The following is a 57,671-nucleotide window of genomic DNA, read 5'->3' as shown; positions in this document are numbered from 1 at the left end:
ATTCTGCCATCCGTTTTGCATTATCTTGTTCAAACGTTAAAAACTCGAGGTTTACTTGCTCTACTTCAAGCTCTTTTTTCGCTTCTTTCCAAATCTTTTGCGCATTTTGCAAATCATATGAAGAAAGATCTCCGTTTTCTTTTCTAAAATCTTTACCGGTCACTTCATTTACATGACCAACTGGTACAAGCCCGCTTGCAGGTTTTGCTCCGTTATTAATAAAGTGAGCAACAAAATCATCTTTATTTAACGCTAATGAAATAGATTGACGCACTTTTTTATTTGCTAACGCGGTATTTTTTTCATTAAAACGAAGCATGGCAATTCCAGGATCACTCGACATATGTAATTCCTTATTCCCTCTATACTTGTCTACAATTTGCGAATTAATAGGTACTCGATCCAAATCTCCGGCTTCATATAAATTTACAGCTGTCATTGTATCCTTTACGATATGAAAGTTTATTTCGTCTAATTTCACTTTCTTTTGATCCCAATATGTAGCATTCTTCTTTAATTGAAACTCTTGTTCATGCTTCCATTTTTCTAATACAAATGGACCGTTATATATGAGATTACTAGGTTCCAATGCATAATTGTTTTCTTGTTCTTTCAAAAATGATTCATGCTGTGGTAAGTATATAGGTAGTGCTAACAGCTGTAAAAAATACGGAACCGGCTGTTCGAGTTCAACTTCTAACGTATAATTATTTATTGCTTTAACCCCAAGTGCATCAAGAGGCATTGTTCCCTTATTAATCTCTTTCGCATTTTTCACATAAAAGAGCATGTATGCATATTGAGATGCTGTTTCAGGATTAATTGCACGTTTCCATGCAAATATAAAATCATTTGCTGTTACATTATCCCCATTTGACCATTTTGCATCTTTACGCAAGTCAAATGTATATTTCTTACCATCTTCACTTCTTTTAAACGATCTTGCGACTGCTGGAATAGGCTGATCTTGATCATTTAATACATATAACCCTTCAAATATATTCTGCATAACGTGTGATGATGTACCATCCATTGTTTTAGCAGTGTCCAGAGAAGGAATTTCTTCTGATACTGTTACATTTAACACTTGTTTTTTAACCTCTGTATCACTTTTATTCCCTTTATTATTACAAGCTGTTAACAATAAAGATGTAACAAGTGCCATTACCATTAAATGGCTCTTTTTTCGCTTCATGAGTTGTTCTCCTTCAATATAAAATATTATAAAGCGTAATATATTATAGCAGAAATACTACCAGAAAGATGCGACATTCTTTTGAATATTTATTCGTTCAAGAAAAAAGCTATCCTTTAAAAGGATAGCTTTTTCAACTGCCACATAATTATCTATCTTTGCAAACCTCGTTTATAACGACTTGCTTCAAATATAATACGCTCTTCATCTAACGTTTTACATTCGCCATTCCAAACGACACGTTTTCCGTTAATAATTACATCGCTTATATCTTTTCCACTAGCAGCATACACAAGATGTGATAACACTTCATCTGCTGGTTGTAAATGCGGCTTATTAGATGGATCAATCGTAATAAAATCAGCACATTTTCCAACCTCAAGTGATCCTGTTTGTTTCATCCCGATTACTTCAGCAGCCCCTTTAGTCGCAAGTGTAAGAGCTGTTTCAACTGGTAAAGCTGTTGCATCTTGGTGAATACCTTTTTGTAGTAAAGTCGCTATGCGCATTTCTTCAAACATGTCTAAATTATTGTTAGATGCAACACTATCTGTTGCAATTCCTACTTTTATTCCTGCTTCTAGCATCGCTTTTACATTCGCTATACCAGAACCTAGTTTTAAATTACTATTTGGATTATGAGCTACTCGAACATCATGCTCTGCTAAAAATGCACGCTCATCGTCATTTAATACTACACCGTGTGCAATAACTGTTGGGCGTTTAAACAATCCGCAGCTCGCTGCATATTCTACTGGACGTTTTCCATATTGTGCTTCAATATCACGTACTTCACGCTCTGTTTCAGAAAGGTGGATATGAACCATCGTTTGATTCTCTACTGCAATCCGTGCGCACTCTTCTAACAATTCTGTACTACATGTATATGGACTATGTGGTGCAACCATCGTAGTTAACATGCCACTTTCGTTATAGTAACGCTTCACATATTTCTCAGCTTCTTCAATCGCTTTCTTTTCATCGTCTTTCGTTCCGAAGCTAAATAAAGTCCTTGAAACAGCAGCTCGCATCCCGCTCCTTGATACCGTTTCCATAATTGCGTCTTGATCTACTCCAATTGGATTAAACATGTCAGAGAATGATGTTGTACCACTTTTCACCATCTCAAGTAATCCTAATTCCGTACTAGCGACCGCAATTTGGGGAGTAAATTGACTTTCCAGTGGCCAAATTCTCGTCTCAAGCCATGGCTGTAATAACATATCATCTCCAATACCTCTTAAAAGACTCATTACAACATGTGTATGTGTATTTACAAGCCCTGGTAAAACCCACTTTCCTTTCATGTCAATTACTTCATCTACTTCAAAATCATTAGCGAATTCTCCGCTCTTTACATCTATAATTTGATCATTTTCTACAATGATATATCCATTTTCTATCACTTCGTTTTGTTCATTCATCGTTACAATTGTAGCGTTTACATAAGTTGTTTTCAAAAGTATTTCCCCTTTCAACTCTATGAAGTTCCCTTTAATGAGTTACCACCATTATAGTAACTTATTAAAGATTAAGAGTCAAAAGATAATTTTAATTCTTTCGTTATTTTTCCCTTCAAAATGCTATATTGTTTTTCATTTGTATCTGCAAATGCTTCTTCCCGATTTGATTCCACATCCAAATAATTCGGGTTTTCATTGAATTGAGCCTCTGTAAAATCAAACCTCTGCCCATCTATAAAGTTATAAAAATGCCACACCTCCCCTATTTTTGTCTTTTTGATTTCACCTCCGCATATATCTTGAACGACTAAAGCCGTTACACCACACTGTCCCTTTGCTGGATTTTCAATTGTCCACTTTGAACTCGTTTCAATCGACCACGATTTTATTAGTGCTTCATATATTCTTTTTTCCTTTACATCATCCATTCTAATCTTCCCCTACTATTAATAGTTTTACACATCATATTTCAAAAGAGGCAGTAAACGATCCTTAAAGACAGTTGATGGTGTCTCTCCTATTAACTGTGCTCCCATTTTCAAGTAATATCCTTTTGCATTCGGATCACTATCAATCGTAAAACTTTTTAATCCTAGTTCATTGGCTTTTTCTATTACATACTCCCAAAGTATTTTCCCGTAACCTTTTCCTTTGTAATCAGGATGAATGTACAAGAAATCGAGAGCTTTATCATTACGTAAAAATGAGAAAAAACCAATCTTCGCATTATCGTTTTCTAAAACATATACAAAATTATTTTTTATGTATTCTTCTGTAATTGTTAAATCTTCCTTACAAGCAAGTATGAATTCTTCACTATAATCCCACGTTGCTTTTGATTGTAGTGCGAATTCACTTAATTCATTTGCTTCACTTAATAACGCTTCTCTTATCTTCATGATTCTTTCTCCTCACCTTCGATATGTAAACTACTAAATTGATTCGAAAAGCACTTCAAAAAACCTTTTTTTCATAAATTAGAGGTTATTTTTATAAATCTTTATTATAACCAGTACAATTTTTTTAAAGAAAAAGAACACCATCCCTAAAAGTTGGTGTTCTCTTTTTCTAAAATTTAATCTTCAAACTCACTCATTCGTTTTACTATTTCGTACGATACAAACCTATACAGTTTCTACTACCGCTTCAAGCATTGTTCCATTTTTAGCATAATTCGTATGCCAAGAAAAAGCTTTTTCTAAAATATGAGGAGTTTGTCCACCTCTTGTTTTTGCTTCTTCGTAATAAGCACGTAGTTGATCACGATACATTGGATGTGCGCAATTCTCAATAATAAGTTCCACTCTTTCTCTTGGCGCAAGTCCCCTTAAGTCGGCATACCCCTGTTCAGTAACAATAACATCTACATCATGTTCAGTATGGTCTACATGAGAAACGAAAGGAACAATACTTGAAATGTTACCACCTTTCGCAATCGATTTAGTAACAAAGATAGCTAGGCGTGCATTTCTTGCAAAATCACCAGACCCACCAATTCCATTCATCATTTTTGTACCTAAAACGTGAGTAGAGTTAACATTTCCGTATATATCTAATTCTAATGCAGTATTAATTGAGATTAATCCAAGGCGACGAATGATTTCAGGATGATTGGAAATCTCTTGCGGACGCATCATTAATTTGTCACGATATTTTTCAAAGTTAGAAAATACTTGTTGCATTTTCTCTTCAGAAAGCGTGATAGAACAACAAGAAGCAAAATTGACTTTTCCAGCATCCATAAGATCAAAAACTGCATCTTGTAAAACTTCAGAATACACTTCTAAACCTTCAAATTCTGAATCTAACATTCCATGCAATACTGCGTTAGCAACTGAACCAATTCCTGATTGTAACGGCGCTAAACGATTTGTTAATCGCCCTATTTTAACTTCTTCTCGAAGGAATTCTATTAAATGCTGTGCCATAATGACCGTTTCTTCATCCGGAGGAACAATTGTCGATGGCGAATCCAATTGATTCGTAAACACAATTCCCTTTACTTTTTCAGGATCAATTGGAATACCGATTGTTCCAATTCGGTCATCTGTTTTCACAAGCGGAATTGGAAGCCTCTCCCCTTGTTTACCTGGTTCATATAGATCATGTAGTCCCTCTAATTGCGTGGATTGAGCCATATTCATTTCAATAATAATAGACTTAGCATTTAAGGAAAACGCTAAGGAATTTCCAATTGAAGTGGTTGGAATAATCATTCCGTCCTCTGTAATCGCAACCGCTTCCAAAATAGCGAAATCTATATCCAGAACGTCAGCGCGGAGTAACTCTGCTGTATGAGATAAGTGTTGATCCACAAATAAAAAGTCTCCGTTATTAATTCCTTTTCGCATCGTCGCGTCAGCTTGGAAAGGTAATCTTTTCCCTAAAATTCCTGCCTCAGCAAATAATTTGTCTACATCCGAGCCTAAAGAAGCCCCAGTATAAACATTTACTTTAAAAGATTCATCATTCTTAACTCGGTTTACAAGCGCAAATGGGACTGCTTTTACATCACCTGCTCGTGTAAACCCACTTAAGCCTAAAGTCATTCCACTTTGAATCCAGGAAGCTGCTTCTTCAGGTGTAACTACCCGATCTTTTAGACGTTGATCTCTGATTCTATCTAAATTATTCTCCATATGTAATCCCTCTCTCATTGAATATTCATAATTATTTTACACATTTACACTATCAAAATAGGGATTTTAGTATACAATAACGAAAATTCAGACAGAACAGCAAATCTAGATTCTAAAGCAGAAAAATTTAGAATCCTAGAAGCTTACGGAAATAACTAGCGTATGATTGACTAACTGGTACTCTCTCACCATTATCCATCGAAAGTACAAAAGTAGAATGGGTATCAGGATAAATCGCTTTAATATGATTAACATTTACAATAAACGAACGGTGACATCTAATAAATGAATCTTTAGGAAGCAAGTATTCGAATTCTTGCAGAGAGTATTTATGTGTTCCTGATAACTCTTCTGAATTCACATACGTCTTTTTATCTTTAGCCTCTAAATACATAACCTTTGAAAAAGGAACTGGAATCCAGCCATCTGTTGTTTTTAAAGTAACGACTGACTTTCCATCCGTTAAAGCTGGATAAATTGCCGTTACGCACCCTTCAAGCTTTCCATTGTTTGAAAATGGTACAGCCATTCCATGATAAGGAATACCAAAAACATCCCGATTCATAAACTCAGATGTTTTTTGATTCATCACCATCGCTTTATGAGCAATCGTTCCTTCCTTTATAGGATCCCCAGCGCTAATCTTTAAATCAATTCGTTTACTTGGCCGATAGTAAATATATTCTTTCGTATTCGAAACAGCAATTGAAATTTCATCTGAAAATAATTCACCAACAACATCTAGTAATAAACCTAATGTTCTATCTTCCATTCTATTAACACCTCATTCACTATTATACTACTATTATGAACAGGCATCTGTTTCTTTATAAATAGTTTGATTTTAAATTATTTTTAAAATTAGTTTTATTCACTATTACTTCGTTACTACAAAAAACCTCACTTCAGAAAAGTGAGGTTTTTTGTAGTACAATATTTCTTTATTTTTTTAACGACTCTAGAATAAGATTTATTTTTTATTAAGTAAAGTAAATTTAAGAATTTATTGCCCGTATTTCTGTAAAATAAATAATCCCAAACTACAAACAGTTTGGGATTATCTTTCTCATTTATTATGCGCATCTAACCACGAAATTAAATCTTTAAATACTTCATCCTTATTTACTTCATGAAACATTTCATGTCTACCATTTTCATATAAACGTAGTGTCACGTCTTTCACACCACATTTTTTATAGTTTTCATATACTTCTTTTACACCTTTCCCCATATCGCCAACAGGATCACGATCACCAGAGAATATATGTATTGGAAGATTCTTTGGCGTCTTCTTGTATTCTTCTAGTTTATTTACTTCTAATACACCAGAAAATAATTCTCGGTAAAAACTCGTCGTACAAATGAAACCACATAACGGATCCGCAATATATTTATCAACTTGATTATTATCTGAAGATAACCAATCAAATTTTGTACGATTTGGCTTAAAGTTCGAATTGAAGTTTCCGAAAGATAAAAAGTTTAACATTGGACTTTTCGTTTTTGCCCCGCGCAACTTCATTTCGATTGTTGCTACTTTATGACCAATAACTCCTAAAAGCCCTGGATTTCCACCTGTTCCTGAAATCAGAAATCCATCATATAATTCGCCTCTAAGTTGTACAGCACGTCTTGATAAAAAAGAACCCATACTATGTCCAAGTAAAAACAAAGGACTTGACTGCTCTTCTTTTATCCTTTCTGAAACAAAGATAACATCCGATACAACTTGATTCCACCCTATATTTGGTTCAAAATGACCATAATCTTCTTCTTTTTTTACTGTTTTCCCATGTCCTTTATGATCATGCGCATAAACACCATACCCTGCTTCCAATAAAGCATCCACAAATTCTGTATACACCCCTGCATGCTCTGTCATGCCATGTGCAATTTGAATAATTCCTCTCGGATCTCCTTCTGGTAACCACTTACGCAAATGAATTTCCGATCCATCCAATGCCGTAACGAAACTTTCCTGTACATTCATTTCGTCAGCTCCCAACTCTATTATGTATACCTTTAAGAGAAATGAATATCCATTCACTTTTCTTATTTTATATTATATGTAATTGCTTTCATTATGACAAATGATGTATTTTTCAGACTTGCTTTCAAACTGATCTCTTGACGAACCTAAAATAAAATTATATAGTTACTTACATAAAGTAACTATATAATTTTTAGGAGGTTTCTACTATTATGATGCCATCATTATTTTTAGCACATGGTTCGCCTATGCTCGCTATTCAAGATACAGACTATACACGATTTTTAAAAACACTTGGAGAAACATATAAACCGAAAGCAATTGTTATTTTCACTGCTCACTGGGAAAGTGAAGTATTAACGATTTCCTCATCAGATAACGAGTATGAAACAATTTATGATTTTGGAGGTTTTCCCCCTGAGTTATACGAAATCAAATATCGTGCGAAAGGCTCTTCTAGCATTGCATCTATGTTAGAAACAAAATTTAAGAACAAAGGTATTTCAGTCCATCATAATATGACGAGAGGTTTAGATCATGGTTCATGGACACTCCTGCACCGCATGTATCCAGAAGCAAATATTCCTGTCGTGCAAATATCAGTCAATCCATTCCTTTCTGCAAAAGAACAATTTAAAATTGGAGAAGCACTTAAAGGACTCGGACAAGAAGATATTTTAGTAATCGGGAGTGGTGTTACCGTCCATAACTTACGAGCTTTGAAATGGAATCAAACTACACCTGAAAAATGGGCAATTGAATTTGATGATTGGATTATTAAACATATGCAGCATAACGATAAAGATGCATTGTTTAATTGGGAGAAAAATGCTCCTCATGCACAATTAGCAGTACCAAGAGCAGAACATTTTGTTCCTTTATTTATCGCTATGGGAAGTGGTGAAAATAGCGGTGAAGTCATTCACCGTAGTTACGAGCTTGGTACATTAAGTTATCTTTGTCTTCGATTTTAAAGAAAAGGATGAAGCACATGCTGCTTCATCCTTTTTCTTTTTCATTCACTTAGTTAACTAACTTCCAAATGTCGTTTCTCTGATACCTCTTCGTTCTTATTATGAAAATAAACCCAGATACACGCAATAAATAATAGTGATGATGTAGAGAGGAAAACATATTGGAAGCCTGCATGTGCTGCAATTTGTCCCCCGAGCACTGGACCAATCATATTTCCTAAAAACTGAAATGATTGATTATATCCAAATATCCGTCCCGTAACATGGGTTGGTGTATGTTGTTTTAGTAGAGTTTGTACGGAAGGTAATAATCCTGCTTGTGCGATACCTAATAAAAATCGAAGAATTAATAGTTGCCAAGCTGAGGTTACAAATGCTTGCGGGATAAAAATAATTCCTGCAGCAAATAACGCTACAACTAACGTTTTTTGAGGACCGATATGATCTGATAATCTTCCTAGTCTTGGTGCTGCCAAAATAACGGCTAATCCTGTTGCTGACATAACTGCTCCCGCAATTGTTTCAATATGTGCAGTATGAGGACCTACTAAATTTTTCACGTACAATGTAACAATTGGTTGAACTGACATATTAGCAAGTTGAATAATAAATGTTGTTACAAATAAACTAATAATTAAATGCTTCGCTGGGACCATCGTCCATACTTTTTTCGGCTGTGTTTTTTTTGCTTGAGCAGAGTGATTTTCTTCATGCAAGAAGAAAAAAACGATGAGAAAGGAAAGGAATAAAAAAGCTCCTGTAACAAGAAAGACATGACGCATTCCAATTAACTCAGACAAATATCCACCAAGTAATGGACCAAGTAAAGAACCGCTCACGCCACCAGTTGAAATTGTAGAAATTGCCCAACCTGAATGTTCTTTCGGAGTTTCTGCTGCAATAAATGTCATTGCGGTTGAAAGGAAACCAGATACTGCTCCCATTAAAAATCTTAGTGCGACTAATTGATATACATCCGTTACAAACCCCATAAGCGTCATAATAATCGCCATACCGAGGCTAGCACGAATAAGCATCAGTTTCCGTCCATGTATATCACCAAGCTTTCCCCATATTGGCGATACGATCGCACCCATTAAAAATGTTACACCAAATGCAAGTCCCGACCACTGTGCAATACTTGAAGTGCCAGTTACTCCTAATTCCTCAATATAAAAAGATAAGAAAGGAATTACTAAACTCATACCGGCTGCAGTGGTAAAACAACCTAGCCAACAAATCATTAAATTTCGTTTCCAGCTGGCCATTTTCACACCTTCTTTCTTTAGATACCCATTCTACACCCTTTCTTGTAAAAAGTTTAGTAATTTGCTTTTTATGCAAGATTTACTACAAAACCCGCTATTTTCTAGTAAAAACCACTACATCTCTACATCATTTTCATAATAAAACCAACTCCTCTATATGAAGTTGGTTACTTATTATCTATCGGTATTAAACGAGCATTACAATTTCTCTCGTAAAACTCAATGGGACCTGCTTGTCCAATAATCGCATATTCATATCCATCTTGCTTCATATTATATAAACAATGATACAATAATTCTTTTCCTACACCTTTCACACGATTTTGTTTCGCTATGCCCATTGGACCAAACAATCCTTTCTTTCCTCTCACTACATCGTAACAGGCGAAACCAACTATTACTTCCTCCTGCTGTGCAATATAGATAGGTAACTTTTCATTATATGTCCGAAATCCGTAATCAACCGACTGTAACCACCGTTCACAAAATTCAGCCGCCACAAATCGTGATAACTTATCAAAATCAGAAGGACTAGCTCTTCTTACATGACAAAATAATGTGTTATAAGTAGGTTTAAAACTATTTAAATCAACCGCTAAGTCTCTCGGTGCAGCTGTAATACGTAATATATCTTCTTGCATTTGTGTATGTATAAATTCGCCAATATCTGTATCTACACGAAATAACGCATACATAATATGTCCTTCATTGATTACTACTTGCTGAAAGCGTTCCATACGTTTCTTCGCTATTTGTAAAATTTCTATCGCCTTATAAGATAGTTTATATTGCCCTATTTTTTTATACTCTTGATTATGTAAATCGAATCGTTTTCGTAACGAAAGTTTTTCTGAAAAATCTGGACCGACTTTATGAAACAAATACATATATAACTCAGCGCAAACTCCTGTACCTTCTTTACACATACCTATAAACAGATGGACCGGGTGAATTATGTTATACTCACTCTCTTCTGCTGCAATCTCCAATATTTTATGCACACGTTTTGTAAATTGAAATTCCTCCATATGTGTTTCCACCCTCTACTAATTTACTAACAAACCGTAACCATAAATAATTGAAACAATTACACCCACTACTAATATACCTGGAAGTAAATTTGCCACTTTAATTTTAATAAATCCGAGTAAGTTTAATCCGATAGCAGATATCATAATGCCGCCCGTAGCCGTCATCTCCACTATAAATTGGTTCATTAATTCTTTTGGGACAAAACTATTAATTTGTGTTGCAAAAACTGCAATACCACCTTCATATAAAACAACTGGAATCGCCGAAAATACTACGCCAATTCCTAGAGTTGTCGTTAATATAATAGAAATAAATCCATCGATAATTGCCTTGGTAAATAAAATATTATGATTTCCGCGAATCCCACTGTCAAGTGCACCAAGTATCCCCATCGCACCAATTGCAAAAATTAAAGTAGCTGTTACAAAACCTTCTGATATGCTTCCTTTACCCTTCGATCCAACTTTATTTTCTAGCCAATCCCCTAAATTTTTTAACTTTTCTTCTAATTGTAACCATTCTCCAATTACCGTACCAATCACTAAACTCAGTATGACAACAAGAAAGTTTTCACTTTTTAATGCCATTTGAAGCCCAAGCACAGTAACCGCTAAACCGATTGCGTGCATTATCGTCCCTTTCATACTTTCTGGAATCCTACTAAATAATTTACCAAGTAAAGTACCAAATATAATACAAATCCCATTTACAACTGCTCCTAATATAACCATTTCTCATTCTTCACCCTTCGAATTCTTTATTTCTATATTTTGGTTTATACATTGATTTACAGGTTATCTATATGTTAACTTAATATTGAGAATATTAACAAATGTTTTCCACTACATAACCCGCTATTTTTTTGTAACTTTAATTACCTTTAATAGATTCAGTGTTAATTTAATTGCGGGATAATATTAAAAGGGAAGGTATATATGAAAACTTTACTAAAACGATTTTTGTTAATAGCCTTTTTCATTACACCGATTGTTTTATTAATCAATTACTCTTTTATTTCAAAAGCAAAAGACAAACCCGATTTGCAAAACAAATCTAGTAAAACCGCTTCAAAAAGCGAAAAGAAAATAGAAGACCAAGAAATCACACTCACCTTCTCTGGTGATACAATGTTTGATTGGCAATTACGTCCTATAATCGAAAAGAATGGGGCTGATTACCCATTCCAACATGTAAAAGAAGAAATAAAAAAAGCTGATATTTCTTTTGTGAATTTAGAGTCGGCATTTACAACGAAAGAAAAGAAAGCACCTGGGCAACTGTTTTGGATTAAAAGTGATCCATCTACACTACAAGCTATTAAAAACACTGGATATGACATCGTAAATATCGGGAATAACCACACACTTGATTATGGGCAAGATGGATTATTAGATACGATTTCTCACGTAGAAAAATTAAAGTTCCCTTACATTGGAGCCGGAAAAAATGCGAAAGATGCATATACAGCACGAGAAATGACCGTAAAAGGGAAAAAGTTTAAATTTCTTTCCTTCGTTCGATTTATGCCTGATTCTAATTGGGTAGCTGGTGAGAATAAACCTGGCGTTGCGAATGGCTATGATTTAAATCTTGTAACAAAAACAATTAAAGAACAAAAGAAAGATGCAGACTATTTAATCGTCTATATGCATTGGGGCGTTGAAAAATCAAATCGTCCGGTAGAATACCAAAAGCAATATGTACCTAAAATGGTTGAAGCAGGAGCTAACGCAATTGTCGGAAGCCATCCACATTGGTTACAAGGGTTTGAGTATTATAATAAAGTTCCTATCGCTTACTCATTAGGTAACTTTTTATTCCCAAGTTATGTGAATGGAAAAAGCGCCGAAACTGGCGTATTAACTTTAACTTTTAAAGGAAAGGATGTCCAAATGTCATTCAATCCTTATATCATTCGCAACAACCAAGTTTCCCCTGTAAATGAGGGAGAAAAGAAAAAAGCTCTTCAATATTTACAAACAATTTCAACTGATGTAGAAATTGATGATACAGGGAAAATAAAAAATAAACGAAACTAGACAGCTCAAGATCTATTTCTCTGTAATCTACTTTACAGAATAGGTGATAAACATGCTGAAAAACTTATTAGAAAATGTAAGTTTGTTAGAAAATATTTATAAAATGTCTATAGCCGTTCTACTTTTATGTTCAGTTTTTTCTGTTAGATTTCTAAAAAAAATAAAACGCGAACGAAAACTTACTACCTTTGAATTTACTATGTATGTAATTATTCGCATTGCGATATTTTTTTGGTTAACTAGCTTTATTCTTCTTGAATTTAATGAGTATCTAGTTTAACTATAAAAAAGATAGAACAAGCACTATATTTCCTCGCTTGTATCTATCTTTTTTATTTAGATGCTTATTCTTCCCTTCTATTAAATAAGCAAATCAAACAAAACAGGGTTTTTATTAAGCTCCATAAATTGAATATTATTTTCTTTAAAGCGAGTAATTAATTGCTCATAATCTTCTTTATGTTTTAACTCTACTCCGACTAATGCTGGACCATTTTCCTTATTATGTTTCTTAATATACTCAAAACGAGTAATATCATCTTCTGGCCCCAATCCTTTATCAAGAAATTCTCTTAACGCGCCTGAACGCTGTGGGAATTCAATGATGAAATAATGCTTTAACCCTTCGTAAATGAGAGATCGTTCTTTCATTTCTTGCATTCTATCAATGTCATTATTTCCACCACTTAGCGTACATACAACTGTTTTACCTTTTATTTCATCCCTGTATAAATCAAGTGCTGCAATAGAGAGTGCACCAGCCGGTTCAGCTACAATCGCATTTTTCTTATACAGTTCTAAAATCGTCGTACAAACTTTCCCCTCTGGTACTAAAACGATGTCATCAATTACATCTTTACAAGTTTCAAAAGTTAACTTTCCTACCTTTTTAACCGCTGCCCCATCAACAAAACTATCTATTTTCTCTAATGCGACATTATCATTTTGAAGAAAAGCCTCTTTCATAGAGGCAGCTCCCATCGGTTCTACACCAATAACCTTTGTAGTAGGACTAACACCTTTTACATATGTACCAACACCTGATGCTAATCCACCACCGCCGATTGCCGTAAAGATATAATCAACCGGTTTCTCCATATCATGCATAATTTCAACTGCCACTGTCCCTTGACCAGCAACTACATACGGATCATCAAACGGATGAACAAATGTCATTCTATTTTCTTCACAATAACACTGTGCTTCTTGGAAAGAGCTATCGAATGTATCACCAACTAATACAATCTCTGCGAAATCACCACCGAAAAATTGTACTTGTGATACTTTTTGTTTCGGTGTTGTTGTGGGCATAAATATTTTCGACGGAATCTTCAATAAATTACATGTATAAGCAACTCCTTGCGCATGATTACCAGCACTTGCACAAACAACACCGTTTTGTAACTTTTCTTTCGGTAAACTTTGAATCAAATTGTATGCACCACGAATTTTGAAAGAGCGAATTAATTGTAAATCTTCTCGTTTTACATAAACGTCACAATCATATTTCTCAGATAAAACTGTATCACGTTGTAACGGTGTTTTAATAACGATATCTTTCATGCAATTATGAGCCATTAAGATATCTTCAATTTTCACTCTCTCCTTTACCTTTTGCACCATTATATATCATCCTTATCTTTTTTAAATTGGCTCAATCAAAATGTGGGATTTTCAGAACAGCCCCTGTATTCGCCGATGTTACCATTTGTGCATAACGTCCAAGCCAGCCAGTTTTCACTTTCGGTTCTGGTCGTTTCCATTCTTTTTTACGCTTATCTAATTCTTCATTACTCACTCTTACTTCTAGCAAGCGTTCTTCAACATCAATACATACAATATCCCCTTGTTCAAGAAGTGCGATCGTTCCACCAGCTGCTGCTTCTGGTGAAATATGTCCTACTGAAATTCCACGTGAAGCTCCAGAGAAACGTCCATCCGTTAATAATGCAACCTCAGCACCTAATCCCATTCCAGCAATTGCTGATGTTGGTGCTAACATTTCTGGCATACCAGGGCCACCTCTTGGTCCTTCATAACGAATGACAACTACATCTCCTTTTTTCACTTTCCCAAGCATAATGCCAGCAAGTGCCTCATCTTGTGAATTAAAAATAACGCAAGGTCCTTCAAAACGCTTTACCTCTGTTGCACCGCTTTTAATAACCGCTCCATCTTTCGCAAGGTTGCCTTTTAATATACGCAATCCTCCTTCCTCACTATGAGGGTTTTCAAGAGAGTGAATAACTTCCTTATCTTTAATCTCTGCCTCAGCAATATTTTCTCTTAATGTTTGCCCAGTAGCAGTTATTCGATCAAGATGAAGTACTCCTTCTTTCCGGCTCATCTCTTTCAAAATTGCACTAATCCCGCCCGCACGATCAATATCTTCCATATGCCAATTGGAAGCAGGGCTTACTTTACATAAATGTGGTACACGTCTTGAAACGGCATCAATACGGTTCATATCGTAATCTAATCCAGCCTCTTGCGCGAGCGCCAATGTATGCAACACTGTATTTGTTGAACCGCCCATCGCCATATCAAGCGCAAACGCATCATCAATTGCTTCTTCCGTTACAATGTCTCTTGGTTTAATATCTCTTTCAATTAAAATTTTCAATTTCTCTGCTGCTTGTTTAATTAACTCTTCACGTCTTGGATCAATTGCTAAAATACTTCCGTTACCAGGAAGAGCTAAACCTAACACTTCACATAAACAATTCATAGAGTTCGCGGTAAACATACCCGAACAAGAGCCACAAGATGGACAGCCATGATCTTCAATATCTTTTAATTCTTCTTCTGAAATTTTCCCAGATTGATAAGCTCCTACTCCTTCAAAAACGGAACTCAGATCAACAACTTCTCCTTTAGATGTTTTTCCTGCTGCCATTGGGCCGCCTGAAACAAACACAGTCGGAATATTAATACGTAGTGCAGCCATCATCATACCTGGTGTAATTTTGTCACAGTTTGGAATACAAATCATGCCGTCAAACCAGTGTGCATTTACAACCGTTTCTACTGAATCTGCAATTATTTCACGACTCGGAAGAGAATAACGCATACCGATATGTCCCATCGCAATACCATCGTCAACTCCAATTGTATTGAATTCGAATGGTACCATACCTGCCGCACGAACTGCCTCTTTTACAAGTTTCCCAAACTCGTTCAAGTGTTTATGTCCTGGAATAATTTCAATAAAAGAATTACAAATCGCTATGAAAGGTTTATCAAAATCTTCATCTTTCAAACCAGTTGCTTTTAATAAACTACGGTGCGGCGCTTTATCAAAACCTTTTTTAATCATGTCACTTCTCATCTTGTCAAATCCCCTCTTACATATTTTTCATTTATACTCTCTTACTCTATTTCTTTACTAATTCTTTCGGTGCATGAATCCAACTCATCATTTCACGAAGCTCTGCTCCCACTTTTTCTAATTGATGATTTTGTTCTGCTTTTTTCATTGCGTTATACGTCGGACGCCCTGCTTGATTTTCTAAAATCCATTTCTTCGCAAATTCACCTTGCTGAATTTCTGTCAGAACACGCTTCATTTCCTTCTTCGTTTCATCTGTAACAATTCTCGATCCTGTTACATAATCTCCAAATTCTGCCGTATCTGAAATAGAATGGCGCATATTCGTTAATCCACCTTCGTACATTAAGTCAACAATTAGCTTTAATTCATGCAAACATTCAAAGTATGCAATTTCAGGACGATATCCACCTTCCGTTAACGTTTCGAACCCGGCCTTCACAAGTGCAGTTACCCCGCCGCAAAGTACAGCTTGCTCACCGAATAAATCCGTTTCGGTTTCTTCTTGGAATGTCGTTTCAATTACACCCGCACGTGTACAACCTACACCTTTTGCATACGCTAATGCTACATGTAGCGCTGTTCCCGTCGCATCTTGATGCACTGCGACTAATGCCGGAACACCATTTCCTTCTTGATATACACGGCGAACGAGATGACCTGGACTTTTTGGCGCAACCATTGCTACATCTACGTAACTTGGCGGATTAATTTGGCCGAAGTGAATGTTAAATCCATGTGAGAAAAGTAACATTTGTCCTTCACGGAGATTCTCTTCTACTTCTGATTTATATACATGTGCTTGCTGTTCATCTGGCAATAACATTTGTACAACTTGTGCGGTTCGAACCACTTCTGAAACAGACATTACTTCAAATCCATCTGCTTTTGCTACTTCATACGATTTACCAGGTCTAACACCAACTACAACTTCCACACCTGAATCACGTAAATTTTGTGCCTGCGCATGCCCTTGAGATCCATAACCAATTACCGCAACTGTTTTCCCTTGTAATAACTCTACATTTGCATCTTTCTCATAATACGTTTTCATACTCCATACACCCCTTATAATTTATTTACTTGCAGTACATCAATTAATTTTTTCAACTGACTAACAAGTAATGTCGCTTCATTTTCAGTACAAACTGCTGTGAGTTTCATTTCAGAAACGCCACTCGTATCTCTTTCGTTTAAATGTAAAGAAGAAATATAATAGCCACGCCGAGCAAAAATTCCACTTATACGTAATAAGACACTTGGCTCGTTATGAATAACGAGTGAAAAAGTATGACTCATTCTTCCCACCTCTTCATAATCATTTCGTTATTCCCTTTGTTTGGCGGAACCATCGGAAATACGTTTTCACCTTCTTCTACACAAAAATCAACTACGACAGGACCTTCGTGAGCAAATGCTTCTAACACCACTTGTTTCGCCTCTGTTGAATTTGTCGCCCTTAATCCCTTCACTCCATAAGCTTCTGCCACTTTCACAAAATCTGGTGAGCCAATTTTTGACTCTGATAAACGATTTTCATAAAACATTTCTTGCCATTGCCTTACCATCCCTAAAAATCTGTTATTTATAATAAATACTTTTACAGGGATGTTATTTTCAGCAATTGTTTGTAGTTCTTGAATGTTCATTTGAAAAGAAGCATCACCTGCAATACAAACGACGAGTTCTTCTTCTTTTGCAAGCTGAGCACCAATTGCCGCTGGGAACCCAAACCCCATTGTTCCTAATCCTCCAGAGGTAAGGAACGTCCGAGGTTTTCTTGCTTTATAGAAGTGAGCAGCCCACATTTGATGCTGTCCTACTTCTGTTGTGACAATCGCTTCACCATTCGTTAATTCACTTACTAAGTTGATCACATGCTGTGGTTTTAACTCAGATTCTTTTTGCTTATAAGAAAGTGGATATTCTTCTTTCCATGCCTTTACTTTCTGAAGCCATTCATCTGTTTGTGTATAAATAGACATATGTAACAACATGTGTAACGCTTTTTTCACATCACCAACAATCGGATGCTCTACAGTTACATTTTTATGAAACTCAGAAGGATCAATATCAATATGTACTTTTTTCGAGTGCGGAGAAAAAAGTTCTAATTTCCCTGTTACACGATCATCGAAGCGAACACCTAATGCAAGTAGTAAATCACATTCTGTTACCGCCATATTAGCAGCGTATGTCCCATGCATACCAAGCATCCCTAGAAACAATGGATCTCCCGGTGGATATGCACCAAGTCCCATTAAAGTTGAAACGACTGGAATACGGTTCTCCCTTGCGAATTCGAAGAGTTCATCGGATCCACCTGAATGAATGACACCTCCTCCAATATAAAGAAGTGGACGCTTTGATTTTGAAATTGCTTTAGCCACCTCTCTAAGTTTCATGCTGTCTGGTACAAGTTCTGGTTTGTACCCCGGAATATCAACTTCTTCATTAAAGAAACTGGTGACTTTTGCATTTTGAACATCTTTTGGAATATCGATTAATACTGGTCCCGGTCGTCCGCTTTTGGCGATGTAAAAAGCTTCTTGCACAATTCGTGATACATGATTTACATCACGAACTTGGTAATTATGCTTCGTAACAGGTACTGTAATTCCGACAACATCCGCTTCTTGAAATCCATCTTTACCAATTAAAGGCGTTGCAACTTGGCCGGTAATGACAACTAAAGGAATCGAATCCATATAAGCGTCTGCTAAGCCCGTAACTAAATTTGTCGCCCCTGGGCCAGAGGTAGCAAAGACTACCCCGACCTTCCCAGAAGCTCTCGCATATCCTTCAGCCGCATGAATGGCAGCTTGTTCATGACGAGTTAAAACATGTTTCAAACCACTTTCGTATAACGCATCGTATACTGGTAAAATCGCTCCGCCTGGATAGCCGAAAACGGTCGTTACACCCAATTTCTTCAAACCTTGAATCACGTGCCCAGCGCCTGTCATTTCTTCACACTGTAACTTCTCATACGCTGTATACTGCTGCTTCATTTCAATTAACTCCTCTCCTTATTTATGCTAAGCTTTCCGTCAGCCCGGGAACACGTACTCCTCTTTCTCTCGTTAATTTTTTAAATTCTTCGGTCAATTGTTTCGTTACACTTCCTGGTTTCCCATCTCCAATTTCTCTCGAATCAACTTTTACAACTGGAATTAACTCCGCTGCTGTTCCTGTTAAAAATACTTCATCCGCTACATATACGTCATGGCGAGTGAATGGTCTTTCCTCACACGGAATACTCAGTCGTTCACATAGCTCGATAACACTATTTCTCGTAATACCTTCTAATGCCCCTAAATAGGATGGCGGGGTTAATACTTTTCCATCTTTCACAACGAAAACATTATCGCCAGAACCTTCACAAACATATCCTTGTTGATTTAACATAAGAGCCTCTAACACTCCTGCTTGTGCCGCCTCAATTTTTACAAGTACGTTATTTAAATAATTCATTGACTTAATACGTGGATCTAACGCGTCTGGCGTATTACGTCTTGATGCAACAGATACAACGCTTAGCCCATTATCATAAAATTCTTGTGGGAATAACTTTAATTGTTCTGCAATGATAATTACGCTCGGCTTCACACAACTTCTCGGATCGAGTCCTAAGTCACCTTTTCCTCTTGAGACAATTAAGCGAATATAAGCATCAGCGTATTCATTTTTTTGGAGTGTATGTAAAACTGCTTCTTCCATTTCTTCTACCGTCATTGGAATTGTTAGTAAAATAGATTTCGCTGATTCATACAATCGTTTCACATGTTCTTTTAAACAAAATACATTTCCTCCGTAACTACGAATTCCTTCAAATACACCGTCTCCGTATAAAAAACCGTGATCATACACTGAAACAACTGCCTTTTCTTTTTCTACAAATTCCCCATTCATGTAAATGTACTGGTTTCCCATCTCACATCGCTCCTCTTTTTTCTCTATTTTTGCAATCTATTTCTACATCGATTGCTGAGATGAGTAATTTTAACAGAATATTCAGTATATAAACCTTAAAAATATACTCGTCTCAACAATCGATTACTTACATACTTGTAGCAATCCATTGCTGAGACGAGGGAATCGTGGTACCACTCAGCTTCCTTATACTTCTCACGAAATATAAGCTCTGCAAGTCCAATTAGACTTTTGTTTTTCTATCGGGAACAACCCCGCTACTTTTTACTAGTTTTCAAAAGTAGTGCTCCAAGGTGATTTTCAATGAGTGAATTGTTACCACCCTCACAGCCTCGGGGCAGCTCTCTGAAACAATCTTTATCATTTACTCTCCTCTTCTACGCATTCTCTTCTTCTATTTTTAAAAATAAAAACTCTCGCCTCAGCAATCAACTACTACAATTTAGTAGCTTTGATTGCTGAGGCGAGAGTTTCGCGTTACCACTCAGCTTCCTTATACTTCTCACGAAATATAAGCTTTGTAGGTCCAATCAGACCTCCGTCCTTTTACCGGAGACGATGCCGCCGCCCTCTACTCAGTTTCCCTTTCGCAAGCGATGCTCCGAGGTGATCTTCAATGATTCGATTGTTACTACCCTCACAGCCTTGGAGTAGCTCTCTGAAACGATCATAATCATCTACTTTCCTCTTCTTTGCATATACAACATATAAAGTTAGAAAATTCTCAATTAACTTTTATTTGTTACACGTATTATAGGACGTTGTTCTTTTCGTTGTCAACATGTTTTCTCAAAAAAATCAAAATTCATTCTATTTATTTTTTCTCAAATCAAAATTGGAATGCATTACTTATATACACTCATATATTACTTAAGTATGTTTGCATTACCACATAAAGAAAAACTTATAAAGTTTATGAGGAGATGAGGAAACTATGTTAAAAGGGAAAGTAGCGTTAGTTACAGGAGCAAGCCGAGGAATTGGACGAGCGATCGCTAAACGTTTAGCAAATGACGGTGCATTGGTTGCTGTTCATTACGGTAATCGAAAAGATGACGCTGAAGAAACTGTTCATGAAATTCGATCAGATGGTGGCCAAGCTTTTTCTATCGGCGCAAATTTAGAATCCTTACACGGTGTAGAAAACCTTTATAACGCTTTAGATACTGAATTACAAAAGCGCACTGGTGAAACACAATTTGATATTTTAATAAACAATGCTGGCATTGGTCCTGGTGCTTTTATTGAAGAAACGACTGAACAATTTTTTGATAGAATGTTTTCAGTAAATGCAAAAGCACCATTCTTTATCATTCAACAAGCACTGCCACGTTTACGTGACAATAGCCGAATTATTAATATTTCATCCGCTGCCACCCGCATTTCTTTACCTGATTTTGTTGCATATAGTATGACGAAAGGCGCTATTAATACAATGACTTTTACGCTAGCAAAACAGCTTGGAGCACGAGGAATAACGGTGAATGCAATACTTCCAGGATTTATTAAAACAGATATGAATGCAGAACTCTTGAGCGACCCGATGATGAAGCAGTACGCTACTACTATTTCCGCTTTCAATCGCTTAGGTGAAGTAGAAGACATTGCCGATACTGCTGCATTCCTTGCTTCTCCAGACAGCCGCTGGGTAACTGGACAATTAATTGATGTGAGCGGAGGATCTTGTTTATAAAAAACATATATTTTCAAATCTTTTTTATTGCGCAATAAAACAATTTATATAATACTATATAAAACATATACATTTAGGAGGATTACAGCAATGTCCGAAAAAACATACGAACTCGCAACCTTCGCAGGCGGTTGCTTTTGGTGCATGGTAAAACCATTTGATGAACTTCCTGGTATTCATAAAGTACTTTCTGGCTATGCAGGAGGTCATGTAGAAAACCCAACATATGAACAAGTAAAAGCTGGAACATCTGGACATTTAGAAGTTGTTCAAATTACATTCGATCCTTCTATTTTTCCTTATCAGAAATTACTAGACTTATATTGGCCACAAATCGATCCAACTGATGATGGCGGACAATTTTTTGACCGTGGTCCATCTTATCGTACCGCTATTTTTTATCATAACGAAACACAAAAAGGGCTTGCTGAAAAATCAAAACAAGCTCTTACAGAAAGCGGTATGTTTAAAGATCCAATCGTGACTGAAATTCGTCCTGCTGCACCTTTTTACGCAGCAGAGGAATACCACCAACATTTCTATAAAAAGAATCCAGAGAAATATGCTACTGAGCAAAAGGAATCTGGTCGTGAAGACTTTATTAAAGAAAATTGGCAAAAAAAATAATAAAAACGCATCGTGCTTTTTTAATACGATGCGTTTTTATTTTTGATAAAAGTACCATACAATGATGAGAACAACCGCTGTTAATGCCCAAAGCGCTACTTCATTTTTCACTCTACTCTTTTTCTTAGTCATTTCATCTCCTCCTAATAGCAATACAACGTATTCAAGATTTCCTCTGTTTCAGTGTCCACCTTATATACATAAATACATCCTTACCAATCCTTATAACAAGACCACCAATGATTCCGATTGCAATTGAAATTACTAACATTTGTCCAAAGCTAAAAGAATTTGTGTACGTTATGTAAAGAACGATACATATAAGTAAAACATCCGGTAAAGAAAGCAAAAACCTTTTAAGCATTCCTTTATCTCCTCTATACTTTATTTATATCTTCTACTGTAATTTTGAAATATAGTTTGTTCAAAAATTCCATTTAGGCCCTCATTTTATGAAAAATAATAAGAATCCCTTTTCAAAAGAGATTCTTATTCAGTAGATTTAAGTTTAATTATTTTCTACATATCCTATTCCATAATTACTCCTAAAATAGAATAATATTACTAATCATTTATTGTAAATTGACTATTTGCCAGGCAACCGAATGTCGCGCCAGCTACCTACATCGCATTGGCCAAATTCATTATTACCTACCGCGATCACCGTGCCGTCTGATTTTAGTCCGACTGTATGTGCACAACCAGCCGCTATCGCTACAATATCTCTCCAATCACTTACGTTACATTGACCATACTCATTCCAACCCACTGCCACCACGGTACCGTTTGATTTAAGTCCGATTGTATGATTCGTACCAGCCGCTATTGCTACAATATCTCGCCAGCCACTTACATCACACTGGTTATGTTTATCATTCCCCACTGCTGTCACCGTACCGTCTCGTTTAAGACCAACAGTATGAAGATACCCAGCCTTGACCGCTACAATACCTCGCCAGCTACTTACATTGCATTGACCATATCGATTATTCCCCACAGTCGTCAATGTGCCGTCCAATTTAAGACCGACTGTATGCCAGTCACCCGCTGTGACTGCCACAATACCTTGCCAACTGCTTACATTGCATTCTCCTTCTTTATTTCGGCCCACCGCTACTACCGTGCCATCCGATTTCAGGCCAATAGTACGACGCCACCCTGCCGCAACCGCTACAATATTATGCCAATCGTTTACATCACATTGTTCATGCTTATTCCACCCCACTGCTACCGCAGTACTGTCACATGTAAGACCGATTGTATGAGCATTACCCGTGTTCGTTGCCATATGAACATTGCCCACTGCGACTGCTTCAATATCTCGCCAGCCACTTACATTACATTCCCCTTCTTTATTCCGGCCCACCGCTACTACCGTGCCATCCGATTTCAGGCCAACTGTATGACAACGCCCCACCGCTATCATATCTTTAGGCCATCGCTTCACTTTTTCTTTCGATAAAAGGTAATCCATGTTTTACCTCCTTGCATATAAGCAACTGTATCATAATAGATATTTTTATCAAATTTCATTATAAATCTACATTTACAAAGAAAGCTTATTTTACTTCTTCAAAAAATAAAAACCTCCAGTTTAAATACTAGAGGTTTTCTCGTTATTTCTTCAAGCGTTCAATAAAATCGTTCAATTTATCTAGCGATTTCATATTCTGATTGCAAGCTACACCATCTTTGCAAATGTAGTTTCCCTTTTTAACGAAAGTTCCTGGTACATCGCCTTTAATTTCAACTAAAAACATTCCTACTTCTTCATGTCCATGACATAACGAACAAATGCTTTTTTTATTTAAACTTTGGAACGTTCCTTGCAGACCAACAAATTTATTTTTATCATTTTTCGCTATAATAAATTTCCTGCTTGATCCCTTATCAATCCAGCTTAAATAAGATATTTCTTTCATATCTATTTCTTCCATATCAGGAAGTTTTAACTTTTTCGCCTTAGGAAATAACTTTTTTAATGTTTGTGCTGTAACTTCTTGAAACGGAATTACATACGGATTTATTTTCATTAAAAATGATTCTGCATCTTCTCTATTTTGAACTGTTAATACCGTATCAATTAACTCTTTCTGTTCATCCGTTAAATTCTCAAATACATGTATTATCTTTTCAATCGCAAGCGATTTTAACGCTTGAATTACACCTCTATCATTTGCCGTTGCATGCCCGTTTGCTAAAATATAAGCTTGTGATTTTATAAAATTATATTGATCACTTCTAATAAACGCTTCCATCTTTATCACTCCATACAAATTGTTGATCTAGTTTTATTGTATACAATGATTACGTTTTTTGATATGTAAAAGATAACTTAGAAACAAACATTACATATATCACTTATTCTCTACCGCTGCATTTCCTGACAAAAGAAGCCATCATCTGTTTTCCATTCCGCATATAATACGTCTTCAAATTTAGTAATTCCTTTTTGCTTTATTTGTTTATAAAGCCACCCTTCATCAAATCCCGCTTCCCTCAAATTATCCTTAACTACTTTTCCATCACTAATTAATGAAATTGGTAAGTATACAGGCTTATGTTTTAAACTTAAATCATTTACAGTAGGAGATTCGTATTTACTTTTTTTCAAAACGCTTATGTTTCCGTTAGGTTCCAATATCATATATTCAACTTCTCGGATTGAAAATATATCTTTTTGTTGCCTAAGCATTTGTTGTAATTGGTTTATATCCAAATGATTTACGCTTAATTGTTCACGATCAATCTTTCCATTACGAATAATAATTGAAGGATATCCTTCAAAAAACCTTCTTGTCCCTCTTACTTTTTGTGTTATCACTTCAATAGTATAAATTAAAATTACCCAAACAAATACTGAATATAAAATAGACCATACTTTAATTTTAGGATCATATATTGAATTTCCAACGAGCTCACCTAGGACGATTGCAGAAATAAAATCAAAGGGCGTTAGCTGAGATATTTGTGTTTTCCCTAATATTTTTGTAGCAATTAATAGAACAAAAAAACCAATTAAAAGCTCTATCGTTATTTGTCCAATATGATTCATATATGTTCACCTTTCTACTCTTCAAATGTTCTGTATAGCATTTAATAAAAAAACGGCACATTTTTTCTATTATCATGCCCGTTCACACTTCATATATCCAATACATATAAAACAAAAAGAGTCTGATTCAAAGTAATATATGAATCAGACTCTTTTCCTCTTATTTAGAATACACAATCTTTTTAATCGTTTCCCCAGAAAGAAAATATTCTTCTGCAAGTTGATGAATAGCAATCCCACTTTTAAACGCTTCTTTAATTGCTTTATTTCTTTCATCTAATTGTTTTCTTCCGCCAGATCGTGTACCCCATTTATAATGTTTCGTTTCTTGTTTCGGAATGTAAATTGTTTCACCTTGTATATACTTTTGAATTTCAGTAATTAAACTCTCCGGTAAAACAGCATTAGCTTTTACGTATTTCATTTCTGCTCGCCCCTTATTTTTTATGGTTCATTTCAATAAGGTGCAAAGCCAAATATAAAAAATGATACGAGCTCATATAGGCGATTGTATATTACTTGTCTACCTCACGCAAAGTATCGCCATTTCCATACTTGGCTTTGCATGAGACGTTGCAGTGTCTGGCAATTGAATTATAATCGCCATATAAACACCTCCTAATATACCTTTTGCATTTTATTATATGATAAATTCCTTCTCCTTGCATCCACACCCTTCTTAAAGCACGAAATTTTATCTAAGAAGGGCTATCAGTTCGTAACAGTAAATGAATTGCAAAAAAGAGCAAAATAAAAAGGTAGCGTATCTTTGTATGATACGCTACCTTTCTTTTTATATAATGCCAAGTACATTTAAGAATACGATAATAATCGCAATTGGTGCGATATAACGAAGTAAGAATAACCATAATACGAATAGTTTATAACCTTTATTTTTACTTACACCTAGCTCTTTCATTAATACATCTTTCTTCATTTTTAAAGGAACAAAGATAGAAACTAATAATACACCAAGTGGCATTAATACGTTACTTACTGCATAGTCCGCTAAATCAAAGACTGTCTTCCCGAAAATCTTCAGATCACTTAATATACCGAATGATAATGCTGATGGTACCCCAACAACGAAGATTAATAACCCTACGATTAAGGCCATTTTTTCACGTTTCCCTTTACCTTTTGATGTTAACGATGCGACACTAATTTCTAACATCGAAATTGCTGATGTAATCGTAGCGAAGAAGAATAATAATAAGAAAACGATGAAGAATAATTTTCCGAATGCCATTTTACTGAAAATAGCTGGCAATACGATAAATAATAGTCCCGGTCCTTGAGATGGTTCCATTCCAAATGCGAACACAACTGGGAAAATTGCAAGTCCTGCAAGTAATGTAATAACAAGAGTTAAGGCTACGATAGAAAATGCTGAACGTGGTAAGCTTTCTTCTTTCGGTAAGTATGAGCTATACGTTACCATAACGGCTACCCCAACAGATAATGAGAAGAACGATTGCCCCATTGCGTATAAAATAACTTCTGATGTTACATGTGAGAAATCAGGTTGTAAGAAGAAACGAACTCCTTCTCCAGCACCATCTAACGTAAGTGCACGAACGATTAATACAAAGAATAAAACGAATAGTGCTGGCATGAAATATTTATTTACTTTTTCAACACCATTTTGTACACCTTTACTTACGATAAAAATAGTAATAAGGATGAATAATAGCTGTGATCCAACTGCTAAATATGGATTGGAAATGATTTCACCAAACGTAGCTTCGTATGCTCCATTTCCTTCCCATAGTCTACCTGTAATCGCATTCCATAAATATAATAAAATCCAGCCTCCTACAACACTGTAGAAAGAAAGTAATATGAAACATGTTACAATTCCTAATTTACCTAACCAAGGCCATAACGTTTTAGGAGCAATCTCTCTATATGCATCAACAGCCTCTTTTTGTGTACTTCTTCCAATAACAAATTCAGCTAATAATAGCGGTAAACCAATTAATAATGTGAAACCGATGAAAATTAGGAAGAACGCTCCGCCTCCTCCAATGCCGGCCATATATGGGAATTTCCAAATCGCCCCAAGACCAATTGCCGAACCTGCTGCAGCTAATACGAAACCTAATTTCGATGTCCATTGCTGTGAATTCATTTGTTAATCTCCTCTCTATCTCTTTTTCTTTGTTACAATTCGGTATTTATATTGTTCTATCAATACTCTTTTCTAATACGTTCACTTCCTCCCTAATAATAAAAAAACGCCCCTACGTAAATACGTAGGGACGACAAAAATATCGCGGTACCACCCTAGTTGTGAAGAACACTAAGAAACCACCTAAATAAAAACGCCCCTACGCAAAAACGTAGGGACGATAAAATATCGCGGTACCACCCTAGTTATGAAGCCACACCAAAGTTAGGACCTAAATAAAAAACGTCCCTACGTAAATACGTAGGGACGATAAATATCGCGGTACCACCCTAGTTGTGAAAAAATCTTCACCACTTTATTTGATAACGGTATAAACTACCGTCTTTCATTTCCTCAAAATATGAGATTTATGAAAGATGCTCCAGGACGAACTTCATGAATAATCTATATACTGATTCACACCAACCATCAGCTCTCTGAAATAGGGAGATATTCACTACTATACCCTTTCATTGCCCAAATATTATTTTCCGAATTGATTACTATCATTTTTATCACACATTAAAAATAGTGTCAACTTATATTTCGAATTTTTATGTATTACAATCTATTTAAAAATACGAAATATAAGTTTTAGTTTAGAAAACAAGTAGCTTAGTACATAACGAATTCTAACAGGCAATAGAAAAAGAATTACGTATTATTGATACTTATTCAATAATACAAATCATCTAGAAACATAACCTGTCTCTCTGTATTCATTTTTTAAGAGTTTGATGGATACCAAGAAAATTTCGCATCACTATCCAGTGGTCTATTTTTCGTTTCTTCTTTAATTACACGAAACCATTCATTTAGAATTTGAGTTTTGGGCAATTGAGCAGCAAGGCTATCTTCCAAAATTATATGTGAGAACCAGGCTTTCGTTTCCCATTCAAACTGCAATTGTGCGAACGAAATTATAGGGTGATCAGCTCCACGAAATTGCTCATTTACTGCATTTGAAACTTCTGGAGCTTGCGGTAACAACTCGTTCTGAATTCTATTTCTTATCGTCTCATTTTCTAGCTGATCCCAGAAATACAATTGCCCATTTATTTGATAAAAAATATCAAATGAAGCCTCACCTTTCTTCAAATTCAATAACACGAAGGCACGTTCCACATCATTGTCAGCCGCTTTTACAGCATTAACAATTATATTTTGTGCCATTGATACCCAGTAACTAGTCGCTTCCTCTACCGGTGATTCAACATACAATTCTTCACTTAATTCATGAAGAGTAGCTTCTTGCTCATTTACTTTTTCAACTTTTTTAAAAAACCTATTAAAAAAACCCATAACTTCCCCCTTATTACTATTTTCTATTTCACAAAATAAAAAATAGATTTTTCTTGCTCATCCACATTTACTCCTGGCGCGTATGTATGAACTTGTTGCAACACTTCTTCTATTAGCAACTCTAACTCCTGCACACTTTTTTCTGGATTCCCTATTAATGTGTCCGCCATACGTTCATATAATTTTTCAGGTTTAATAGTCATTCGTTCCACATTATTAGGCATCCATTTAAACGCTGGATGATGTACGTACATTTTATTCAAACCAAATAAAACACCGAATACGTTCCTTTGTACTTCGCAAATAACGTCATAAAGCATAAGCCAATCTTTCCGTTTTAAAAGCGCCTTTCGATTGTGCCAACGATTACTTAACCATAGATTTTCTGAAATCATCAGTTTTGCTAGTTCATCTGGATATGCCGCTACTTTTTCTTTTAATTCATTCACTTTCCCTTCTCCATACAAACTAACACCATCTTGAATGGATGATACAATACATTGTTTTTCATAATTTATATCATATTGATCCACCACATCCGAAATTACTTTCTCTACTGTCTCTGTTAAAAAGTTACTAATCTCTAATTTAATTCCCTCTTTCGTTAAATACGTTTCCGACCATTCTTCTTCCTCATACGGATGATACGATAATATTTTCCCATCAATATGATAAATAGGGGCCCTACGATCCTCATCTTCCGGCGGTGTTGACCATAAAATATGTAATTCTATATCTGAATGTTCATCTTCAAGCTTTCTAGCTACTGAACCCGCTAAAATAATAGCTTCTACTTTCGGATTTTGCCTATAAATCTCTGACATCTCTATCGCTCTCTCTTTTAATCCCATTTCATTTCCCCCTAAAATTGCAGTAATCCCCTATATTTCATTTATCTATTTCGATATTACAGCTTGCATTACCTTTTCAAATTCCTACTTAATCATATTTCTATCCAATAGCGCTGAATAACTTCACCAGTACGAGAAGAAACTACTTCATTTTCTAACACACCTCCAACCTTTTGAATCGTTTTAGCAGAACCGATATTGGATTTATCGCAAGTTATTAATACTTTTTGCAATCCTAATTTTTGCGCTTCAGCTAATGCAAGTTGTAGTTGTTTCGTAGCGTAACCGTGGCGACGTTTATTCGGATGGACACTATATCCAATATGACCGCTTTCCCGTAATAATTCTGGATTTAATCTATGTCTAATATTCACAAAACCTATAAGTTCCCCTTTTTCAAAACTTAAAAACTGACTAGATGGCACTCGATTAGCTAGTAAATTTTCTCCTAGTTCTTGTTTACTCACTTTTTCAAACCATTCATCAAGAGAATCAAAGTTTTGTAAAGAACTACTTCCATGTGGTTGTTCCCCTGAGTGTAAAAACGCTTGTCTATACGCCGTAATACGCTCACTATATTCATGGATTGGTTTTAATAGTTTCATTGTTCTTCTCCCCCTCTTCATTCCATAAAACAAACACCTTAATAGCAGCTATTCACTATTAAGGTGTTTCTATCCTTTTTATTCAAATAACCCCATGCTCAAATAACGTTCACCTGTATCAGGCGCAATACATAAAACTTTTTTACCAACGCCTAGACGTTTCGCTATCATGATTGCAGCGTAAACAGATGCTCCAGAAGATGGCCCAACTAATAATCCTTCTTGTCTAGCTAAGTTTCTCATTGTCGTTAAAGCCTCTTCGTCTGCAATTTGAATAATTTCGTTATACACTTCTGTATTTAAGTTTTTCGGAATAAATCCTGGGCTTGTTCCTACTAGTTTATGAGGACCTGGTACACCACCGGATAAAACGGGAGATCCTTTCGGTTCCACTACTGCAATATATAAGTTTGGCAATTTCTCTTTTAACGTTTCACCAGTCCCTGTAATCGTTCCGCCTGTTCCTGCCGTTGCAACAAAAGCATCAAGCTCTCCCTCCATTTGTTCGTAAATTTCAAGTGCAGTCGTATAACGGTGAATATTCGGATTAGCTGGATTTTCAAATTGTTGCGGGATAAAACTATTCGGTATTTGTTTTTGCAGTTCTAACGCCTTCGCAATTGCTCCTGGCATTCTTTGTTCTGCTGGTGTTAAAACTACTTCTGCCCCGTATGCTTTCAATAAATTAATACGCTCTTTTGACATATTGTCTGGCATAATTAAAATCGCTTTATACCCTTTAGCTGCTGCGTTCATCGCTAAACCAATTCCTGTATTCCCGCTTGTCGGTTCAATAATTGTATCCCCTGGTTTAATGAGACCATTTTCTTCTGCAACGTGAAGTAAATTATAAGCAGCACGGTCTTTCACACTACGTGATGGATTAAACATTTCTAGTTTCACATACACGTCCGCTGCGTCTTCCGGAATAAATTTAGATAATCGGACGACAGGTGTATCTCCTATTAATTCTGTTACGTTTTCACATAATTTCATAGTGCATCCCCTATTCTATCGTTTTCTTATCACTTGGTAATAACCATGAAGTAAGTCCAATTAACGGTAAACAACTACATAATATCATAATGAACTGAAGGCTATATATATCAGCTAACTTTCCTAGTACTACAGCACCTAGAGCACCAAGGCCGAACGCAAGACCTACAATTAGACCTGATACCATCCCTACTTTTCCCGGAACAAGCTCTTGCGCGTATACAACAATTACACTAAAACTACTTGAACTAATAAAACCGATACATAAAAATAAAGGTACGACCCACACAAGTGAGACATGTGGTAATAACAGCGCAAGTGGCGCTGAACCTAACATTGAAAATACGATGATGTTTTTCTTACCAAATCGATCTGCTAACGGTCCCCCGAAGAAAGTGCCTAACACACCAGCAATCATAAATGCGAATACGAAATACTGGGCATTTTTTATAGATAAACCATAATGCTCAATTAAGTAAAATTGATAGAAATTCCCGATACCGGCACCGTACCAAGAGCGCACAAAAGTAAGAAAAACAAGAAGTATAATAACAAATTTAATGTGTGTACTTACAATTGCATTTTCCGCCTCAAGCGCAGCTCTCTTCTTCCTTCTTACAGCGCCGGTTGCTAATTCATTTTTGTACCAATTCGATACGAAAATTAATAATGCAATTCCTACTGCTGCAAATGCTGTAAAACCTAATGAACCAATTTGACCGAGTGGAACGAAAATTAGCGCTGTAAAAATAGGAGCTAAAGAATTCCCCGTGTTTCCCCCAACTTGATAAATCGCTTGCGCTAACCCTCGTTTTGCACCTGCCGCCATATACGCAACACGAGCGCCTTCTGGATGAAAGACTGCGGAACCTAAGCCAATAAATAAAACAGAAATAATAACAATAATAAAGTTTGGTGCAAACGCGAGTCCAATCATTCCAAGCATACTTGAAAACATACCGAGTGGTAATAAAAATGGTGACGGCTTCTTATCTGAATACATACCAAACACCGGTTGCATAATCGATGACGTCATATTTAACGCAAACGCAATCCACCCTACTTGCATATAGGATAAATTCATCGTTTTTTCCAAAATAGGAAACAACGCCGGCACAACTGCTTGCATCGAATCATTTAAAAAATGTCCGAAACTAATCGCAAATAATATTCGATATATTGTCGGTGTTTCTACTGTGTTTTTTTGTGAAACTGCCTGCATATGTGAATCGCTCCTTTCTGTACAAAATATATATTTATTACAGTAGGTGTAATAAATTCTGACTTTTGAAACATTTCTATTCTATACTGCTTTCATTTCTTTTTCCAGAAATATAACTTAACTCCCATCATTGACTTGCATCCTTGTAACTTTCAGCAGTAAAACATTATAGAAAAAGGCAACCCAATCACAAACTGGGTTGCCTCTTACATTAAATTGCAAAACGCTTATACTTCTCATAATCGCTCGTCTTACATTCCACTTCTAGTTTCGTACCTTCATTTTCATAACTCGTTGATAAAACGTGCGCATGATTATTGAAATACGAAACTACCTGTCCGTGATCATACGGAATTAACATTTCACATTTCGTATATTCTTTATAAATATGGGAACGAATCATTTCTACAAGCTCTTCAATTCCAACATGTTTCTTCGCAGATAAATACACGCGGTCTTCTTGTACTTTCGGAATTTCAACATCCACCATATCTGATTTGTTATAAGTATAGATCGTTGGAATATTTTCTACTCCAATTTTCTTTAACGTTTCATTTGTAATATCAATTAATTGTTCATAATTTGGATTTGCGTAATCTACGACGTGAATAAGTAAATCTGCTTCCGCTACTTCTTCTAACGTTGAACGGAACGCCTTCACAAGATGATGTGGTAATTTACTTACAAATCCAACTGTATCTGTTAATAAAAATGATTTATTATCTGGCAAATCAATATTTCGTACAGATGTTTCTAACGTCGCAAATAACATATCTTTTTCAAATACTTGTTTTTCTTCTGTACCATTATAAATTTCAAGCATTGCATTCATCGTCGTTGACTTTCCTGCATTCGTATAACCTACTAATGCTACAACAGGTATTTCATTTTTCTTACGTTGCTTTCGCTGCGTTTGACGCTGGGCAACGAGCGCTTCTAAATCTTTATTCAAAACTGAAATTTGTTCTTCAATTTTACGACGGTCTAACTCTAGCTTCTTCTCACCGACACCTTTATTTTTCGTACCAACGCCGCCGCTCTGTCTCCCTAACGATTCACGAAGACCAATTAAACGAGGCATCATGTACTGAAGGTGTGCTACTTCTACTTGCAGCTGTGCTTCTTTCGTTTTCGCACGTTGCGCAAAAATATCTAAAATTAAAATGGTACGATCAATCACCTTACAATCTAAATCCTCTTCTAAATTTCGAATTTGTGAAGGAGATAATTCATCATTAAAGATGACCATATTCGCATCTATTTCTTGTACATACGCTGCTACTTCTTCAATCTTTCCTTTTCCGATATAATGCGATGGATTTACTCGTTGTAAATTTTGCGTTACTTGCCCAATTACCTCTACATCACAAGCTTCCGCAAGATTTGTTAACTCTTCCATCGAATATGCAAAATCATCTTCATTACCTACATTTACTCCAACTAAAACTGCTCTTTGTAATACTTCTTCCATATATTTATTCCTCCATTTCGATTACGTAAAATAAAAAACACAGGTCGCTGCCTGTGTTTTCGTAAACGGATAAGGGTTCACCAAAGAAATAGAAGAAAGCTATGCTTTCATCCTATTTTATAGTCAAAAAGTCCCAAGATCGTATACGTATACACAATAAGCGTTCACCTATACAATCCCATTCTATTTATAAAGGCAAAACAAAAAGAGGGCGTATTCGTCCCTCCCTCTTTTTCACATATAAGCTTAATAAAGGGTTCCTTTAAAATAGGCAGACCAATCCCGTTCACTCTGTACACAGACAGAGCCTTTGAGCGCTATTCAATTATTGGCACAAAGTATTGAGACGTAATCTGATTAAGATCAAAGGAAGCCCCTCCGTTCATTTTAAGTTACATAAAGTGTAGCATAAGTAATTCGCTTTCACAAGGTTTAACAACCTATATCACACTAAAGAAAATCGTTATTTTTTTACTTTAATCGTCATTTTTTGCGAGTTTTTCTCACAATAAAAATAACAAAAGCAATTATCAATTTTAGAAACTTCTCGTATATTATTTTTACAGCACTCGCCAAATTCCTTCATAGTAAGTTAAGTATTATCGTTTTAATACAACAAAAATCTATATTGACATTTTTATAACCTAATATTAGTATCAGGTTATAAAAATAAAAATTAGGAGATGTTCCTATGCATTCTAAATCTCGTATTACTGCAATTGGTACTTATGTTCCAGATCAAATATTGTCTAATAACGATTTAGAAAAGATGGTCCATACGAATGATGAATGGATTGTACAAAGAACAGGAATGAAGGAAAGAAGAATCGCTAGCGAAGAAGAATATTCCTCAAACTTAGCCATTAAAGCAATTAAAAATTTATGTACAACATATAAGAAAAACTTAGAAGATGTCGACTGTATCATTGTCGCTACTACTACTGCTGATTACGTTTTCCCTAGTGTTGCTTGCCAAATACAACAATACTTCAACATACCTCATACACTAGCTTTTGATTTAAATGCAACTTGTGCTGGTTTTACATATGGACTACACGTCGGTAATAGCTTAATCACTTCTGGATCACATGAAAAAATACTTGTCGTAGCGACAGAGACATTATCTAAAGTTACTGATTATACCGATAGAACGACCTGTATTTTATTCGGTGATGGTGCTGGAGCTATTTTATTAGAAAGAGATGAAGACACCCCAAGCTTTATCGCTGCTCACATGGGAACAAACGGTGATGGCGGCATTCATCTATATAGAACAAACTTATCTACTACTATGAATGGCACACCACTGCAAACAAATGAAAAAATCGTTCAAAATGGAAGAGAAGTATATAAATGGGCAACACGAACAGTGCCAAAAAGCATAAAAAATTTATTACATAACGCAAATATGCAAGGGGATGATATAGACTGGTTCATACCCCACAGCGCTAACTTACGAATGATTGAATCTATTTGCGAAAAATCTCAAATTCCAATACAAAAAACATTAACGAGCGTGGAATATATGGGGAATACCTCTTCAGTCACCATTCCACTCGCTCTAGATTTAGCTATAAAAGAAGGAAAGTTAAATAATGGAGACACACTTTTACTATACGGATTCGGTGGTGGTCTTACACATTTAGGGCTTATTGTAGAGTGGAATTTAATTTAAGTGTATAAAAAGAGGCTCTAGTCAGTAACTAGAACCTCTTTTTCATTTAATTTCTTGCCCCTTTTCGAGACCATATCACAACAGGAATAAGTAATAACGCTAACACGCCTCCAGCCAATGACAATGCCGCATAACTTGAATTCGCTACTACCATACCTGACATCGCTCCACCAGAAGCTCCAGCTAGCGCAATAAAAACATCTATTTTCCCTTGTGTTTTAGCACGTGTAGACGGTGTTGTGGAATCAACGATTTGTGCTGTACCACTAATCAATCCGAGGTTCCATCCTAGCCCAAGTAAAGACAGAGCAACGATTAATAGTAATAAAGAATCACTTGGCGCTATCGCAGCTATGACACCCGCTGCAAGTAAAATCACTCCACCAGCTATGCTCATTGTAGTTCGGCCAATTTTATCAATTAACATTCCTGTAACGAGAGATGGAAGATACATTGCACCTACATGAAAACCTATCACAAGTCCTACTGCACTTAAACCGTGACCGTGGTGTCCCATATGAACTGGCGTCATCGTCATAATCGCAACCATCACGATTTGCGTAAGTATCATTACGATTGCTCCAACTGTAATACCTCGTTTATTTTCTTTCACTTCTTCTGTTATTGGTTGCCCTTTATATGTATGTTCCTGTTTATATCTTTCTATTATGTTAGCAATAATTAACGGATCTGGACGAAGCATAACAAAAAGAACTAGACCCGCCAGTATAAATGCTGCTGCCGATAGTATGAACGGACCTGCAAGTTTAGGAACTCCAATTGAATGCGCAAAACTACCCATTACTCCTACTAAATTTGGTCCTGCAACTGCACCGAAAGTCGTCATTACCATCGTAATACTAACAGCCGTTGCTCTCTGCTTCTTATCTGCTAAATCTGTACCTGCATAACGAGCTTGTAGATTCGTGGCTGTACCGGCACCATATATGAGTAAAGAAATAAGTAAAAGAATAATGCTATTCGTTAAAGCTGCCATTACAACACCAATTGCTCCAAATCCACCTACTATAAACCCTGTTGCAAGACCTATCCGGCGTCCATATCGTTGCGAAAGCTTCCCTACTATGAAAGCTGCTAATGCTGATCCCAATGTAAACATAGCAGTTGGTAATCCTGCAAATGCATCTGTTCCAAGCATTTGCTGCGCAAGAAGTGCTCCCACTGTAATACCAGCAGCTAGTCCTGCACCGCCAAACATTTGTGAAATGCTGACGATTATTAACGTTCGTTTGTATAGTTTTTGTTGCTCTTCTTCTGTGTACACATGATTATCTATTAAAGCCCCTGCCTTATCTAGCAATTCCCCATCCTCCTTTTAAAATTAATCCCTCTTGTTAATGTACTATGTATAACGTTACATATTCAATGGCATTTTCCATTCATCCCTTTCATTCTAAAAAACTTTCTAATCATACTCGACTTATCCCATGCTATATTAAAAATACTACTATTCACAATATGCAAGGAGAAAACAATGAAAAAAACAGTAGAATTATGTGAAGCTTGCAAACATGATCCAGTATATAAAATAGAAGAATCCGATGAAGCAAATCAACCTTATAAATTATGTAACCAATGTCATGAGCGTCTTATTTCGTTATCTTTACACCCTAAAGAATGGTACCACCTTGTAATGATTCACTCACCTTACAAGTATTATTTGCACGATAGTTTTTATGAAGAAGATGGCGAAGCGAAGCAACCAAAATTAGAGATGAATGAGCAGAACCTTACACCCGTGCCCACTTTAGAAGAAGTTCGCTCTAGTTTAGAGGAATTACTTGATTACACCATGACTAGATGGTTTCTTCAAGAAGCAGAAATTGAAGCTCTTAATAGGTACGATCAAAACGAAGTATTAGATGCTGTTATAAATCGCTTTTCAAACACAATGAATGGTGTAATTAAAACTAGATTACTTGAGATTGTTATATGTGTACTAGGAGAATTCGCCTCAGATTGGATAAGAAAACTGTGGAAAGAATTTGATGAAGATTTACTTGCACCTCTTTCTCACGCTGCAGCTTACTGTTTACCATTTGAAGAAGCCTTTCCTTTAGTAATAGAAAGACTAAAAACAGTATTAAAAAGTGAGCTTCCGACCACTTCCTTCATTTGTCTGCATTCTTTTCAATCCTCAGAAACATTAGATTGGATAGAGGAACATGCAGTATCATTTCATAGCGATTGGGCGCGATTAGCTGCAGTATCACAACTAACTTGGAGACGAATTAAATCTTGGCTAAGAAAAGGACACCCCTTAAGTTTAATCGCACTGGATGCAATGGTTAGCTGTATATCTTCAAATGAAGATGTACTACATGAAATGGATCCAAAAATTTTATTAGCAGATCCGTCAGAAATAAAGCCAACTTTAATAGCTTACAAAGAAAGAGATAATGTTCCAACCGTCAAAACAAGTGTTAAAACTATTTTAGAAAATAAAACAGAAATATTTCAATACATGAATCCTTTACAAATATCTATCAAAAAGAAACCACAAAACTTTTTAGTTATGGATGGCACAGTACAAATCCATGAAAACAGACTGGATGAGTACGTAAACTTCATTAATACAAACAACTTTACTGGTGTTTACATTAATGATCTTAGATATAGTTTGCACCATATTAATTTTCTTGAACGCTGCCCACAAATTGAAAGCTTACATATTAGTAGTACATATATTACTGATTATTCAGCCCTATATAAATTAAAAAACTTAAAATCTTTATCACTAGAAGAACCACAAGTTCCACTAAACTTAACAGAGCTAGAAAGCTTTACAAATTTAGAGGAACTTCACATACAGTGTAATAAAAACATTAAGGGCTTCGAATCTTGTCCTAACTTAAAAGAACTATACATTTGGAAATACAAACCGAAACAAAAGAACCTTGAAGAATTAATTTCTTTGCAAAAAATCGAAAAACTAAGCATTACACAAGGGAATATTAATTCATTAAAAGGATGTAGATCATTCCCTAAATTAAAGCATTTAGAACTCAATTATTTAAGACATTTAGAGCATATTGATGAAATTGAAAACAATGCTTCAACTTTAAAATACATCGAATTCGATCATTGCAGTAAGCTTAAAAACCACGAATATTTGCGCTATTTAACGGAATTAGAAACTCTCATCTTATCAAGTTGTGGTAACATACGAAATCTACAATTCATTAAAGAACTACCAAAATTAAAACATTTAAGCTTCGTGGATTCTACGATTGTAGACGGAAATTTAAAATCTTGCGTCGGAATTGATTTTGTTGGTTTTAATAATAAAAGGCATTATAGTCATAAATTTAAAGAATTAAATCCAGATTTTTCATACTAACGTAAGGAAAACAGGCTAATAGCAGCCTGTTTTTCTTTACGCATCTTCTACTAATCTTCCCCTTCTCTTTTTACTTAAAGCTTTTCCTTCCCAAAACAACAAACTTACGAAAGCACAAATTAAAATAATTGGCACACTTGCTTTATATAAATCTGTAAAACTCATAGCCATCTGATTCTTGGCATAATGATTCACATCATTCGAGAATGTGAGTACCTCTTTCTTTATACTTTCCTCTTGTTTTTCAACTTCTTTTGTCACTTGCCTCATAACTTCTTCTCTTTTTACATCCCTATATTCTACTGGAACTTTTCTTAATATTTCATCCGTCTTGTCGCGAATCAATTCTTCCTTTTTCTCTTTACTTAATCCCATTGTCATTGCATTTTGTTTCTTATTTATATTCGACTCTAAACTTTGATTCTCTATTTTTTCTTTAGTCATTTGTAAAATTTCAGTTTGCTCAGTACTATTCACATGAATATTCCGCACCTTTTCTTCTGCATAATGATATACTTTTTCTTTATTTATAGTTAAATTATGAGTTAAGTTAGAGACAAATATTGCGACCGCCAATACAATTCCAACCTGTCGTAACATTGATACAACACTTTGAGAAGCAGTTAATAATTCTCCTTCAAACGAAGACGCACTTAAAACTGTAATTGGCCCCACTACTAAGCCATATCCGACACCTAATATCATACATGGAATAATAATTTCTATATTTGTTGAATGAACATCAATCATTTGCAACCAATAGTAGGAAAGCCCCATAACAAGAAATCCTGACAAAATAATAGTTACTTTTCCGAGTTTTTTAATTAAAGTTGCTGCAACTGGTGAGACAAAAAATATCATCGCTGAAATAGGTGTCACTAAAAAAGCCGCTTCAATTTCCGTTCGACCTTGTAGTTTCGTCAAGAACGTTGGAAGCAATACAGTAACTCCAATTAAAAATAAATTACTCAATATAACAACGCTTGACGCTCCGACAAACATTCGATCTTGAAATAACTTTAAATTCACCATTGGGTTATGAATCTTTCGTTCTACTAAAATAAATAGAATAAGAGAAATAGTGCTAATTGCATAACAAGACAAAGCAATATTACTTTGCCATCCCCATGTATTACCTTTTACTAATATGAGAGTAAATGAAAAAATTGCTGTGCTACTTAATAGTAGTCCTATCCAATCTATTTTTGAGATAATACGTTCTTCATTTTTTATTTGTAGCATGATGCAACATAACACGATTCCTATTATACAAACCGGAACATTAACGAAGAACACCCATCTCCATCCTAAATTTTGCGTAATAATTCCACCTATTACTGGCCCCATAGCAGCTGACAATCCTTGTGTTACTCCTAAAATTGCAAGTGCAACATGCCTTTTAGCTAACGGCATAGCTGATACACCAATTACCATACTTGTTGGAAATAAAATTGCTGCCCCAATACTTTGTATAAAACGAGAAAAAATAAGAAAATCACCTGTATTAGCAAAAGCGCAAAGTACCGATCCACCCCCAAAAATCACCAGACCAAGAATATACATCTTTGCTTTTCCAAAGATATCAGCTATCCGCCCTAACGGAATGGCAAGTACTGCAATCGTCATTGTATAAACATTTAATACCCAAGACATCTTTTCTAATGAAGTATTTACACTCGATTGTATTGCCGGTAAAGCTATATTCATAATTGTCGTATCAATCATACAAAGAAAGATACCTAGACACATTAAAAAGACAATCTTAATACCCTTTGATTGCTCCATCTTTATATACCCCTTTATTTATTGTGAATGCGTTTTTCATTCTTCTGTTTTATTGTTTTCTTTCGCCTCTAACTCTTCTAATTTTTTCTTCAAAGTCTCCACTTGTGCACTATACGATGCAATACCTACATCTAGTGAAATTTCTTCGACGAAAGTAATACCTATTCTCCACTTTTCATATTTCAATCGAAGATCTGCAATGTACGCTTCTTTTCTTTCAATTTCATCTTTAATCCATTTTTTTATTGTTACATCATCACTATAGTTGCCAAAATACATTCTCATTAAAAAATCCGAACGTAAAACATCCTTCTCTATAGGCGTCTGCATGTATTGATAAAATTCTTCACGCCCCTCATCTGTAATAAAGTACATTTTCTTATTCGGTTTTCCCTCTTGCATGACAACCTCTTTTTTTATTTTCCCTTCATTCTCCAATTGCCGTAATGTTGGATAAATCATTCCAAAACTTCCATCAAAAAAATGAGTAAATACGTCTTCAAACACAATTTTAATATCGTAACCAGACAATTCCTTTTCCATTAATAAACCTAAAACAACATCTCTTCCCTTCAAAGTAAAACCCCCACATAGTATATAATCAATAATCATATTAACATTGTTAATATGATTATTGATTATATACCTTATTCTGTTAATTGTAAAATGTTTCTAAATAAAAAAGCCCCATAATTTGGTTTCACCAATTCACAGGGCCATTTTCTTATTTACTCTTTAACACCTACACCTTGCAAAACTTCAATATCCTCTTTCATTTCATAATAATAAGAAGGCAATTCTATACCATGTTCTAAGAAATAATCCTCAATGAATGAAATAATAATTTTTAACGTTTTCACACGAGCATACAATTTATCGTTACTTTCAATAATATGCCACTTTGCATTTGGCTTACTTGTTTTTTCAAACATGTCTTCCATTGCTTCAACATACTCATCCCATTTTTCACGATTACGCCAATCTTCGTCTGTAATTTTCCATCTTTTCAAAGGATTTTTCTCTCTATCTTTAAATCTCTTTAACTGTTCCTCTTTACTTATATGGTAGAAGAACTTCCCTATTATGTAATGGTCATCTGTTAGTAGTTTTTCAAAATCATTAATCTCATCATATGCTCTCATCCACTCTTCCTTTGTAGCAAATCCTTCAACACGCTCAACTAACACACGACCGTACCATGAGCGATCAAAAATGGTGATTTGCCCGTACTGTGGAATTTTGCGCCAGAAACGTTGCAAATAATGGTAACGTTTCTCATGAGGTGCAGGCGCTCCAATTGGATTTACTTGGAACCCACGCGGGTCAAGATGTTCCGTCACCCGCTTAATTGCCCCACCTTTACCAGCCGCATCCCATCCTTCCATAACAAGCATAACCGCGATTTTTTCTTCTTTCAAAATTTGCTGTAATGCTAATAAGCGCCTTTGATATTTTTCTAATTTCTTATTGTACTTAGATTTTGATTCAATTTTTTTCGTTAAGTCTACTTTAGCAAGATGTCCATTTTCCATAAAACAAATCCCCCTTGTTGTATGACAATGTTATTTTAACATATTTTTGGTAATTTTTTCATATCCTAAAAAAACTGTGTAGAAACATCTCTACACAGCTTCCTTCTCTAATTTCACATATATAAGCACATTTAACTACATTAAAATAAATAATTTATACTGAACTCTTAGTATATTCTTTTTATTAAAACGTAAAAATAGTCCTTTTAAAAAGGGCAGCAATCTAAGTATAGAAAAACAAATTTATTCTTTTTTACTACATACGTAATTATGCCGGCTATAAGAGTATTGAATAAGATATTGATTCACTACTCTTATAACCACTTTACATTATATGGTATATTCACTCGTAAAAAGAAGATAATAACAAGTAAATCCATTAAAGAATGGGAGCTCTAAAAAAATGAAACGAAAAATATTAACTCTCTTTACACTTTTATGCTTAGCACTACCAATACAAGCTAGTGCTTACACATTTCAGTCACTACCGATTGCGTCAAAGTCTAAACAATGGTATGTCGAAATTGATAAATCTCATAACTCAAACAAGCAAGCAATCCAGCCAAAGCAAGGTGTATTTGATACGTATAGTTTACTCGTAAAAAACATCGGTCATGATGTATCAAACGTATCTGTGGAAATACTTGATAACAACCCTACCTCTAAAGCTACCTTTAAACCTACTACACCTAATGAAAATATTTCTAAAAGTCATACAAGCTTTGACTACATGGTATTCCCATTAGACTTTAATAGTCATAATTTTAAAGTTGTAATCACTTGGGAAGAAAAGAATTTCTCTTACAATGGCCATCCGGTAAATGAAGGTAAAAAAATGAAACAAACATTTGTATTTAATGAAGACTAAGTCCTAATTTCTTTAGGGCTTAGTCTTTCTTATGGATACCAATCGATACAGCACTAAAGCTTCCTATGCAAGATTGGTTTAAAGAAAGATTCCCATTATTTTTTGAAAAAGGCACCTTTGAAATTCAACGTGTTTGGGATAATGAGCTAGATAAACAAGTTGCTATAACAATTACACATACGTAAAAAAGCTTGGAATCTCTCCAAGCTTTTCTTACTTCTCCTGTACTTTCTTAATCTTATAATCAATTTCTAAAAACTTAACTCCAAATATCCACATTCTATGATTAGCTTCTAGTATGTGATCCGTGCGCTCTTTTATAATAAAAGTCTCTGCTAACGGTAAACGGATTGTCAAGAACCGAGTATGTAAATAAATCCCCTCATCTCCCTGACCATTTTCTCTTAACTTACTAGTAATAATTAAATCATGACTATCATTATATAGTTTCAAAATACCAGTCATATTCGAATAAGGTAAAGGTAAGGCGATATTCATATATGTCTCATTCTTATTTGTATGCTTTGAATAAAGAGCTACAAAAATAGATTTACCTGCTTCATTTTTTCTTAGCCAAGCCCTTACATTCTCTCTTCCATCTTTCTCATCTATGACACTAATGATAGAGCCATGCATCGTTTCCCAATTGCCGCCCATTCCTAAATGTATTTGTTCTACACGCTTACTCATTTTCTCATAGCAAAGTGCGAACGGACGGAACCAACGAGCCCATTTAATATTCGATTGCAATTCATACTCTACTGTATTTTCATAAAAATGAATAATACTTAAAGGAACCTTCGTCACATCAAATGCCTCACTATGAAAGTCATTTACTTTATCAACTAAACCGTTGTATTCCTTACTGTCTACTAAATTGCTGCTATATAAATAAGCCTCACCAATTGCCACATTTCCTCTTAACTTACTCATTGGTTTCCCATAGTATTTATAATTCGGAACACTCTTTTCAATCACCCAGCCGATAAATGCCGGTAACGCTACTCCAATTCCGTTGACAACACCATGAATCCAAACCATTTGAGCAATTGTAATCGTCAAGACATGCTTCAAATTCCCGTATGAATATATAAGTGAGAACATAATTGTAACCATGAGTGTAATAGACGAAACGATTAGAAGAATCTTTGCACTGATAGCATTAAATTTTGCTCTCCAAACGTAAAATCCATACCCATAAATTGCACATAAATATAGGAACACTGCAAAAAATTCAAATATTCTTGAGTATGTAATTCCTATTGCAACTGTCATAGGTGAAATCATGATGATAAACATAATAGCATCATACACTTTACTTCTCTTTTCTCTTTTTCTCCCTATTAAACCAGCTGATAATGGCAATAGAAACGCCGAATAATGAAAATGTGCAGCTGTGAGTAAAACAATGTCAGAGCTAAAATGCATAATTGAAAGTTTTGCTACTGAAGCAGAAAACCAAAAACCACCTAAAAACAAATAAATAAACGCACTATCTATGGCGATCTCTTCTAACGGCTTCCATCCTCTTTCTAGCAATCTACTTACACCAAATAACGCAACAATTCCTGTATATACAAACCAAACTAGCGCAAATAAATAGTGATTTGTGACGAAAGCTAGCATTGCACAAATTGCTGCGATTGGATATAAAAATGATACGGATTTATAAAATAATAATTGCGATCCATCTCTTTTTCTTTTATCAAAAAAACAAAATGACATTGGTATAAATAATAAAACAGATAATAATATAATTGCTTCAACAGGATTTATATTCAACCACTCACATATTAGAAAAACAACATAACAAGCAAGCCCAAATATTATATTTTTCATATCGTTTATTCCCTTTCCACAAATGTTCCCTTATATGAAAAAAGCGAACCAATTAACGGGTTTCGTACTTGTACATGAATTCGAAAACACTGAAGTGTTTCATCATAACTTTCAACAATTTTTGCCTCACCATACAAAAATTTTGGTAACGGCATTTTTCTTCCAAACATATAAAACCATTGTTTCTTTGAAGAAATATGCATTGCCCCTAACTCATCGATATGAAAATGCAGTGTAGAAACGAGTAAATGTGGTTCACCAAAATAATCTACAATTTCATTTTCGTTTTCATCAAACTGCATAACTGCATTAAAATATCTTTTCTTATTTCACCTATTGATTCCCCTTCTCCAACTATTTCAAGCCCAAATCCAATCTTTGTTTTATACAAAAACTTCTGTGGTTCTCCTTCTTTTTTCTCTAAATACGAAATTTCAGTAAAGCGAGCATCCCACTCTGTATGTATATCTGGTTCTTGCGTATATTCCCATAATTTTTCCATCGTCGTGTTCATTTTTGTCGCAACATAAATAGGCTGTTTCCTTTTCATTCTCCCCACCTCCTATGCACTATAAGTTTAATGTACATGCAATGAATTTATTTTGCTACATTTTTCACAAACTTCCTCAAAAAAAGAAAGAATTTTTAAAATATATATAAAACACTTGATTCCCCGAAAAATTTAAATTATTATAAAACAAATGTTACCAACAACTTCATAAATCAAACACTCTCGCCTAAAACGTGAGATAGAGGTTGCGATACTTATGAGTATTCTAATGGAGACACAGAGATGTCTATGAACTTAGATGAAAGGAAGTATTGCCGAAATTGATAAATTTCTCTGCATTTATCAATTGGGGCTGTTTTCGAATAGAAACAGAACTGTCATATGTACAGACGTGTACGTATGAAGAGCTATCTACAAAAAAGAGATATCATTTTTTTATGATATTCCTTTTTTGGCGGTTTTTTTATTAGCTCCGTTTTCTGTTTCCCTTTTCCTGTAACAGCACCATCCTCACTTATTTGAGATGGTGTTTTTTGTTTGTCTTTCTGGTAACTACAGGAGTATTGGGATTTATATATTTCCTAATCTATTCTTAAAAATAGACGAAAGAAGGAATTTGTAATGGAAACAATTGTTCAAAAATTTGGTGGCACTTCTGTCGGAAGCGTCGAACGCATTCAACATGTAGCAAATTTAATTATTGAAGAATATGAACGAGGTCATAGCATTGTCTCTGTCGTTTCAGCAATGGGAAAAAGCACAGATGAACTTGTCGCACTCGCTAACGCTATCACAGAAAATCCAAGTAAACGTGAAATGGATATGCTTCTATCTACAGGAGAACAAGTAACTATTTCATTATTAACAATGGCACTGCAAGCAAAAGGCTATCATGCAATTTCATTAACAGGGTGGCAAGCAGGTATTACGACAGAATCTGTACATAGTAGTGCACGGATTACTGACATTCATACAGATCGTATTCAATCTTATCTTGCTGAAGGTACGATTATTATCGTAGCTGGTTTCCAAGGTATAAGTGTAGAAAATGAAATTACAACGCTTGGCCGTGGTGGCTCTGATACGACTGCTGTCGCATTAGCTGCTGCACTTAAAGCAAAAAAATGTGATATTTATACGGATGTGACAGGTGTATATACGACGGACCCACGAGTTGTAAAAGATGCTTACAAATTAGACGAAATTTCTTATGACGAAATGTTAGAGCTTGCTAATCTCGGTGCTGGCGTATTACACCCGCGCGCTGTTGAGTTTGCTAAAAATCATAATGTAGTTTTAGAAGTTCGCTCAAGTATGGAACAAGAAAACGGAACAATTGTAAAAGGAGAATGTAACATGGAACAACAATCAATCGTTAAAGGTATTGCATTTGAGGATAACATTACACGTGTCACAATTAAAGGATTAGAACAAGGCTCGCTTTCAACAGTTTTCTCTACATTAGCAGCAGCACACATTAATGTAGATATCATCATTCAAAGTATTACAAATGAAGGAACTGTACACCTCTCCTTCTCCATTCATTCGAATGATTTAAGAGAAACTTTAGAAGTTTTGGAACAAAATCAAGAAACTCTTCACTATGAATCTGTAGAACATGAAAATCACTTAGCAAAAGTATCAATCGTAGGATCTGGCATGGTATCTAACCCAGGTGTCGCTGCAAATATGTTCACTACTTTAAAAGAAGAAGATATTCATATTAAAATGGTAAGTACATCAGAAATTAAAGTGTCTGTCGTTATTGACCGCCTTCATTTAGTAACAGGCGTTGAGGCGCTGCATCAATCATTTATGGCGAAAATTGAGCCTTTAGTGCAAATGAGCTAATCTGATATATTTAGTAATGCTAAAAAAATCAGATTAATGTATTACCTTCCTATTAAATAAAAAGCTGTTCGTTAACACGATGCTATATGACATATTAAAAAACACCTTGTCACATTTTCCTATACTGTGACAAGGTGTTTTTGACTGAAAGGAATTTGTAACTACTTAGTAGTATAATTATGAGGATAATTAAATAATAGACTTTTATACATAAGGAGATAAGACTATGGCAAAAAACAAATTACTACGAATGGACAATGTCAGCATCGTTGTAGAATCCCTTGATAACGCAATCTCTTTCTTTGAGGAGATTGGCTTGAATCTCGAAGGTCGAGCCAATGTCGAAGGTGAATGGGCTGGTCGCGTAACTGGACTCGGTTCTCAGTGCGTAGAGATCGCTATGATGGTCACTCCAGATGGCCACAGCCGAATTGAACTTTCGCGATTTCTCACCCCACCTACTATATCAGATCACCGAAATGCTCCTGTAAACGCCCTCGGTTATCTACGCGTCATGTTCACCGTTGAAGACATTGACGAAATGGTATCGAGACTCACTAAGCATGGTGCAGAGCTCGTTGGTGAAGTAGTTCAGTATGAGAACTCGTATCGTCTCTGCTACATTCGTGGAGTCGAAGGAATTTTAATCGGTTTAGCGGAAGAACTCGGTAATAAATAAGTAATGTTTTATAAAAAAGAGGGAATAGCTCTATATTTAAGCTATTCCCTCACTTCTATTAAAACAGATGAATGTTTTCTTTTTTACAAGCTGCACGTAAATCGTCAGGCCATACAGAAGATTGAACTTCACCGATATGAGCTTTACGTAAGAAGTACATGCACATTCTTGATTGTCCAATACCACCGCCGATTGTTAATGGTAGTACGTCTTCTAGTATACCTTTATGGAAATCATACTCACGTTTGAAGTCTTCACCAGTTTTCGTTAACTGCTCATCAAGTGATTTACTATCAACACGAATTCCCATTGATGATAATTCAAATGAAGATTGTAGTACTGGGTGCCAGAATAAAATGTCACCGTTTAATTTCCAATCGTCATAATCAGCTGCGCGTCCGTCGTGCTTTTCACCTGAACGAAGTGCATCACCAATTCCAATAATGAAGACTGCACCATGTTCTTTCGCAATTGCATGTTCACGATCTTTCGGTGTTAATTCTGGATATTTATCTTCTAATTCTTGAGAAGTAACGAAAACAATTTCTTCCGGTAAATACTTTCCAAGGAACGGATATTTTTCAAATAAGTGATCTTCTAAATCTTTGAATATTCCATAAATTGTTTGTACTGTTTTTTGTAAGTAATCGACAGTACGCCATTCTTTTTGAACGATTTTTTCCCAATCCCATTGGTCAACGTAAATGGAATGCGTTGCATCAAGTTCTTCATCACGACGAATCGCGTTCATGTTTGTATATAAACCTTCACCAGCTTCATATCCATATTCATGTAATGCAAATCGTTTCCATTTCGCTAGTGAATGAACAATTTCTAATTCTTCTCCTGAATGTAACATATCAAATTCAATTGGACGTTCTACACCGTTTAGGTGATCGTTTAATCCTGATTTTTTCGTTACGAATAATGGTGCAGATACGCGGAATAGTTCAAGGCGTTTTGCTAATTGGTCCTCGAAAAATGTTTTAACTTCCTTAATTGCAATTTGAGTCTCTCTTACTGTCATTAATGATTGATACATGGTGGTTTCCTCCTAAAATGTTTGGATGTTGTGAAAAGAAGCCAACAAAAAAAGCCCTTCTTTCCCAAAAAACTGGGACGAAAGGCTTTGGTTCCGCGGTACCACCCAAATTAGCAACAGAGGTTGCTCACTTATACAATACGGAGATGAAATATCTCGATACTGTTCTTCTTGTAACGGCGAAGTTCCCGGCTAAGTCTACTTTCCTATAAAGGATTTCGGTTAGCAACTCCAGGAGGTTCTTCATAATAGGCTTCGTATCAGGCTCACACCACCCCTGACTCGCTTAAACTACGTCCTACTACTACTCGTCCTTTCATAGTCGTTTTGTTGTCACATCTCTGAAACATTTTATTAATGATTATTCTATACAAAAAATAAAGAAAGTCAACAAAAAGTTTTAAAATATTTTTCAATTCTTTATTTTACGGCTTTATTGATTGTTGTTAATTTAACATCTTTACTTTTTCTGCCTCGTCAATCCAAAAAATGTTTCACTGACCGAAACTAACGTATAAACAATAATTAATGTGATCGTTCGGAATATAGAATCCGCAGTATTTCTTATTATTTTCATTTTCTTTATAATTCCTTTCAGTTTACTTGCAATTTCATGATATACTATAGCATTCAAGCAGTTTATTTTTACTTAAAGCAATCATAGTCATTTATAAAGAGTATTTTCTAAATCATTGACTATTATCAAATAAGATTTTTATATAACGGAGTGATCATATGAGTAAAACGAAAGCAAAACCGAAAAAAGGTGTAGGACAAGGTACAGGAAGTAAAGGATGGAACCGTTGGCAATCAAGTGCAAAGAAAAAGGCAGCTGCCAAACCATACAAAAGTAAAGGTACAAAGAAGTAATTTAAATAACATTTGATTTCTTTACTTTGTACAAAACAAAATATAATTATTACAACAAAAAAGCTATGCCCTCATAAATTTGAAGGCATAGCTTTTTTATATTAAATCATTAAAATATCTCGAATTTCTTCCTCTGTGATTGAGGACAATTTCCCTTCTCCCGGCTCAATCACTTCAGCGATTAAATTTTTCTTACTTTCTTGCAGTTCATGCATTTTCTCCTCAATTGTTCCCTGAGCTACTAGCTTTATAACTTGCACTGTATTTTTTTGTCCCATTCGATACGCTCTATCGGCCGCTTGTTGTTCAACAGCTGGATTCCACCATAAATCGTATAATATTACTGTATCTGCACCAGTTAAATTAAGTCCGGTACCACCAGCTTTTAAAGAAATGAGAAATAGATCTCCTTCTCCTTCGTTAAACCGATCGCACAGCTCTACACGTTCCTGCGCTGGTGTACTCCCGTCTAAATAAAAGTATGGAATTGCTTGTCGATTTAACTCACGACCAATAATGGAAAGCATCTTCGTAAATTGAGAAAAAATTAATATTCTCTTCCCTGTACTTCTACATTCCTCTAAAATCTCTAACAGTTGTTCAAATTTAGCTGAACTTCCTTTGTAATCATCAACAAATAAAGCAGGATGACAACAAATTTGTCGCAATCTCGTTAAACCAGCTAAAATTCTAATTTTATTTTTACGTAACGTATCTTTGTCTAAATGCTTTAACGTTTCTTCCCTTAGCTTCGCTAAATAAGCAGCATAGAGACTCTTTTGATCGGGTAATAACTCCGATGATTGTAAGTGCTCTATTTTCTCTGGCAACTCATTTAATACGTCCCCTTTTAATCGTCTTAATACGAATGGTTTCACTCGCTTCGCTATATCTTCACGCCTTAAATCACCGAACTCTTTTCTTCCTGGTAATAATTCTGGGAAGACGACATGGAAGATAGACCATAGCTCTTCTAATGAATTTTCTACAGGTGTACCCGTTAGCCCAAAACGGTATTCAGCTTGAATTGTTTTCACAGCTCTTGCCGTTTGCGTTGTAGGGTTTTTAAACGCCTGCGCTTCATCAAGGAATAGTGTATGAAATGGTCTTGCATATAATCTTATATCTCTTCTCAGTAATGGATATGACGTAATTACGACATCAAATTCCGTTATATCTTTCAAAATTTTCCGGCGCTCTGCTTGGTTTCCATCTGCAATAACTGCTCTAATATGCGGGGCGAATTTTTTCAATTCACTAAACCAATTATAAACAAGAGATGATGGTGAAACGACTAATATAGGTAGTTTCTTTTCTCGAATCTCAGGCAAAACAGAATCTATAAAAGCAATGCTTTGCAACGTTTTTCCAAGTCCCATATCATCTGCTAAAATACCGCCAAAACGGTAATGAGCAAGTGTTTTCATCCATTCGAACCCATATACTTGATACTTTCTCATTTCTGCATTTAAAGTATTTGGCACAGCAAACTTTAATTTTTTCGGGTTTTGAATGTTTTCTACTAACTCTTGAACAGAATCATCTAAACTTAAAACATTGCCTTCATGAAGTCCGTTCATCCATTTTACACTCCGAATAAGTGGAACATTTACCTCTTCTCCATGTAAAAATTCTTTCCGAATACCTGATTCTTTTATAAACTGATTAATTTCATTAAACTCTTTACTCTCTAGCGATAAAAACGAACCGTTCGCCAATCGATAATATTTACGTTTCTCTTCAAGGGCCGCTAATACACCTTTAATTTCTGCTTCTGGTATTCCTTTTATATCAAAACGAAATGACAACCAATCAATTCTTTCTTTTCTTCTCACTGTAATAAGAGGAACTGCATCCCCTTTACTAATTCGCAATTTGATTGCTGTCGTCGCATAAATATCAACTAAACCTTTTAATGTTGGCACGACGTGATATAAAAAGTTATACTCAGCTTCTTCATTATGCATAAAGTAACCGCCTTCTGTTTTTGCAAAGGCACTTTCACTCATAATGTCTAAAATCTCTTTTTCCTTTTTCTCATCACGATTAAAAACAGACGGCTGTCCATCCTCTTCTAGCGGATTAATCATGACGTTCCCATAGTGAAATTCAAGACCTGCTAATAAGCGACTTTTCACGCGGTCTAAATACAATTTCGCTTTTAGCGAAGGTGTTTCAACACGATCCGATATTACTTCATCAATGTGTACAGTTCCGAGCTTCATTAATCCTGGTACAACTTTCGCGACGAAATGTTCCATCTTACTTTCTGGAATATAAAACTGATTACTATTTGAGCGACTCATCATCTTTTGTAATTCAATAAGTCGCATACAATCTTCAATGTGTAAGTGATATAATTTCCCATCGTAAAGTGCATTGTTATACATATCCATAACTTGTACACGATTTAAACCATCTATATGAAGTGTAAATCCGCCATTATTTCCCTTCGTAAATTCAAAGTGTAACGGCAACAAACCTTTTGAAACTTGTAATCCCTGAAACAGTTGTTCATTTTGTTTCAGCTGTACATATTCAACTTTAGAAAGTGAAGAGAGCATATCCTTCCACGAAGCTGGCGGTATAAATATCATACTTTCATCTTGTTTCGCATGTACTTCTAGCGTATCTTCATACATTTTTTCATTATGATACATTTTAATGAGCTGCTGAATAATTGCATCCGTTTCTTGTTTAAAACTATGTACATCTGGTGTATATGTAAATTCATTTGAACAATGAAAAGATTCCCTTTTCTCCACCTTAGAAAGAAATTCTCTAATATGATTTATGAAATACACTTTGGCAAGTTTCAATTGAATTCCAAGAAGAGCCCCACCACTTCTCGTAGCAACTGGTGTACATATAAACTCAATATCTAATATTTCACGTGTATCAAAACGGTGTTGTTTACTTTTTGGCCTCAGTGGTTTATCTGCAAACAGCTGAAACATACCACTTGTCAATTGATCATTTCTGTTACTAGCGGAGCTCATTCCACCTGTTTGTTGATTATAGTTTATTTGTATTAATACTGCTGCAACATGTTGACAGTACGTTTGAAAAGACGCTAATGAAGGACAACTACATTTTGCAACAACATCACCCTTTTTGGCTTTTGCTACTGTAACATGGAAATCCTCGTTCCCTTTTACTGTCGCCTCACAAATTTCTTTATTTTCATCGTAATGATCTATTATCACTTTATTTGATTTATAATAGGCTTCACCTCTTTTATATGAGGTATCTCCGCACACTTCTTTAATAATCGATTTATTCAATGTGAAACTCATCGCTTTGACACTTCCTTAATATAAAACCATTTTCTCTTACTTAACATTTTACATGCTCCACGAGAAAATATAAAATGTTGATTTAACAAAAGAAGATGCTTATTTATAAGCATCTTCTTCACTCTATCTCCATCAACCTCTTCGCCTCAAAATACAATACTTGAATAAACTTCTTCGTATTAATTCGCGTATGACCAGAAGATGCGAGTTCATCTTTCGTCATTTCTGTCATCCGTTTTCTAACTACGGTAAAATCGAAAAATTTTGGAGCATAGCTTTCAAATTTTGGATTTGAAAAGTCTGTTAATCCTAAAGAAGCCAAATGATTTAACGACTGATAAATAGCTCGACGTACTCTTTGTTCAGACGCTTTTTTCTCTTTATCAATATCCGCCTCTAAAGCTAAATCCCCTAATTTTCTTATCGTAATATGATGGAAAATTTCTTTTAACGCAGGAAAGCCAAACTCAAATGTCTGTGCCTTTTCTTGACCATATAAATATTCCAGCATACTAAGTAAATCTTTACTTCCATTCTCTCCCGCAATACCGAGTTCTGATAGTAAAAAGCGCCCTAAATCCCCTATCTTTTTTCCTTCTTGCACTGGTTCAGTACGCAATTGCGGTTTTTCCCACTGAAACACGTTATTCAATGATTTTTGAATATCGTGTATAGAACGCTCCAATCTAATACGCTCCATCACTTTGCGTACAACCGATACAACTTCGATTTTATTTAATGGTTTTGTAATATAATATTCTACACCAAGTGTATATGCCTCACCTATAAGCTGCTTCGATTCCACTTGAGAAATCATAATGATTTTCCCCGTGAAAGTTGACGCAATGTGACGAACTGTTTCAATTCCGTCCCTCATCGGCATCAACAAATCAATAAATAAAATATCTACTTTTTTAAAATTTAGTTGATCCGCCTCAATAAAAGCTCCGTCATCCGCCCCACCAATTACTTCTCCAAGATCTCCATCTTCAATAATTTGCGAAAGCATCGAACGGAAAACTTCATCATCGTCTACGATATAATAAAACAAATCTATTCCCCTTCCCGCTTTAAACTACCCTCCGGTAAACAAACGATAAACTTACATCCTCTTTTATTTTCTCGGCCTTCTAATCTCACTTCTCCGCCTAGCTCTGTTACCATTTCATTTATGTAAGAAAGCCCAATACCAGTTGACGGTGTTCCCGTTTGATCATACTTGGAAGTAAACCCTGGCTTAAATACTAATTTCTTATACTTTTGTGCAATACCAGGTCCATCGTCAATTACTTCAAAAAATATATGTTGATCTCTTTTATATAGCTTAATAATAACGACACCTTTATCTTCAATTGCTTCAACTGCATTTGCAGCGAGGTTATTAAAAATTGATAGAACTGTATACACGTGATATGCAGCATGCTCACCTTCTATATGTTTAGAAAAACGTATATCCTTTTCTAGCATTTCAGCATACTTCTCGTTTATTCTAACAATCATTTCTGCTAACTCATGTCCTTCTACATATTCAGCCACATTTTTATCTAATAACAGTTTAGATAATCCTGCAAATATCCTTTGATTATCCTTTTTTATTTCATGCACTTCCCCCGCTATTTTCAATGCTGTTTTACTACTTGAATCAGCGCTTACTTGTAAATTTCGATATAGTTGATATGCTTCTTGTGTAATTAACTCCGCATTTTGTAACGTCTTTTTCAAATGAACAGATTCCACATATAAATTAGAAAGATGCATTAACATATTTTCATTTTCTTTTCGAACTTGCGATTCTTTTAATTTCGTTTCATATAAATTCATCATATTTAAAAAACCAAGTGCAAAGAAACTACGAAAAATAGCAATAATGATGAGTTTATTTACTTCAGAAATCGTTATTATTGTACCTAGTACTAACATGTGATAAAACGCAAGTTCTGACATACTTGCAACAATTTCAATTGAAATTCCAAGGCATCCAATAATGATTGGTTTCTGATGGAACTTATTTACCCTGCAAAGCGAAAAAAAACTGCCATAAATAAAGTAATAGAAGAACACAGGATAACGCAAATAAAATGATTCTGTCATATGAAATGAACCTTGCATGATCCAGTCAAGACATACTCGGAATAAGACTACAGATATACCAACAAGAATACCTGCAACTCCTGCTGGTACTCTTCTTAAAAATAATAATAAAAAGAAGAATAGCGGTGTACCGAAGCTAACTCGAAACGTATCATTAAAGGGATGAAAGTTCAGCTCCCCAGCAATCGGAACAACGACCATTAATATAATTAAAAGGGACATATCTTTCTTCCATAATTGATTCCAATTCAAAGGTGACACTTCCTATACTTTTTTTCAGTAGTAAAAGCGAAAGCCCGCTTATTGTTATAAACGGGCTTTTTTTCTATATTCTAACCTTTTCTACCGCTTTTATTTGGCGATACTCTGGCTTCCACATTGCTTCTTTCACTGCCATCTTGATATCGTTATCACTTAAGTTCACTCTTGCAACACCTTCTGCAACTGCAACTTTAGCTACTTCAATTGCAACCATTTCTGAGATATTACGTAATTCTTCGACCTCTGGTAAAATAGGTGCTCCTGGCTGACTTGTATCTACCATACTTGCAACTGCTTCAGCTGCTGCTGCGAACATTCCATCCGTCATGACGCTTGCTCGTACTACAATTGTTCCAAGACCAAGACCTGGGAAAATCAGTGCATTATTTGATTGTCCAATCACATACGTTACACCGTTATATGTAACTGGTTCAAATGGACTTCCTGTTGCAACTAACGCTCTTCCTTCTGTCCACTCGATTAAATCTGCTGGTTTTGCTTCAGCAAGTGGCGTCGGATTCGACATTGGTAAAATAATTGGTCTTTCTACGTGAGAAGCCATTTCTTTAATAATCTCTTCTTTAAATGCACCTGCAACAGTAGATGTACCAATTAAAATTGTCGGTTTTACATGTTTCACAACTTCAGCAAGTCCGATCACATCATTTTGCTTCCACCCACTTACTTCTACTTCTTTTCTTGCGTACGGAATTTGGAAATCAAGAAGATCTTCCATATTATCTGTAACTAACCCGTTACGATCAATACACCAGAAACGCTTATATGATTCTTCTTCAGATACGCCTACGCGGACCATCGCATCTCTAATTTGATCTGCGATACCGATTCCAGCCGTACCAGCACCAAATACAACAACGCGGTGTTCACTTAGCGGTACACCAGAAGCTTTCACTGCCGATAATACTGCCGCAAGTGAAACTGCACCTGTACCTTGAATATCATCATTAAACGTACAAACATCATGACGATATTTATCTAAAATTTTTCGTGCGTTACGAGAGCTAAAGTCTTCCCAATGTAAAAGTGCTTTCGGGAATTGTTTGTTTACCGCTTGTACAAACGTATCAATAAATTCATCGTAAGCTTTACCTGTTATACGAGGGTGACGATTTCCAATATAAAATGGATTGTTTAATAGCTCCTCACGGTTTGTACCTACATCTAAAATTACCGGTAATACACGACTAGGATCGATTCCAACTGCAGCAGTGTAAACAGCTAATTTTCCGATTGCGATGTTAATACCACCAACGCCCCAGTCACCAATTCCTAATATGCCTTCTCCATCTGTTACAACGACTAAATCAATGTTCTCAGCTGTTGCACCGATATTCGTGAATGCTTCTTCGATACCTGATGGATCGTTAATTGATAAATAAACACCACGTGGTTTACGATATTCATGACTATATCTTTGAATTGCTACACCGACAGTTGGTGTATATACAATCGGTAACATTTCACGTAAATGATCTGTTAATATACGATAAAATAATACTTCATTTCGATCATGTAACGCAGTTAAGTATACATTCTTTAATAAATCATCCGGCTGAGAACTAAATTGTTCGTATGCTCGGCGTGCCTGTTCTTCTAACGTTAAAACCGCTGGCGGTAATAACCCTTTTAAACCTAACTCTTCTCTTTCATTTTGTGTGAAAGCTACCCCTTTATTTAAAAGTGGTGTTGATAATACTTCTGCTCCTCTTAATGTTGTTTCTAATGCACCATTAGAAGCTACTGTAAACTTGCTCATAACATCCCTACCTCTATTCATATATAGCATTTCTATATTGTAAACAAAAAAGAGGGGATTGTCCCCCTCTTCTTTTAATTTTTCTTTAAAAGAGTTGCTCCTGCAATCCCTGGGTGTGTCATTTCGAATGGATCTAGAATTAACTCTAAGTCTTCTTGTGACAATACACCATTTTTCACACAAAGTTCTCGAACGGATTGGCCTGTTGCAATTGCTTCTTTCGCAACGCGAGCTGCTGCTTCATAACCGATATGAGGGTTCACGGCTGTAATAATTCCTACACTTTTCTCAACATACTCTTTTAAGCGATCTTCATTCGCTTCAATTCCTTTTAAGCAATTATCTGTAAAGGCACGGAAACCGTTATTCATAATGCTAAT

50 protein-coding genes, 3 pseudogenes, 1 riboswitch and 3 other annotated features (1 of these 57 running past the window's edge) are annotated in these 57,671 nt (G+C 35.4%); of the genes and pseudogenes, 12 read left to right on the top strand and 41 right to left on the bottom strand.

Going from position 1 to position 57,671, the window contains the following annotated elements; genetic code table 11:
• From QO049_RS11755 to QO049_RS11725, 7 genes are all read right to left on the bottom strand, one after another.
• Positions 1-1,195, bottom strand: the 5' portion of a protein-coding gene (locus QO049_RS11755) for a peptide ABC transporter substrate-binding protein (RefSeq protein ID WP_246962539.1). Its footprint begins 434 nt before the window's first position; only the first 1,195 of its 1,629 coding nucleotides appear in the window; its start codon is at positions 1,193-1,195; its stop codon lies off the left edge, out of view.
• 152 nt (positions 1,196-1,347) lie between these two features.
• A complete protein-coding gene (locus QO049_RS11750; protein WP_001999581.1) occupies positions 1,348-2,673 on the bottom strand; it encodes a bifunctional S-methyl-5'-thioadenosine deaminase/S-adenosylhomocysteine deaminase in 1,326 nt (441 codons plus the stop codon).
• A gap of 53 nt (positions 2,674-2,726) precedes the next feature.
• Complete coding sequence (locus QO049_RS11745) at positions 2,727-3,086, bottom strand: YunG family protein (protein ID WP_000342903.1); 360 nt, start codon at positions 3,084-3,086, stop codon at positions 2,727-2,729.
• Between the two features lie 27 nt (positions 3,087-3,113).
• Positions 3,114-3,557: a GNAT family N-acetyltransferase gene (locus tag QO049_RS11740; RefSeq protein WP_000701893.1), complete on the bottom strand. Its 444-nt coding sequence runs from the start codon at positions 3,555-3,557 to the stop codon at positions 3,114-3,116.
• Between the two features lie 225 nt (positions 3,558-3,782).
• A complete protein-coding gene (locus tag QO049_RS11735; protein WP_047385915.1) occupies positions 3,783-5,297 on the bottom strand; it encodes an acetyl-CoA hydrolase/transferase family protein in 1,515 nt (504 codons plus the stop codon).
• Between the two features lie 127 nt (positions 5,298-5,424).
• A complete protein-coding gene (locus QO049_RS11730; RefSeq protein WP_000390207.1) occupies positions 5,425-6,069 on the bottom strand; it encodes a LytTR family DNA-binding domain-containing protein in 645 nt (214 codons plus the stop codon).
• 294 nt (positions 6,070-6,363) lie between these two features.
• Positions 6,364-7,287 (bottom strand): alpha/beta hydrolase, encoded by a 924-nt coding sequence (locus tag QO049_RS11725; RefSeq protein ID WP_144501884.1) that lies wholly within the window; start codon positions 7,285-7,287, stop codon positions 6,364-6,366.
• Positions 7,288-7,499: 212 nt separating this feature from the next.
• On the opposite strand from QO049_RS11725, the gene QO049_RS11720 reads away from it, so the two are divergent.
• Complete coding sequence (locus QO049_RS11720) at positions 7,500-8,261, top strand: DODA-type extradiol aromatic ring-opening family dioxygenase (protein ID WP_144501885.1); 762 nt, start codon at positions 7,500-7,502, stop codon at positions 8,259-8,261.
• Positions 8,262-8,314: 53 nt separating this feature from the next.
• On the opposite strand, the gene QO049_RS11715 is transcribed toward QO049_RS11720, so the two are convergent.
• The 3 genes from QO049_RS11715 to QO049_RS11705 all read right to left on the bottom strand — a co-directional run bounded on the left by QO049_RS11715 (position 8,315) and on the right by QO049_RS11705 (position 11,292).
• Positions 8,315-9,529 (bottom strand): multidrug efflux MFS transporter, encoded by a 1,215-nt coding sequence (locus QO049_RS11715; RefSeq protein WP_000179303.1) that lies wholly within the window; start codon positions 9,527-9,529, stop codon positions 8,315-8,317.
• A gap of 167 nt (positions 9,530-9,696) precedes the next feature.
• Positions 9,697-10,557, bottom strand: a complete 861-nt coding sequence (locus QO049_RS11710) for a GNAT family N-acetyltransferase (protein WP_000390847.1) — start codon at positions 10,555-10,557, stop codon at positions 9,697-9,699.
• Between the two features lie 18 nt (positions 10,558-10,575).
• Positions 10,576-11,292, bottom strand: a complete 717-nt coding sequence (locus QO049_RS11705) for a DUF554 domain-containing protein (protein ID WP_246962535.1) — start codon at positions 11,290-11,292, stop codon at positions 10,576-10,578.
• A 204-nt stretch (positions 11,293-11,496) separates the two neighbouring features.
• Here QO049_RS11705 and QO049_RS11700 point away from each other — a divergent pair, with 204 nt between their 5' ends.
• Entirely contained in the window at positions 11,497-12,600 is a 1,104-nt protein-coding gene (locus QO049_RS11700; protein ID WP_000854536.1) for a CapA family protein, read from the top strand.
• A 52-nt stretch (positions 12,601-12,652) separates the two neighbouring features.
• A complete protein-coding gene (locus tag QO049_RS11695; protein WP_000916802.1) occupies positions 12,653-12,880 on the top strand; it encodes a hypothetical protein in 228 nt (75 codons plus the stop codon).
• 80 nt (positions 12,881-12,960) lie between these two features.
• Here the strand turns inward: QO049_RS11695 and ilvA are convergent, their stop codons facing one another.
• The 6 genes from ilvA to ilvE are packed head-to-tail and all read right to left on the bottom strand — an operon-like array spanning position 12,961 to position 19,861.
• Entirely contained in the window at positions 12,961-14,223 is a 1,263-nt protein-coding gene (gene ilvA, locus QO049_RS11690; RefSeq protein WP_000250323.1) for a threonine ammonia-lyase IlvA, read from the bottom strand.
• Between the two features lie 31 nt (positions 14,224-14,254).
• Entirely contained in the window at positions 14,255-15,928 is a 1,674-nt protein-coding gene (gene ilvD, locus QO049_RS11685) for a dihydroxy-acid dehydratase (RefSeq protein WP_001255818.1), read from the bottom strand.
• A 46-nt stretch (positions 15,929-15,974) separates the two neighbouring features.
• Positions 15,975-16,982, bottom strand: coding sequence for a ketol-acid reductoisomerase (gene ilvC / locus QO049_RS11680; RefSeq protein WP_098878690.1), 1,008 nt, complete (start codon positions 16,980-16,982; stop codon positions 15,975-15,977).
• A gap of 14 nt (positions 16,983-16,996) precedes the next feature.
• Entirely contained in the window at positions 16,997-17,227 is a 231-nt protein-coding gene (locus QO049_RS11675) for an ACT domain-containing protein (RefSeq protein ID WP_000019916.1), read from the bottom strand.
• On the bottom strand, positions 17,224-18,939 hold the full coding sequence (gene ilvB, locus QO049_RS11670; RefSeq protein ID WP_000813474.1) for an acetolactate synthase large subunit: 1,716 nt from the start codon (positions 18,937-18,939) through the stop codon (positions 17,224-17,226). Before ilvB ends, QO049_RS11675 begins: the two co-directional genes overlap by 4 nt.
• 22 nt (positions 18,940-18,961) lie before the next feature.
• Entirely contained in the window at positions 18,962-19,861 is a 900-nt protein-coding gene (ilvE, locus tag QO049_RS11665; RefSeq protein ID WP_000528156.1) for a branched-chain-amino-acid transaminase, read from the bottom strand.
• Between the two features lie 149 nt (positions 19,862-20,010).
• Positions 20,011-20,250: a binding site (T-box leader), on the bottom strand.
• A 545-nt stretch (positions 20,251-20,795) separates the two neighbouring features.
• Here ilvE and QO049_RS11660 point away from each other — a divergent pair.
• Positions 20,796-21,554: an SDR family oxidoreductase gene (locus QO049_RS11660; RefSeq protein WP_000911808.1), complete on the top strand. Its 759-nt coding sequence runs from the start codon at positions 20,796-20,798 to the stop codon at positions 21,552-21,554.
• 90 nt (positions 21,555-21,644) lie between these two features.
• The gene (gene msrA, locus QO049_RS11655) at positions 21,645-22,181 is read left to right on the top strand and encodes a peptide-methionine (S)-S-oxide reductase MsrA (RefSeq protein WP_001291887.1); all 537 of its coding nucleotides are present in this window, start codon (positions 21,645-21,647) and stop codon (positions 22,179-22,181) included.
• Positions 22,182-22,344: 163 nt separating this feature from the next.
• Here msrA and QO049_RS11650 read toward each other — a convergent pair whose 3' ends face one another.
• From QO049_RS11650 to hflX, 12 genes are all read right to left on the bottom strand, one after another.
• Positions 22,345-22,545: a hypothetical protein gene (locus QO049_RS11650; RefSeq protein WP_246962524.1), complete on the bottom strand. Its 201-nt coding sequence runs from the start codon at positions 22,543-22,545 to the stop codon at positions 22,345-22,347.
• Between the two features lie 222 nt (positions 22,546-22,767).
• Positions 22,768-23,655: an RCC1 domain-containing protein gene (locus tag QO049_RS11645; protein WP_246962522.1), complete on the bottom strand. Its 888-nt coding sequence runs from the start codon at positions 23,653-23,655 to the stop codon at positions 22,768-22,770.
• Between the two features lie 142 nt (positions 23,656-23,797).
• Positions 23,798-24,439 carry a FusB/FusC family EF-G-binding protein gene (locus QO049_RS11640; RefSeq protein WP_246962520.1) on the bottom strand — a complete coding sequence of 214 codons (642 nt, stop codon included), beginning with the start codon at positions 24,437-24,439 and terminating at the stop codon, positions 23,798-23,800.
• Between the two features lie 110 nt (positions 24,440-24,549).
• Positions 24,550-25,236, bottom strand: coding sequence for a DUF421 domain-containing protein (locus QO049_RS11635; RefSeq protein ID WP_001015535.1), 687 nt, complete (start codon positions 25,234-25,236; stop codon positions 24,550-24,552).
• Positions 25,237-25,396: 160 nt separating this feature from the next.
• Positions 25,397-25,660, bottom strand: a complete 264-nt coding sequence (locus tag QO049_RS11630) for a CD3324 family protein (RefSeq protein ID WP_000878325.1) — start codon at positions 25,658-25,660, stop codon at positions 25,397-25,399.
• 369 nt (positions 25,661-26,029) lie between these two features.
• Complete coding sequence (locus QO049_RS11625; protein WP_001088187.1) at positions 26,030-27,367, bottom strand: sodium-dependent transporter; 1,338 nt, start codon at positions 27,365-27,367, stop codon at positions 26,030-26,032.
• 299 nt (positions 27,368-27,666) lie between these two features.
• Positions 27,667-27,889: a binding site (T-box leader), on the bottom strand.
• A gap of 243 nt (positions 27,890-28,132) precedes the next feature.
• A complete protein-coding gene (locus QO049_RS11620; protein WP_246962518.1) occupies positions 28,133-28,708 on the bottom strand; it encodes a hypothetical protein in 576 nt (191 codons plus the stop codon).
• A gap of 23 nt (positions 28,709-28,731) precedes the next feature.
• Positions 28,732-29,559, bottom strand: coding sequence for a DUF4037 domain-containing protein (locus QO049_RS11615; RefSeq protein ID WP_246962516.1), 828 nt, complete (start codon positions 29,557-29,559; stop codon positions 28,732-28,734).
• 92 nt (positions 29,560-29,651) lie between these two features.
• Positions 29,652-30,164, bottom strand: coding sequence for a GNAT family N-acetyltransferase (locus QO049_RS11610; RefSeq protein ID WP_000771279.1), 513 nt, complete (start codon positions 30,162-30,164; stop codon positions 29,652-29,654).
• Between the two features lie 78 nt (positions 30,165-30,242).
• On the bottom strand, positions 30,243-31,160 hold the full coding sequence (cysK, locus tag QO049_RS11605; RefSeq protein ID WP_000762279.1) for a cysteine synthase A: 918 nt from the start codon (positions 31,158-31,160) through the stop codon (positions 30,243-30,245).
• A gap of 10 nt (positions 31,161-31,170) precedes the next feature.
• Entirely contained in the window at positions 31,171-32,382 is a 1,212-nt protein-coding gene (locus tag QO049_RS11600; protein WP_001149411.1) for an MFS transporter, read from the bottom strand.
• A gap of 211 nt (positions 32,383-32,593) precedes the next feature.
• The gene (gene hflX / locus QO049_RS11595) at positions 32,594-33,853 is read right to left on the bottom strand and encodes a GTPase HflX (RefSeq protein WP_246962513.1); all 1,260 of its coding nucleotides are present in this window, start codon (positions 33,851-33,853) and stop codon (positions 32,594-32,596) included.
• Between the two features lie 691 nt (positions 33,854-34,544).
• On the opposite strand from hflX, the gene QO049_RS11590 reads away from it, so the two are divergent.
• Positions 34,545-35,528 (top strand): ketoacyl-ACP synthase III, encoded by a 984-nt coding sequence (locus tag QO049_RS11590; RefSeq protein ID WP_246962511.1) that lies wholly within the window; start codon positions 34,545-34,547, stop codon positions 35,526-35,528.
• Positions 35,529-35,574: 46 nt separating this feature from the next.
• On the opposite strand, the gene QO049_RS11585 is transcribed toward QO049_RS11590, so the two are convergent.
• Positions 35,575-36,849, bottom strand: a complete 1,275-nt coding sequence (locus tag QO049_RS11585) for an MFS transporter (protein ID WP_000884517.1) — start codon at positions 36,847-36,849, stop codon at positions 35,575-35,577.
• A gap of 174 nt (positions 36,850-37,023) precedes the next feature.
• Between QO049_RS11585 and QO049_RS11580 the strand changes: the two genes are divergently transcribed.
• Complete coding sequence (locus QO049_RS11580; RefSeq protein ID WP_098619741.1) at positions 37,024-38,889, top strand: leucine-rich repeat domain-containing protein; 1,866 nt, start codon at positions 37,024-37,026, stop codon at positions 38,887-38,889.
• A 36-nt stretch (positions 38,890-38,925) separates the two neighbouring features.
• Here the strand turns inward: QO049_RS11580 and QO049_RS11575 are convergent, their stop codons facing one another.
• The 3 genes from QO049_RS11575 to QO049_RS11565 form a co-directional block, all read right to left on the bottom strand.
• Positions 38,926-40,674 carry an MDR family MFS transporter gene (locus QO049_RS11575; RefSeq protein WP_098378950.1) on the bottom strand — a complete coding sequence of 583 codons (1,749 nt, stop codon included), beginning with the start codon at positions 40,672-40,674 and terminating at the stop codon, positions 38,926-38,928.
• A gap of 36 nt (positions 40,675-40,710) precedes the next feature.
• The gene (locus tag QO049_RS11570; RefSeq protein ID WP_000678329.1) at positions 40,711-41,250 is read right to left on the bottom strand and encodes a PadR family transcriptional regulator; all 540 of its coding nucleotides are present in this window, start codon (positions 41,248-41,250) and stop codon (positions 40,711-40,713) included.
• Between the two features lie 152 nt (positions 41,251-41,402).
• Complete coding sequence (locus tag QO049_RS11565) at positions 41,403-42,206, bottom strand: polyphosphate kinase 2 family protein (RefSeq protein WP_000427320.1); 804 nt, start codon at positions 42,204-42,206, stop codon at positions 41,403-41,405.
• 403 nt (positions 42,207-42,609) lie between these two features.
• On the opposite strand from QO049_RS11565, the gene QO049_RS11560 reads away from it, so the two are divergent.
• Positions 42,610-43,074 (top strand): hypothetical protein, encoded by a 465-nt coding sequence (locus QO049_RS11560; RefSeq protein ID WP_000823343.1) that lies wholly within the window; start codon positions 42,610-42,612, stop codon positions 43,072-43,074.
• A gap of 29 nt (positions 43,075-43,103) precedes the next feature.
• A pseudogene (locus tag QO049_RS11555) lies at positions 43,104-43,259 on the top strand (DNA mismatch repair protein MutT); the annotation flags it as partial.
• A gap of 28 nt (positions 43,260-43,287) precedes the next feature.
• On the opposite strand, the gene QO049_RS11550 reads toward QO049_RS11555, so the two are convergent.
• From QO049_RS11550 to QO049_RS11540, 3 genes and pseudogenes are all read right to left on the bottom strand, one after another.
• Positions 43,288-44,913 carry a YndJ family protein gene (locus QO049_RS11550; protein WP_284489278.1) on the bottom strand — a complete coding sequence of 542 codons (1,626 nt, stop codon included), beginning with the start codon at positions 44,911-44,913 and terminating at the stop codon, positions 43,288-43,290.
• A 5-nt stretch (positions 44,914-44,918) separates the two neighbouring features.
• Positions 44,919-45,242, bottom strand: a pseudogene (locus QO049_RS11545) (DUF4166 domain-containing protein); the annotation flags it as partial.
• Positions 45,206-45,463, bottom strand: a pseudogene (locus QO049_RS11540) (hypothetical protein); the annotation flags it as partial. The pseudogenes QO049_RS11540 and QO049_RS11545, both read right to left, overlap by 37 nt.
• 192 nt (positions 45,464-45,655) lie before the next feature.
• Positions 45,656-45,842: riboswitch (Lysine riboswitch) on the top strand.
• Positions 45,843-46,045: 203 nt separating this feature from the next.
• On the opposite strand from QO049_RS11540, the gene QO049_RS11535 reads away from it, so the two are divergent.
• Both QO049_RS11535 and QO049_RS11530 read left to right on the top strand, forming a co-directional pair.
• On the top strand, positions 46,046-47,275 hold the full coding sequence (locus tag QO049_RS11535) for an aspartate kinase (RefSeq protein ID WP_098567531.1): 1,230 nt from the start codon (positions 46,046-46,048) through the stop codon (positions 47,273-47,275).
• A 226-nt stretch (positions 47,276-47,501) separates the two neighbouring features.
• Positions 47,502-47,954 carry a VOC family protein gene (locus QO049_RS11530; protein WP_001107260.1) on the top strand — a complete coding sequence of 151 codons (453 nt, stop codon included), beginning with the start codon at positions 47,502-47,504 and terminating at the stop codon, positions 47,952-47,954.
• Positions 47,955-48,012: 58 nt separating this feature from the next.
• On the opposite strand, the gene asnA is transcribed toward QO049_RS11530, so the two are convergent.
• Positions 48,013-48,996, bottom strand: a complete 984-nt coding sequence (gene asnA / locus QO049_RS11525) for an aspartate--ammonia ligase (RefSeq protein ID WP_000284914.1) — start codon at positions 48,994-48,996, stop codon at positions 48,013-48,015.
• 70 nt (positions 48,997-49,066) lie between these two features.
• Positions 49,067-49,325 (bottom strand) — a binding site (T-box leader).
• Between the two features lie 406 nt (positions 49,326-49,731).
• On the opposite strand from asnA, the gene QO049_RS11520 reads away from it, so the two are divergent.
• Positions 49,732-49,866, top strand: coding sequence for a DUF3934 domain-containing protein (locus QO049_RS11520; RefSeq protein ID WP_000047588.1), 135 nt, complete (start codon positions 49,732-49,734; stop codon positions 49,864-49,866).
• A 101-nt stretch (positions 49,867-49,967) separates the two neighbouring features.
• Here the strand turns inward: QO049_RS11520 and QO049_RS11515 are convergent, their stop codons facing one another.
• The 5 genes from QO049_RS11515 to QO049_RS11495 all read right to left on the bottom strand — a co-directional run.
• Positions 49,968-53,162 (bottom strand): DEAD/DEAH box helicase, encoded by a 3,195-nt coding sequence (locus tag QO049_RS11515; RefSeq protein WP_000011028.1) that lies wholly within the window; start codon positions 53,160-53,162, stop codon positions 49,968-49,970.
• A gap of 118 nt (positions 53,163-53,280) precedes the next feature.
• Complete coding sequence (locus QO049_RS11510; protein WP_284489277.1) at positions 53,281-54,213, bottom strand: response regulator; 933 nt, start codon at positions 54,211-54,213, stop codon at positions 53,281-53,283.
• Between the two features lie 2 nt (positions 54,214-54,215).
• Positions 54,216-55,514, bottom strand: coding sequence for a sensor histidine kinase (locus QO049_RS11505; RefSeq protein ID WP_074595886.1), 1,299 nt, complete (start codon positions 55,512-55,514; stop codon positions 54,216-54,218).
• Positions 55,515-55,578: 64 nt separating this feature from the next.
• Entirely contained in the window at positions 55,579-57,291 is a 1,713-nt protein-coding gene (gene malS, locus QO049_RS11500; protein ID WP_284489276.1) for an oxaloacetate-decarboxylating malate dehydrogenase, read from the bottom strand.
• A 74-nt stretch (positions 57,292-57,365) separates the two neighbouring features.
• Positions 57,366-57,671: aspartate ammonia-lyase (locus tag QO049_RS11495; protein ID WP_080466760.1), on the bottom strand; the 306-nt coding region annotated here is incomplete at its 5' end.

It is taken from the genome of Bacillus sp. RB3 (genome assembly GCF_030164735.1).
GTDB lineage: Bacteria > Bacillota > Bacilli > Bacillales > Bacillaceae_G > Bacillus_A > Bacillus_A cereus.
This window is presented reverse-complemented; position numbering and strand designations above follow the sequence as displayed.

Coding starts and splice junctions, on each gene's coding strand:
- QO049_RS11700 (WP_000854536.1), top strand. CDS start 11,497: ATGAAAACTTTACTAAAACGATTTTTGTTAATAGCCTTTTTCATTACA.
- QO049_RS11560 (WP_000823343.1), top strand. CDS start 42,610: ATGAAACGAAAAATATTAACTCTCTTTACACTTTTATGCTTAGCACTA.
- QO049_RS11715 (WP_000179303.1), bottom strand. CDS start 9,529: ATGGCCAGCTGGAAACGAAATTTAATGATTTGTTGGCTAGGTTGTTTT.
- QO049_RS11625 (WP_001088187.1), bottom strand. CDS start 27,367: ATGAATTCACAGCAATGGACATCGAAATTAGGTTTCGTATTAGCTGCA.
- QO049_RS11580 (WP_098619741.1), top strand. CDS start 37,024: ATGAAAAAAACAGTAGAATTATGTGAAGCTTGCAAACATGATCCAGTA.
- QO049_RS11535 (WP_098567531.1), top strand. CDS start 46,046: ATGGAAACAATTGTTCAAAAATTTGGTGGCACTTCTGTCGGAAGCGTC.
- ilvB (WP_000813474.1), bottom strand. CDS start 18,939: ATGAAGCAGCAGTATACAGCGTATGAGAAGTTACAGTGTGAAGAAATG.
- QO049_RS11520 (WP_000047588.1), top strand. CDS start 49,732: ATGAGTAAAACGAAAGCAAAACCGAAAAAAGGTGTAGGACAAGGTACA.
- QO049_RS11590 (WP_246962511.1), top strand. CDS start 34,545: ATGCATTCTAAATCTCGTATTACTGCAATTGGTACTTATGTTCCAGAT.
- ilvC (WP_098878690.1), bottom strand. CDS start 16,982: ATGAAAACGTATTATGAGAAAGATGCAAATGTAGAGTTATTACAAGGG.
- ilvE (WP_000528156.1), bottom strand. CDS start 19,861: ATGGGAAACCAGTACATTTACATGAATGGGGAATTTGTAGAAAAAGAA.
- QO049_RS11720 (WP_144501885.1), top strand. CDS start 7,500: ATGATGCCATCATTATTTTTAGCACATGGTTCGCCTATGCTCGCTATT.
- QO049_RS11730 (WP_000390207.1), bottom strand. CDS start 6,069: ATGGAAGATAGAACATTAGGTTTATTACTAGATGTTGTTGGTGAATTA.
- QO049_RS11640 (WP_246962520.1), bottom strand. CDS start 24,439: ATGGAAGCGTTTATTAGAAGTGATCAATATAATTTTATAAAATCACAA.
- QO049_RS11610 (WP_000771279.1), bottom strand. CDS start 30,164: ATGAAACTATTAAAACCAATCCATGAATATAGTGAGCGTATTACGGCG.
- ilvD (WP_001255818.1), bottom strand. CDS start 15,928: ATGAGAAGTGACATGATTAAAAAAGGTTTTGATAAAGCGCCGCACCGT.
- QO049_RS11600 (WP_001149411.1), bottom strand. CDS start 32,382: ATGCAGGCAGTTTCACAAAAAAACACAGTAGAAACACCGACAATATAT.
- ilvA (WP_000250323.1), bottom strand. CDS start 14,223: ATGGTGCAAAAGGTAAAGGAGAGAGTGAAAATTGAAGATATCTTAATG.
- malS (WP_284489276.1), bottom strand. CDS start 57,291: ATGAGCAAGTTTACAGTAGCTTCTAATGGTGCATTAGAAACAACATTA.
- QO049_RS11725 (WP_144501884.1), bottom strand. CDS start 7,287: ATGAATGTACAGGAAAGTTTCGTTACGGCATTGGATGGATCGGAAATT.
- QO049_RS11565 (WP_000427320.1), bottom strand. CDS start 42,206: ATGGAAAATGGACATCTTGCTAAAGTAGACTTAACGAAAAAAATTGAA.
- msrA (WP_001291887.1), top strand. CDS start 21,645: ATGTCCGAAAAAACATACGAACTCGCAACCTTCGCAGGCGGTTGCTTT.
- hflX (WP_246962513.1), bottom strand. CDS start 33,853: ATGGAAGAAGTATTACAAAGAGCAGTTTTAGTTGGAGTAAATGTAGGT.
- QO049_RS11695 (WP_000916802.1), top strand. CDS start 12,653: ATGCTGAAAAACTTATTAGAAAATGTAAGTTTGTTAGAAAATATTTAT.
- QO049_RS11575 (WP_098378950.1), bottom strand. CDS start 40,674: ATGGAGCAATCAAAGGGTATTAAGATTGTCTTTTTAATGTGTCTAGGT.
- QO049_RS11710 (WP_000390847.1), bottom strand. CDS start 10,557: ATGGAGGAATTTCAATTTACAAAACGTGTGCATAAAATATTGGAGATT.
- QO049_RS11705 (WP_246962535.1), bottom strand. CDS start 11,292: ATGGTTATATTAGGAGCAGTTGTAAATGGGATTTGTATTATATTTGGT.
- asnA (WP_000284914.1), bottom strand. CDS start 48,996: ATGTATCAATCATTAATGACAGTAAGAGAGACTCAAATTGCAATTAAG.
- QO049_RS11615 (WP_246962516.1), bottom strand. CDS start 29,559: ATGGGATTAAAAGAGAGAGCGATAGAGATGTCAGAGATTTATAGGCAA.
- QO049_RS11645 (WP_246962522.1), bottom strand. CDS start 23,655: ATGGATTACCTTTTATCGAAAGAAAAAGTGAAGCGATGGCCTAAAGAT.
- QO049_RS11635 (WP_001015535.1), bottom strand. CDS start 25,236: ATGAATCATATTGGACAAATAACGATAGAGCTTTTAATTGGTTTTTTT.
- QO049_RS11745 (WP_000342903.1), bottom strand. CDS start 3,086: ATGGATGATGTAAAGGAAAAAAGAATATATGAAGCACTAATAAAATCG.
- QO049_RS11630 (WP_000878325.1), bottom strand. CDS start 25,660: ATGAAATACGTAAAAGCTAATGCTGTTTTACCGGAGAGTTTAATTACT.
- QO049_RS11515 (WP_000011028.1), bottom strand. CDS start 53,162: ATGAGTTTCACATTGAATAAATCGATTATTAAAGAAGTGTGCGGAGAT.
- QO049_RS11530 (WP_001107260.1), top strand. CDS start 47,502: ATGGCAAAAAACAAATTACTACGAATGGACAATGTCAGCATCGTTGTA.
- QO049_RS11660 (WP_000911808.1), top strand. CDS start 20,796: ATGTTAAAAGGGAAAGTAGCGTTAGTTACAGGAGCAAGCCGAGGAATT.
- QO049_RS11740 (WP_000701893.1), bottom strand. CDS start 3,557: ATGAAGATAAGAGAAGCGTTATTAAGTGAAGCAAATGAATTAAGTGAA.
- QO049_RS11735 (WP_047385915.1), bottom strand. CDS start 5,297: ATGGAGAATAATTTAGATAGAATCAGAGATCAACGTCTAAAAGATCGG.
- cysK (WP_000762279.1), bottom strand. CDS start 31,160: ATGAAATTATGTGAAAACGTAACAGAATTAATAGGAGATACACCTGTC.
- QO049_RS11620 (WP_246962518.1), bottom strand. CDS start 28,708: ATGGGTTTTTTTAATAGGTTTTTTAAAAAAGTTGAAAAAGTAAATGAG.
- QO049_RS11650 (WP_246962524.1), bottom strand. CDS start 22,545: ATGCTTAAAAGGTTTTTGCTTTCTTTACCGGATGTTTTACTTATATGT.
- QO049_RS11675 (WP_000019916.1), bottom strand. CDS start 17,227: ATGAGTCATACTTTTTCACTCGTTATTCATAACGAGCCAAGTGTCTTA.
- QO049_RS11550 (WP_284489278.1), bottom strand. CDS start 44,913: ATGAAAAATATAATATTTGGGCTTGCTTGTTATGTTGTTTTTCTAATA.